57 protein-coding genes and 1 riboswitch (2 of these 58 only partly in view) are annotated in these 55326 nt (G+C 65.9%); of the genes, 31 read left to right on the top strand and 26 right to left on the bottom strand.

Annotated features, from left to right (window positions below):
* The 5 genes from E3T51_RS13065 to E3T51_RS17345 form a co-directional block, all read left to right on the top strand.
* Positions 1-926 carry the 3' portion of an MFS transporter gene (locus E3T51_RS13065; protein WP_134530202.1) on the top strand. 400 nt of this gene lie to the left of the window's left edge, so only the last 926 of its 1326 coding nucleotides appear in the window; the start codon falls outside the window, past its left edge; it ends in the stop codon at positions 924-926.
* Between the two features lie 98 nt (positions 927-1024).
* On the top strand, positions 1025-1162 hold the full coding sequence (locus E3T51_RS16805) for a hypothetical protein (protein WP_166806472.1): 138 nt from the start codon (positions 1025-1027) through the stop codon (positions 1160-1162).
* Positions 1163-1828: 666 nt separating this feature from the next.
* A complete protein-coding gene (locus E3T51_RS17195) occupies positions 1829-2344 on the top strand; it encodes an FAD-dependent oxidoreductase (RefSeq protein WP_241989352.1) in 516 nt (171 codons plus the stop codon).
* Positions 2244-2465 (top strand): FAD-dependent oxidoreductase, encoded by a 222-nt coding sequence (locus E3T51_RS17190; RefSeq protein WP_255453243.1) that lies wholly within the window; start codon positions 2244-2246, stop codon positions 2463-2465. Before E3T51_RS17195 ends, E3T51_RS17190 begins: the two co-directional genes overlap by 101 nt.
* Positions 2375-3064: an NAD(P)/FAD-dependent oxidoreductase gene (locus E3T51_RS17345; protein ID WP_255453238.1), complete on the top strand. Its 690-nt coding sequence runs from the start codon at positions 2375-2377 to the stop codon at positions 3062-3064. The genes E3T51_RS17190 and E3T51_RS17345 overlap by 91 nt, the downstream gene beginning before the upstream one ends.
* Positions 3065-3072: 8 nt before the next feature.
* Here the strand turns inward: E3T51_RS17345 and E3T51_RS13055 are convergent, their stop codons facing one another.
* From E3T51_RS13055 to E3T51_RS13025, 7 genes are all read right to left on the bottom strand, one after another.
* Positions 3073-4461 carry a dicarboxylate/amino acid:cation symporter gene (locus E3T51_RS13055; RefSeq protein ID WP_241989321.1) on the bottom strand — a complete coding sequence of 463 codons (1389 nt, stop codon included), beginning with the start codon at positions 4459-4461 and terminating at the stop codon, positions 3073-3075.
* 159 nt (positions 4462-4620) lie between these two features.
* A complete protein-coding gene (locus tag E3T51_RS13050) occupies positions 4621-4974 on the bottom strand; it encodes a DUF488 domain-containing protein (RefSeq protein WP_134530200.1) in 354 nt (117 codons plus the stop codon).
* 9 nt (positions 4975-4983) lie between these two features.
* Entirely contained in the window at positions 4984-5742 is a 759-nt protein-coding gene (gene narI, locus E3T51_RS13045; protein ID WP_134530199.1) for a respiratory nitrate reductase subunit gamma, read from the bottom strand.
* Positions 5739-6464, bottom strand: coding sequence for a nitrate reductase molybdenum cofactor assembly chaperone (narJ, locus tag E3T51_RS13040; protein WP_241989320.1), 726 nt, complete (start codon positions 6462-6464; stop codon positions 5739-5741). The genes narI and narJ overlap by 4 nt, the downstream gene beginning before the upstream one ends.
* Positions 6461-8128 (bottom strand): nitrate reductase subunit beta, encoded by a 1668-nt coding sequence (gene narH / locus E3T51_RS13035; RefSeq protein ID WP_104192553.1) that lies wholly within the window; start codon positions 8126-8128, stop codon positions 6461-6463. Before narH ends, narJ begins: the two co-directional genes overlap by 4 nt.
* The gene (locus tag E3T51_RS13030; RefSeq protein ID WP_134530198.1) at positions 8128-11916 is read right to left on the bottom strand and encodes a nitrate reductase subunit alpha; all 3789 of its coding nucleotides are present in this window, start codon (positions 11914-11916) and stop codon (positions 8128-8130) included. Before E3T51_RS13030 ends, narH begins: the two co-directional genes overlap by 1 nt.
* 145 nt (positions 11917-12061) lie before the next feature.
* On the bottom strand, positions 12062-12787 hold the full coding sequence (locus E3T51_RS13025) for a helix-turn-helix transcriptional regulator (RefSeq protein WP_166806471.1): 726 nt from the start codon (positions 12785-12787) through the stop codon (positions 12062-12064).
* A 152-nt stretch (positions 12788-12939) separates the two neighbouring features.
* Here E3T51_RS13025 and pdhA point away from each other — a divergent pair, with 152 nt between their 5' ends.
* From pdhA to E3T51_RS13005, 4 genes are all read left to right on the top strand, one after another.
* On the top strand, positions 12940-14016 hold the full coding sequence (gene pdhA / locus E3T51_RS13020; protein ID WP_134530196.1) for a pyruvate dehydrogenase (acetyl-transferring) E1 component subunit alpha: 1077 nt from the start codon (positions 12940-12942) through the stop codon (positions 14014-14016).
* A 14-nt stretch (positions 14017-14030) separates the two neighbouring features.
* Positions 14031-15062 carry an alpha-ketoacid dehydrogenase subunit beta gene (locus E3T51_RS13015; RefSeq protein WP_104192549.1) on the top strand — a complete coding sequence of 344 codons (1032 nt, stop codon included), beginning with the start codon at positions 14031-14033 and terminating at the stop codon, positions 15060-15062.
* Between the two features lie 9 nt (positions 15063-15071).
* A complete protein-coding gene (locus tag E3T51_RS13010; protein ID WP_166806470.1) occupies positions 15072-16337 on the top strand; it encodes a dihydrolipoamide acetyltransferase family protein in 1266 nt (421 codons plus the stop codon).
* Positions 16338-16399: 62 nt separating this feature from the next.
* Positions 16400-17077 carry a helix-turn-helix transcriptional regulator gene (locus E3T51_RS13005; protein WP_134530195.1) on the top strand — a complete coding sequence of 226 codons (678 nt, stop codon included), beginning with the start codon at positions 16400-16402 and terminating at the stop codon, positions 17075-17077.
* Here the strand turns inward: E3T51_RS13005 and E3T51_RS13000 are convergent.
* The 3 genes from E3T51_RS13000 to E3T51_RS12990 are packed head-to-tail and all read right to left on the bottom strand — an operon-like array spanning position 17074 to position 19362.
* The gene (locus E3T51_RS13000; protein WP_134530194.1) at positions 17074-17301 is read right to left on the bottom strand and encodes a putative acetyltransferase; all 228 of its coding nucleotides are present in this window, start codon (positions 17299-17301) and stop codon (positions 17074-17076) included. The two genes, E3T51_RS13005 and E3T51_RS13000, sit on opposite strands and share 4 nt — an antisense overlap.
* The gene (locus E3T51_RS12995) at positions 17298-17996 is read right to left on the bottom strand and encodes a potassium channel family protein (RefSeq protein ID WP_134530193.1); all 699 of its coding nucleotides are present in this window, start codon (positions 17994-17996) and stop codon (positions 17298-17300) included. The genes E3T51_RS13000 and E3T51_RS12995 overlap by 4 nt, the downstream gene beginning before the upstream one ends.
* Positions 17989-19362, bottom strand: coding sequence for a TrkH family potassium uptake protein (locus E3T51_RS12990; RefSeq protein WP_174844601.1), 1374 nt, complete (start codon positions 19360-19362; stop codon positions 17989-17991). Before E3T51_RS12990 ends, E3T51_RS12995 begins: the two co-directional genes overlap by 8 nt.
* A gap of 199 nt (positions 19363-19561) precedes the next feature.
* Between E3T51_RS12990 and E3T51_RS12985 the strand changes: the two genes are divergently transcribed.
* Positions 19562-20110, top strand: a complete 549-nt coding sequence (locus tag E3T51_RS12985) for a hypothetical protein (RefSeq protein WP_134530191.1) — start codon at positions 19562-19564, stop codon at positions 20108-20110.
* A gap of 52 nt (positions 20111-20162) precedes the next feature.
* Here E3T51_RS12985 and E3T51_RS12980 read toward each other — a convergent pair whose 3' ends face one another.
* From E3T51_RS12980 to E3T51_RS12965, 4 genes are all read right to left on the bottom strand, one after another.
* On the bottom strand, positions 20163-21548 hold the full coding sequence (locus tag E3T51_RS12980) for an NAD(P)/FAD-dependent oxidoreductase (RefSeq protein ID WP_134530190.1): 1386 nt from the start codon (positions 21546-21548) through the stop codon (positions 20163-20165).
* Positions 21545-22249, bottom strand: coding sequence for a phosphatase PAP2 family protein (locus E3T51_RS12975; protein ID WP_166806469.1), 705 nt, complete (start codon positions 22247-22249; stop codon positions 21545-21547). The genes E3T51_RS12980 and E3T51_RS12975 overlap by 4 nt, the downstream gene beginning before the upstream one ends.
* 145 nt (positions 22250-22394) lie before the next feature.
* Positions 22395-23672: a multidrug effflux MFS transporter gene (locus tag E3T51_RS12970; RefSeq protein ID WP_241989319.1), complete on the bottom strand. Its 1278-nt coding sequence runs from the start codon at positions 23670-23672 to the stop codon at positions 22395-22397.
* Positions 23673-23695: 23 nt separating this feature from the next.
* A complete protein-coding gene (locus tag E3T51_RS12965; RefSeq protein ID WP_134530189.1) occupies positions 23696-24964 on the bottom strand; it encodes an ROK family transcriptional regulator in 1269 nt (422 codons plus the stop codon).
* Between the two features lie 144 nt (positions 24965-25108).
* Here E3T51_RS12965 and E3T51_RS12960 point away from each other — a divergent pair, with 144 nt between their 5' ends.
* The 5 genes from E3T51_RS12960 (at position 25109) to E3T51_RS12940 (ending at position 29793) form a co-directional block, all read left to right on the top strand.
* Positions 25109-26113, top strand: a complete 1005-nt coding sequence (locus tag E3T51_RS12960; protein ID WP_134530188.1) for an aldo/keto reductase family protein — start codon at positions 25109-25111, stop codon at positions 26111-26113.
* Positions 26114-26142: 29 nt separating this feature from the next.
* Complete coding sequence (locus tag E3T51_RS12955) at positions 26143-26988, top strand: NAD-dependent epimerase/dehydratase family protein (RefSeq protein ID WP_134530187.1); 846 nt, start codon at positions 26143-26145, stop codon at positions 26986-26988.
* A gap of 147 nt (positions 26989-27135) precedes the next feature.
* Positions 27136-28188: an ROK family protein gene (locus E3T51_RS12950; protein WP_134530186.1), complete on the top strand. Its 1053-nt coding sequence runs from the start codon at positions 27136-27138 to the stop codon at positions 28186-28188.
* Between the two features lie 262 nt (positions 28189-28450).
* On the top strand, positions 28451-29335 hold the full coding sequence (locus E3T51_RS12945) for a DsbA family protein (RefSeq protein ID WP_134530185.1): 885 nt from the start codon (positions 28451-28453) through the stop codon (positions 29333-29335).
* 11 nt (positions 29336-29346) lie between these two features.
* A complete protein-coding gene (locus E3T51_RS12940; RefSeq protein ID WP_338145160.1) occupies positions 29347-29793 on the top strand; it encodes a CHY zinc finger protein in 447 nt (148 codons plus the stop codon).
* A 246-nt stretch (positions 29794-30039) separates the two neighbouring features.
* On the opposite strand, the gene crcB is transcribed toward E3T51_RS12940, so the two are convergent.
* The 3 genes from crcB to E3T51_RS12925 all read right to left on the bottom strand — a co-directional run bounded on the left by crcB (position 30040) and on the right by E3T51_RS12925 (position 31408).
* Positions 30040-30420 carry a fluoride efflux transporter CrcB gene (crcB, locus tag E3T51_RS12935; RefSeq protein WP_134530183.1) on the bottom strand — a complete coding sequence of 127 codons (381 nt, stop codon included), beginning with the start codon at positions 30418-30420 and terminating at the stop codon, positions 30040-30042.
* Positions 30417-30863, bottom strand: a complete 447-nt coding sequence (locus tag E3T51_RS12930; protein WP_255453242.1) for a CrcB family protein — start codon at positions 30861-30863, stop codon at positions 30417-30419. Before E3T51_RS12930 ends, crcB begins: the two co-directional genes overlap by 4 nt.
* 47 nt (positions 30864-30910) lie before the next feature.
* Positions 30911-30980, bottom strand: a riboswitch (Fluoride riboswitch).
* 71 nt (positions 30981-31051) lie between these two features.
* Positions 31052-31408 (bottom strand): ArsR/SmtB family transcription factor, encoded by a 357-nt coding sequence (locus E3T51_RS12925; protein ID WP_104192535.1) that lies wholly within the window; start codon positions 31406-31408, stop codon positions 31052-31054.
* Between the two features lie 146 nt (positions 31409-31554).
* Between E3T51_RS12925 and arsB the strand changes: the two genes are divergently transcribed.
* From arsB to E3T51_RS12910, 3 genes are read left to right on the top strand one after another with little or no spacing between them, the layout of a single operon-like run.
* Positions 31555-32625, top strand: a complete 1071-nt coding sequence (arsB, locus tag E3T51_RS12920) for an ACR3 family arsenite efflux transporter (RefSeq protein WP_241989342.1) — start codon at positions 31555-31557, stop codon at positions 32623-32625.
* A 16-nt stretch (positions 32626-32641) separates the two neighbouring features.
* Positions 32642-33046 carry an arsenate reductase ArsC gene (locus tag E3T51_RS12915; RefSeq protein ID WP_104127764.1) on the top strand — a complete coding sequence of 135 codons (405 nt, stop codon included), beginning with the start codon at positions 32642-32644 and terminating at the stop codon, positions 33044-33046.
* 3 nt (positions 33047-33049) lie between these two features.
* Positions 33050-33688 (top strand): arsenate reductase ArsC, encoded by a 639-nt coding sequence (locus E3T51_RS12910; RefSeq protein WP_134530180.1) that lies wholly within the window; start codon positions 33050-33052, stop codon positions 33686-33688.
* Positions 33689-33736: 48 nt separating this feature from the next.
* Here the strand turns inward: E3T51_RS12910 and E3T51_RS12905 are convergent, their stop codons facing one another.
* The 5 genes from E3T51_RS12905 to E3T51_RS12885 all read right to left on the bottom strand — a co-directional run bounded on the left by E3T51_RS12905 (position 33737) and on the right by E3T51_RS12885 (position 38601).
* Positions 33737-34003, bottom strand: a complete 267-nt coding sequence (locus E3T51_RS12905) for a metal-sensitive transcriptional regulator (RefSeq protein ID WP_134530179.1) — start codon at positions 34001-34003, stop codon at positions 33737-33739.
* 1 nt (position 34004) lies between these two features.
* A complete protein-coding gene (locus tag E3T51_RS12900) occupies positions 34005-34307 on the bottom strand; it encodes a rhodanese-like domain-containing protein (protein ID WP_134530178.1) in 303 nt (100 codons plus the stop codon).
* A complete protein-coding gene (locus tag E3T51_RS12895; RefSeq protein ID WP_134530177.1) occupies positions 34304-35965 on the bottom strand; it encodes an FAD-dependent oxidoreductase in 1662 nt (553 codons plus the stop codon). Before E3T51_RS12895 ends, E3T51_RS12900 begins: the two co-directional genes overlap by 4 nt.
* A gap of 183 nt (positions 35966-36148) precedes the next feature.
* Positions 36149-38377, bottom strand: a complete 2229-nt coding sequence (locus tag E3T51_RS12890) for a heavy metal translocating P-type ATPase (protein WP_134530176.1) — start codon at positions 38375-38377, stop codon at positions 36149-36151.
* Positions 38377-38601, bottom strand: coding sequence for a heavy-metal-associated domain-containing protein (locus E3T51_RS12885; RefSeq protein ID WP_104192528.1), 225 nt, complete (start codon positions 38599-38601; stop codon positions 38377-38379). Before E3T51_RS12885 ends, E3T51_RS12890 begins: the two co-directional genes overlap by 1 nt.
* A 135-nt stretch (positions 38602-38736) precedes the next feature.
* Here E3T51_RS12885 and E3T51_RS12880 point away from each other — a divergent pair, with 135 nt between their 5' ends.
* On the top strand, positions 38737-39045 hold the full coding sequence (locus E3T51_RS12880) for a metal-sensitive transcriptional regulator (RefSeq protein ID WP_104192621.1): 309 nt from the start codon (positions 38737-38739) through the stop codon (positions 39043-39045).
* A gap of 93 nt (positions 39046-39138) precedes the next feature.
* Complete coding sequence (locus E3T51_RS12875) at positions 39139-39825, top strand: response regulator (RefSeq protein WP_134530175.1); 687 nt, start codon at positions 39139-39141, stop codon at positions 39823-39825.
* On the opposite strand, the gene E3T51_RS12870 is transcribed toward E3T51_RS12875, so the two are convergent.
* Positions 39725-41485: a GAF domain-containing sensor histidine kinase gene (locus tag E3T51_RS12870; RefSeq protein WP_134530174.1), complete on the bottom strand. Its 1761-nt coding sequence runs from the start codon at positions 41483-41485 to the stop codon at positions 39725-39727. The genes E3T51_RS12875 and E3T51_RS12870 overlap by 101 nt on opposite strands.
* A gap of 61 nt (positions 41486-41546) precedes the next feature.
* Positions 41547-42401, bottom strand: coding sequence for a universal stress protein (locus E3T51_RS12865; RefSeq protein ID WP_134530173.1), 855 nt, complete (start codon positions 42399-42401; stop codon positions 41547-41549).
* Between the two features lie 257 nt (positions 42402-42658).
* Here E3T51_RS12865 and E3T51_RS12860 point away from each other — a divergent pair, with 257 nt between their 5' ends.
* The 3 genes from E3T51_RS12860 to E3T51_RS12850 all read left to right on the top strand — a co-directional run bounded on the left by E3T51_RS12860 (position 42659) and on the right by E3T51_RS12850 (position 44905).
* Positions 42659-43714: a zinc-dependent alcohol dehydrogenase family protein gene (locus E3T51_RS12860; RefSeq protein ID WP_134530172.1), complete on the top strand. Its 1056-nt coding sequence runs from the start codon at positions 42659-42661 to the stop codon at positions 43712-43714.
* 23 nt (positions 43715-43737) lie between these two features.
* A complete protein-coding gene (locus E3T51_RS16955; RefSeq protein WP_198417869.1) occupies positions 43738-43911 on the top strand; it encodes a hypothetical protein in 174 nt (57 codons plus the stop codon).
* A 130-nt stretch (positions 43912-44041) separates the two neighbouring features.
* The gene (locus E3T51_RS12850; protein ID WP_134530171.1) at positions 44042-44905 is read left to right on the top strand and encodes a universal stress protein; all 864 of its coding nucleotides are present in this window, start codon (positions 44042-44044) and stop codon (positions 44903-44905) included.
* Positions 44906-45525: 620 nt separating this feature from the next.
* Here the strand turns inward: E3T51_RS12850 and E3T51_RS12845 are convergent.
* Entirely contained in the window at positions 45526-45882 is a 357-nt protein-coding gene (locus E3T51_RS12845; RefSeq protein WP_134530170.1) for a VOC family protein, read from the bottom strand.
* A 300-nt stretch (positions 45883-46182) separates the two neighbouring features.
* Between E3T51_RS12845 and E3T51_RS12840 the strand changes: the two genes are divergently transcribed.
* Both E3T51_RS12840 and E3T51_RS17180 read left to right on the top strand, forming a co-directional pair.
* Positions 46183-47106, top strand: a complete 924-nt coding sequence (locus E3T51_RS12840) for a hypothetical protein (protein WP_241989317.1) — start codon at positions 46183-46185, stop codon at positions 47104-47106.
* Between the two features lie 62 nt (positions 47107-47168).
* A complete protein-coding gene (locus tag E3T51_RS17180) occupies positions 47169-48425 on the top strand; it encodes a coiled-coil domain-containing protein (protein WP_241989316.1) in 1257 nt (418 codons plus the stop codon).
* A 15-nt stretch (positions 48426-48440) separates the two neighbouring features.
* Here the strand turns inward: E3T51_RS17180 and E3T51_RS12830 are convergent, their stop codons facing one another.
* The gene (locus tag E3T51_RS12830; RefSeq protein ID WP_134530169.1) at positions 48441-49226 is read right to left on the bottom strand and encodes an NUDIX hydrolase; all 786 of its coding nucleotides are present in this window, start codon (positions 49224-49226) and stop codon (positions 48441-48443) included.
* A gap of 78 nt (positions 49227-49304) precedes the next feature.
* Between E3T51_RS12830 and E3T51_RS17540 the strand changes: the two genes are divergently transcribed.
* The 6 genes from E3T51_RS17540 to E3T51_RS12800 form a co-directional block, all read left to right on the top strand.
* Positions 49305-49463 (top strand): hypothetical protein, encoded by a 159-nt coding sequence (locus tag E3T51_RS17540; RefSeq protein WP_420898440.1) that lies wholly within the window; start codon positions 49305-49307, stop codon positions 49461-49463.
* Positions 49464-49598: 135 nt separating this feature from the next.
* On the top strand, positions 49599-50363 hold the full coding sequence (locus E3T51_RS12820) for an MBL fold metallo-hydrolase (RefSeq protein ID WP_134530168.1): 765 nt from the start codon (positions 49599-49601) through the stop codon (positions 50361-50363).
* Positions 50364-50927: 564 nt separating this feature from the next.
* Complete coding sequence (locus tag E3T51_RS12815; protein ID WP_134530167.1) at positions 50928-51884, top strand: hypothetical protein; 957 nt, start codon at positions 50928-50930, stop codon at positions 51882-51884.
* Entirely contained in the window at positions 51885-53453 is a 1569-nt protein-coding gene (locus E3T51_RS12810; protein ID WP_241989315.1) for an efflux RND transporter periplasmic adaptor subunit, read from the top strand. It begins immediately after the preceding gene.
* A gap of 10 nt (positions 53454-53463) precedes the next feature.
* Positions 53464-54141: an ABC transporter ATP-binding protein gene (locus E3T51_RS12805; RefSeq protein ID WP_104192518.1), complete on the top strand. Its 678-nt coding sequence runs from the start codon at positions 53464-53466 to the stop codon at positions 54139-54141.
* A protein-coding gene (locus tag E3T51_RS12800; protein WP_420898439.1) for an ABC transporter permease crosses the window boundary here: on the top strand, positions 54138-55326 show its 5' portion. 146 nt of this gene lie beyond the right edge of the window; 1189 of the gene's 1335 nt are visible here — the first part of the coding sequence; its start codon is at positions 54138-54140; its stop codon lies beyond the right edge, outside the window. The genes E3T51_RS12805 and E3T51_RS12800 overlap by 4 nt, the downstream gene beginning before the upstream one ends.

Raw genomic sequence — 55326 nt, 5'->3', positions numbered from 1 at the left:
CACTCTCGTTCGCCGCGGGTATCGGCGGCGGCAGCTTCTCGGGCTTCATGGCCTCGACGAGCTATTTCTTTCCCAAGCGCCTGGCCGGAACCGCCCTGGGCCTGCAGGCGGGGCTCGGCAACTTCGGCATCGGTCTCATTCAGCTACTCACCCCGTGGGTGGTCGGTTTCGGCCTGCTCGGCACCGCCGCCCTCACGCCGGAGAGCGACTCGAATGGTGAACTGGTCTGGCTGCACAACGGCGGACTCGTGCTCATTCCCTGGGTGATCCTCGCGATCGTCCTCGCCCTCCTCTTTCTCAAGCGTGTGCCGATCAAGGCCAACTTCAAACAGCAGCTCGACATCTTCCAGGTCAAGCACACCTGGATCATGACCGCCATCTACCTTATGAGCTTCGGCGCGTTCAGCGGCCTGGCCGCGCAGATGGGCCTGATCATCCTCAACGTTTACGGCGACTTTCCGGATGCTCCCAACCCGCTCGCCTTCGCCTTCATCGGCCCCGTCGTCGGCGCCCTCGTACGCGCAGCGTCCGGGCCGCTCTGCGACCGGTTCGGCGGCGCCATCTTCACCTTCATCGGCGGCGCCGGCATGGCCGTGGGAACCCTGGTCACCGTGTTCTTTCTCACCCCGACCAGCGTGGAGGAGTTCTCCGGTTTTCTCACCGGCATGATCATCATCTTCTTCTTCTCCGGCCTGGCCAATGCCGGAACGTTCAAGCAGATGCCGATGATCTTCCCCAAGCGGCAGGCCGGCGGAGCAATCGGCTGGACCGCAGCGATCGCCGCCTTTGGACCGTTCATCGTCGGCATGGCCCTGACCGCCATGACCCCGACCACCTTCTTCATCGGCTGCTCCGCGTTCTGCGTGCTCTGCACCGGCCTGGCCTGGTTCTATTACGCGCGTCCCGGCGCACCCAACCCGAGCTGACGCTCCCCCAGCAACCCGAAGTCCCCTTCTCCTCCAGCGGGGGGCTTCGGGTTTTTTTCTGCCAGCACGCAGGTCATACTCAACTGAGGAGGTCAACGATGACCAGCTATGAAGAACCATCAGGCGGCGACCCGGTCTGCTGGCTCGAACAGGTCTGCCCGGAGTGCGGCGCCTACGTCGCCGGTGAGTTGCCGGCCACCTGTTGGCGTTGCGACACGGTGGTCTCGCCGAGCTGAGCTGCCTGTGCGACCCGCGCGGGACATCCGTCGGGCACCCCTTGAAGCGGATGCCGCCCCACCGCGGATCCGAGTCACCCGCCTCCCGAACAGACCCCGCGCCACCGCCCGCAAACCGCCCGCCACCCCCAAATGCTCGCGTCGCGGCCGGTCGGTTGCCACCACTTCGCGCTGCGCGGCAGTTGCGCCGCTGTGCGGGAGTTGCAACTCCCGCGCAGCTGCGCAGCCCCCGCGTAACGCGTGACGCGGGAGCTCTGGCCAGGCTACAACTCCCGCGCACTGGCGTACCTCCCGCGGAACGTGGCCCAACCCAATGGATGCCCGCAGCCGCAACTTGCGCGCACTGGCGCAAACCCCGCGTATTGGCGTAGTGCCCGCGGAGGACGGCCCGAAGCATGGGAGGAGACAAGCAGTCGGGCAGAAGCGTCGATGGCGGTCTCGACACGCTCGACCAACGGACACGGCCAGCCTCCGGACGCAGCCCGCTAGCTCCCTCGTGACACGACCCGTCCCAAACAAACGGATGCCGCCCCACCGCGGATTCGGTTCACCGGCCTCCCGCACAGACCCCGCCCCACCGCCCGCAAACCGCCCGCAAACCGCCAGCCCTCGCCCAAGCCGCCAAACGCAGTACAGTCAGAGCACACTTCGAGGGAGGACCACGATATGGCCGGTCAGCAGACTTTTGTCATCGTCGGGGCGTCGCTCGCAGGCGCGAGCGCAGCCGGTGCGCTGCGCGATGAGGGCTTCGATGGTGAGATTCACCTGATCGGGGCCGAGGAACACCTTCCCTATATTCGACCGCCGCTGTCGAAGGAGTATCTCGCCGGCACCACCGACCGGGCGTCGGTCTTCGTCGAAAGCAAGAGCTGGTACACCGACCGCGACGTGCAATTTCACCCCGGCACGCGCGCGGTCGACCTCGACCTCGCGGCACACCGAGTCAGGACCGATGATGGCGAATCCAGGCGTTACGATCGGCTGCTGCTGACCACAGGGTCGCGGCCCCGACGCCTGACCGTGCCCGGCGCGACCCTCGGCGGGGGTGCACTACCTGCGCACCCTCGACGACACCGAGCTTCTGCATTCCCTGCTGGCCGCCGGCGGCAGACGTCTCGTCGTCGTGGGGTCCGGTTGGATCGGCCTGGAGGTCGCCGCGACGGCTCGAACCTTCGGCAATGAGGTGACCGTTCTCGAGCGCGGTGCGGTGCGGTGCCGCTCGCGGCGGCCCTCGGCGACGAACTGGGCAACCTGTTCGCGACCCAGCACGAGCACAATGGCGTGGTCATCCGCCGCTCCGTGAGCGTTGAAAGCCTGATCGGAAGCAGCGGTCAGGTCACCGGCGTGATACTTGCCGACGGTGAAACTGTGCCCGCCGACCTCGTGCTGGTGGGTATCGGCGCGGTTCCGAACGTGGAACTGGCTGAGAAGGCGCAGCTCGGGGTCGACAATGGAATCCTGGTCGACGCGAGCCTGCAAACGAGCGATCCGCACGTGTTTGCGGCCGGCGATGTGGCTAACGCCGAGCATCCGCTTATTTCGCAGCACCTGCGCAGCGAACACTGGGCCAATGCCGTGAACGGTGGCCCCGCTGCCGCCCGGGCGATGCTTGGCCAGAACGTGTCCTTCGACGCCATTCCGTACTTCTACACCGACCAGTTCGACCTCGGCATGGAGTATTCCGGCTTCGGCCCGCTCACTCGCGGCGCCGATCTGGTCTACCGCGGCGACCCCGTCAGCGGCGCATTCATCGTCTTCTGGCAGAACGCCGGCCGGGTGGTCGCCGGTATGAACGTCAATGTCTGGGACGTCAACGACGCCGTGCAGGCGCTCATCCGGCGGGCCGAACCGGTCGATCCGGTCCGGCTCGCCAACGAGTCGATCCCCCTGGGCCAGGTCTAAGCCGCCGGCTAGACCTTCTGGTCGACCAGCTCGTTCGGCGCCGGCTCTGCCACATCGTCGGTAAAGGGCTGCGAGGTTCGCGGGGCGTTGTACAGCGTCTCGTCAAGGATGCCCTGGCGCTTGGCCACGATCGTGGGCACGAGGGCCTGACCCGCTACGTTCACGGCGGTGCGGCCCATGTCGATGAGCGGATCGATGGCCAGCAGCAGGCCAACCCCGGCCAGCGGCAGACCCAGCGTTGACAGGGTCAGCGTCAGCATGACGACGGCGCCCGTGGTGCCGGCCGTGGCCGCAGAACCCAGTACGGATACCAAAACGATAAGAAGGTACTGGGTGAGGTCCAGCTGAATTCCAAAGAACTCAGCCACAAAGATGGCGGCGACGGCGGGGTAGATCGCCGCGCAACCGTCCATCTTGGTCGTCGCTCCCAGGGGAACAGCGAAGGATGCGTATCCGCGCGGTACGCCCAGGCTGCGCTCCGTGACGCGCTGCGTCAGCGGAAGGGTGCCGATGGATGAACGTGACACGAAGCCCAGCTGAACGGCCGGCCAGACACCGGAGTAGTACTGCTTGACGGAGAGACCGTGAGACTTGATCAGCACCGGGTAGACCACGAACAGTACCAGGATCAGGCCGATGTAGATGGTGACGGCGAACTTGCCCAGCGACCCCATGGTGTCCCAGCCGTAAACCGCGACCGCGTTTCCGATCAGGCCGATCGTGCCGAGCGGCGCGACGCGAATAATCCACCAGAGCACCTTTTGAATGACCGCGAGAGCCGAGGCGTTGAGGTTTAGGAATGGCTCGGCCGCTTTGCCCACCTTCAACGCTGCAATGCCCACCACGATGGCGATGACGAGAATCTGCAACACGTTGAAGCTGACGGTGGTGCTCGCGATGCCATCAACGACGGAGGTGTTGGCGCCGAGGCCGAGGAAGTTCTTCGGAAAGAGCCCGGTCAGAAATGCCCACCAGTCGCCGGTCTTGCCGGTGTATTCGGCGTTCTCGGTGATGCCCGTTCCCGCTCCCGGTCGCACCAGCACGCCCAGTCCGATGCCGATCAGAACGGCAATCAACGCGGTGATTGCAAACCAGAGAAGGGTGTTCCAGGCCAGCTTCGCCGCGTTCGACACTTCGCGCAGGTTCGCGATGGAGCTGACCACTGCGGTGAAGATGAGCGGTACGACGGCAGCTTGCAGCAGCGAAACGTAGCTCGACCCGATAATTTTCAGGGTCGCACCGAGACCGTTGGGATTTGCTTCGGTACTGCCGGTGTATTTGGCCACGAGTCCGAGGCCGAGACCGATGATGAGCGCGGCGATGATCTGAACGCCAAACGAGCGCACCCATTTGGGAAATCTGCTGCCGCGGGAACTGCTGGGAATTACTGAAGCCACTGGTTCGACACTTTCTATTGTCATTCGTGAGTCACGCCGACGCCCCCTGACCCGCGCGGCGGGAGCCCCTTGAGATTCCACCGCCGCGTGCAGGCGCCTCTAGCCCCAAGGCGCAACGGGGGCACAGTATTCCTTCGAGCGGAATGTGACCGCGGGCGTCTACTTCTCCTGAAGGTATTCGGCGAGCACCCGAGCATGGTTCACCTGGGGGTCCTTGGCGCCATAGATCAAGGTCGTCACGCCGGCCGCGGCAAGCGCCCGAAGCTCTACGACGGCCGCCTGGGTCTCCGGATTGCCGTCGAGTTCGGCGCGGTACCGCACGGCGAACTCGTCCATACGCTTCGGGTCGTGCTTCCACCAGGTGCGCAGCCTGGGTGACGGCGCGACCTCTTTCAGCCACTCATCGAGCTCGGCGCTCTCCTTGGAGACACCGCGCGGCCAGAGTCGATCAACCAGCACCCGGCATCCATCGTCAGCGGATGCCGCCTCATACGCCCTCTTGATCCGCACCATAAAAAAAGACTACTTTCTCGAACGCTCCAGCGGGCGCTCGCTTTTCTCCCAGCCCCGGCGTGGCGGGCGCGATCCGGCACCACGAGGGTTGTCGCGGGAACGGTACACCACGTAGGGGCGCACGAGGTAGCCGAGCGGCGCCGAGAACACGTGCACCAGCCGGGTGAAGGGCCACAGCAGAAACAGAGCGGTCGCCGTGAGCACGTGCAGTTGAAAGAAGAACGGCACATCGCTCATGAGCGACGGGTCGGGTTGCAGGCTGTACAGCGACCGAATCCAGGGTGAGATCGACCCTCGATAGTCATAGCCGCCACCAAAGATTTGGTACAGCACGGTGGCCGTTGTGCCAAAGGTGATCGTGCTGGCCAGGAACACATACATAACCTTGTCCATCACCGTTGTCACGAGCAACACCCGTTTGGTCAGGCGACGCCGGTAGATCAGGATGGCGAGCCCGGCAACGGTGAGCACGGCCGCGAAACTGCCCAGCCAGGTGGCACCGAGGTGGTACATGTGCTCGGTCACGCCGAAGAATTCCAGCCAGGGCTTGGGAATGAACAAGCCGACGACATGCCCGCCGATCACCATGAGGATGCCGTAGTGGAACATGGGCGACCCCCACCGCAGCAGCCGGTTCTCGTAGGTCTGGCTCGACCGCGAGGTCCAGCCGAACTGGTCGTAGCGGTAGCGCAGCAGGTGGCCGACCACGAACACGCCAGAAGCGGCATAGGGAAAGGCGACCCAGAGCAGATAATCCCAGGCGGTCATATTCTCACATCTTCATTCGCGTGCGCGGAAAACGGCTTCAGATTGCCGAGGTAGGTCATGCCGACCGTCTCGGTCGGCGGCCCCTCGTTCACGAGGTTGAGGTAGCGTTCACGGGTCTCGTCGTCGATCACGGGCAACGACAGCGACACCGCCTCCACGACGCGGGCATAGGGACTGTCGAACTTGGCGAGCGCCGTGCACAAGACCTCGATGCCGTCCCGGTGCGCGGCGAGCATCTCCTGCGCGATCGGGGAGTCCGACAGCGCCGAGAATTCCAGCACCATCGGCAGGTAGTCGGGCAGTTCGTCGGCATCCACCTGCCAGCCGGCCGCCCGGTAAGCCTCGACAAACCGCACCAGTGCCATACCGCGGCGGCGGGTATCGCCGGCCGCGTAATAGGTGAGGTACGGGCAGCACTTGCGTTTCAGGTCGAAGGTCGCGGTGAAGTGCGTTTCAAGCTCTTGCTCGCTGAGCGGGTTGACCGCCGTGAAGAACGCTGCAAAGCTGCGGCGCAGCTCGCCGGGCAGATCCGCAACGGATGCCTCCACCAGCGAAAACTGCGCCCGCCGCTCGGGCGTGGGGTAGTCGAGCAGAATCGATGCCGCCATGTGCGCGATCACCCCCTGCTCGGGCGTCAGCGGAACGGCCGCGATTGCTCGCGGAGCCGTCTTGGGCGCCCGAAAGCCGAAGTTCATCCGTGCGCCGAGGGTGCCGACACTCATGCGGGGCTCCCGGCATCCGCTATCGGCGGGAACATGCCCTGGGGCGCTCCGTTACCGTTCCAGTTGAGCAGGTTGACCCGGCCCGGGGTGGTCGGTGCGGTCGCACTCGGGCGCCCGGTCATCGTGTTGTAGTTGTCGACCGTGGCGCCGAGCGGCATACCGACGGTATTGCCGTAGGGGCCACTGTGCCCGGCAGAGCCGGGCCCGCCCATGCCGGGGCCGCCGTCGGTGTCGAGCGAGCAGCCGAGCTCTTCGAGCTCCCGTGCGGTCTCGACGTGGGCCTTGGGAATGACGTAGCGGTCTTCGTACTTGGCGATGGCCAGCAGCCGGTACATGGCCTGGATGGTCTCACCGGTCATGCCGACCGCGTTCGGGATGCGCTCGTCGGGCTCGTTGCCGAGGTTGATGTCACGCATATAGGCGCGCATCGCGGCGAGCTTGCGCAGCGACAGCTCGACCGGAACAACGTCGCCGGCCGAGAACAGTCCGGCGAGGTATTCCACCGGGATGCGCAGCTTGTCGATCGCGGCGAACAGGGTACGGGCGTCTTCCCCGTCGCTACCGGAGTTGCTCACGACGTCGACCACCGGGGAGAGCGGGGGGATGTACCAGACCATGGGCATGGTGCGGTATTCCGGGTGCAGCGGCAGGGCGATCTCGTACTCGGAGATGAGCTTGTAGATGGGGCTGTTCTGGGCGGCTTCGATCCAGTCATCGGCCATGCCCTCCGCCTTGGCAGCGGCGATGACCTCGGGGTCGAACGGGTCGAGAAAGCAGGCGCGCTGGGCGCCCTGCAGGTCCTGGTCATTTTCGATCGAGGCCGCGGCGAGCACCGCGTCGGCGTCGTAGAGCATGAGGCCCAGGTAGCGCAGGCGTCCGACACAGGTTTCGGAGCAGATGGTGGGCTTACCCTGCTCGATCAACGGGTAGCAGAGCGTGCACTTCTCGGCCTTGCCTGTTTTGTGGTTGAAGTACACCTTCTTATAGGGGCAGGCGGAGACGCACATGCGCCAGCCGCGGCATCCGTCTTCGTCCACGAGCACGATGCCGTCTTCTTCACGCTTATACATGGCACCGGAGGGGCAGGCCGCCACGCAGGCGGGGTTGAGGCAGTGCTCGCAGATTCGCGGCAGGTAGAACATGAAGGTCTCTTCGAACTCCATCTTCACGTGCTCGCTCATGGTCGCGAGAATCGGGTCCTGCGCGGCGGTCTCCTGCGAGCCGCCGAGGTTGTCGTCCCAGTTGCCTGACCACTTGATGTCCATATCGTGGCCGGTCAACAGCGACTTCGGGCGTGCGACCGGGCTTTGGGTGCCGGCCGGGGCGGTGGTGAGCATGTCGTAGTCGTAGGTCCACGGCTCGTAATAGTCGTCGATTTGCGGCAGGTTGGGGTTGTTGAAGATCTGCGAGAGCTTCTTCAGCCGTCCGCCGGCCTTTAGCTGCAGGCGGCCGCGCTTGTTACGCACCCAGCCGCCCTTCCACTTCTCCTGGTTTTCATATTCGCGCGGGTAACCGATGCCGGGCCGGGTCTCCACGTTGTTGAACCAGGCGTACTCGACACCGGTGCGGTTGGTCCACACCTGCTTGCAGGTGACGGAGCAGGTGTGACACCCGATGCACTTGTCGAGGTTCATAATCATCGACATCTGGGCCATAACACGCATTAGTAGTCCACTTTCTGGCTGCGACGACGAATCACGGTGACCTCGTCGCGTTGGTTCCCGGTCGGGCCGAGGTAGTTGAAGGCGAAGGACAGCTGGGCGTAGCCGCCGATCAGGTGAGACGGTTTCAAGAGGATGCGGGTGAGCGAGTTGTTGGTGCCACCGCGCATACCGCTGGTTTCAGCGACCGGCACGTTGATGGTGCGGTCCTTCGCGTGGTACATGTACACGGTGCCTTCCGGCATGCGGTGCGAAACGATTGCTCGCGCCACGACGACGCCGTTGCGGTTGTACGACTCGATCCACTCGTTGTCGCGCACACCGATCTTGTCGGCGTCCTGCGGGCTCATCCAGATGGTCGGCCCGCCACGCGAGAGCGACAGCATGAGCAGGTTGTCCTGATATTCGGAGTGGATCGACCACTTCGAGTGCGGGGTGAGGTAGCGCACGGCGACCTCGGCGTGGCCGGCAGAGCCCGCTGCCCCGGTCGCGGTCGTCGCGCCGACGATCGAGTCGTCGAACAATCGGTGCATGTCCAGCGGCGGCCGAAAAATCGGCAGCTGCTCGCCGAGCTCGATCATCCAGTCGTGGTCGAGGTAGAAGTGCTGACGGCCGGTGAGGGTGTGCCAGGGCTTCAGGTGCTCGACGTTGATGGTGAAGGCGCTGTAGCGGCGACCACCGTGCTCTGAGCCCGACCATTCCGGGGAGGTGAGCACCGGAACCGGCGCGCCCTGAACATCCGGGTAGCTGAATCGGCGGCCCTCGTTGTCGCTGGCCAGTTGGGCCAGCTTGACGCCGGTGCGTTCCTCGAGCTGCCGAAAGCCCTGGGTGCCGAGGCGACCGTTGGTGGTGCCCGAGAGGGCAAGGACCATTTCGCAGGCGTGGATCGCCGTCGACAGGCGCGGGCGGCCAGCGGCCGGCCCACTGGGCACCAGGCCGTTCTTCTTACCGAGGTAGGCGACCTCTACGTCCGGGTTGAATTTCACGCCCTTGGTGACCATGCCGAGTTTTTCGGTGAGCGGTCCGAGCGCGCCGAGCTGCGCGGCGAAGGCCGGGTAATCCCGTTCGACGACGACGAGCTTTGGCATGGTGACCCCGGGAATGAGCGGCTGGTCGTTCAGCACGGTGCCGTGCGGGGTGGCCATGCCGTCTGGGGTGTCGTGCTGCAGGGGAGCAGCGACCAGGTCCTTACGCTTACCGAGGTGAGTCACCGACATCTCTGAGATCTTCGCGGCGAGAACGTGAAAGATGTCGAAGTCGGTCTTCGACTGCCACGGCGGCGCAATGGCCGGGTTGAACGAGTGAATAAACGGATGCATGTCCGTCGTCGAGAGATCGTTCTTCTCATACCAGGTGGCCGGCGGCAAGACCACGTCGCTGTAGATCGTGGTGCTCGTCATGCGGAAGTCGCTCGTGACCATGAGGTCGAGCTTGCCCTCCGGCGCGCTCTCATGCCATTTCATGGTTTTCGGGCGGCGAGCCGGCATCGATTCGACGGCGCGCACCGCGGAGGGCGCCCCGAGCAGGTGCTTGAGGAAATACTCGTTGCCCTTGCCCGAGGAGCCGAGCACGTTGGCCCGCCACACCACGAGCACGCGCGGAAAGTTCTCGGGGGCGTCGGGGTCTTCGCAGGAGAACTCGAGCGAACCGTCCCTGAGCGAATCAACAACGTATTCGGCCGGTTCGACGCCCGCAGCGGCCGCATCGTCGACCAGGTCGAGCGAGTTGCGGTTGAAGGTGGGGTAGCTGGGCATCCAGCCGCGTTTGGCCGATTCGACCATGGTGTCCGCGGTGGTGCGTCCCTTGAATATCCCGGTGCCGAGCGGGCTCGCCAGGGTGTCGGCGCTGAGGCCGTCATAGCGCCACTGGTCGGTGGCGAGGTAGAAGAACCCGGTGCCGATCATCTGGCGCGGCGGGCGCACCCAGTCCAGGCCGAACGCATACTGGCCGTAGCCGGTGAGCGGGCGCACCTTCTCCTGGCCGACATAGTGGGCCCAGCCGCCACCGTTCACGCCCTGGCAGCCGGTCATGGTGGTGAGCGCGAGAAACGCACGGTAGATGGTGTCGGAGTGGAACCAGTGGTTGGTGCCCGCGCCCATCAGAATCATCGACCGGCCCTGCGAGTCCTCGGCGTTCTGCGCAAATTCACGACCGATACGCGCGGCGGCCTGCCACGGCACCGAGGTGATCTCTTCCTGCCAGGCCGGGGTGCCCGGCGTCGACGCGTCATCATAACCGGTGGGCCACTCGCCCGGCAGGCCCGGGCGGCCGACGCCGTACTGCGCGAGCAGCAGGTCGAATACCGTCGTCACCAGCACACCGGCGACGACGCGAACGGGCACGCCGCGGCGCACGATTCCGGCCGCTCCGGCGTGCTGTTGACCCGCGGTATCGTGCTCAGCGTCGGGCGTGATGTCGAAGCGGGGCAGGTCGATCGCCACTGCGCGACCGTCGTAGTCGGGGGCATCCGCTATGGAGAGCAGCGGGTCGCGGTCCTCGAGGTCGAGGTTCCACTTGCCCTTGTCGACCTCGCTGAACCGGTGCCCGATCGAACCGTTCGGCACGAACGGTTCGGCGTTCTCGTCGAGCATGACGGTTTTGAACGCGGCGCTCGACACGGATGCGTCGGTGCCGGGCAGCGCGTCAGCCGTGAGGAACTTGCCGGGGACCCAGGCGTCCTGGCGCGGGGTGAGCGCGATCAGGTAGGAGGAGTCGCTGAATTTCTTCATGTATTCGACGAAGCGCGGCGTGCGCCGGTCGACCAGGAATTCCTTGAGCACGACGTGGCCCATGGCGAGGGCGAGGGCGCCGTCGGTGCCTGGATGCGCGGCGAGCCATTCGTCGGCGAACTTGGAATTGTCGGCGTAGTCGGGCGAAACGGTGACGACCTTCTGGCCGCGGTAGCGGGCTTCGACCATGAAGTGCGCGTCGGGGGTGCGGGTGACGGGAACGTTGGAGCCCCACATGATGAGGTAGCTCGAGTTCCACCAGTCGGCCGACTCTGGCACGTCGGTCTGGTCACCGAACACCTGCGGGCTGGCCACGGGCAGGTCGGCGTACCAGTCGTAGAACGAGAGCATGGTGCCGCCGAGCAGCGAGATGAAGCGGTTGCCGACACCCTGCGACACGATCGACATGGCCGGAATCGGGCTGAAGCCCACAACCCGGTCCGGGCCGTACTTTTTGATGGTGTGCACGTGGGCGGCAGCAACGATTTCGGCGGCCTCATCCCAGCTGGCCCGCACCAGTCCGCCCTGGCCGCGGGCACTCTTGTACTGCCTTGCGGTCTCGGGGTTACCGGTGATCTCCGCCCAGGCCAGCACGGGGTCGCCCAGGCGGGCCTTCGCTTCGCGGAAGAGGTTCAGCAGTACACCGCGCACGTAGGGGTAGCGCACCCGGGTGGGCGAGTAGGTGTACCAGCTGAACGCTGCGCCGCGGGGGCAGCCGCGGGGTTCGTATTCGGGGCTGTCCGGGCCGACACTGGGATAGTCGGTCTGCTGGGTCTCCCAGGTGATGATGCCGTCTTTGACGTACACCTTCCACGAGCAGCTGCCGGTGCAGTTCACACCGTGGGTGCTGCGCACCTCTTTGTCGTGGGTCCAGCGGTCACGGTAGAACGAGTCAGCGGCGCGGCCGCCGTTCTTGAACACGCTACGCAGGTCTTCGCTGGTTTCACCGCGGCGCAGAAAACGGCCGAGCTTGATCAGTGAGTCGGCGACCGGACCATCGGTGCCTGGCTTGGTCGCGGCGCTGGTTGAAACGCTGGTGCTGGTGTTTGTGCGCTTTTTCACGGCTGTCCCTTACCTGCCGGGGAGTGCCGCTGCGGCACTCACCCTCGAAATAAGCTTTGCCGCTGGGCAAAAGGGCTACAACCGCGAAATGCCGTTAATAATGATTTGCCCGGGCGCATAACTCCTGCAAATCGCGAGCCGCCAGTTAGTGTGTCGCGTGATTCCGAGGTTGAGCGCGCGATGCCGCAGAAATTGCAGGAGTTATGCCCTGAGCGCGCCCAGCAGGCACGTCGTCGGCTGGAGCGGACATGGCTACCACGTCGATCACGCACAGGTGCGGGGCGTCGATAAGGTTCAGGCCCACGGCTCGTAGCGGGCCGTCGGCCTGCTCGAGCACTCCCTGAATCAAGCGATAGTGCACGCCGCAGACCTCGGGGTGTTCCTTGACCATCTCGGAGTACGGGCAGTCATGCAGGTTGAGTTGTTCGCGGTTCGCGGCGATGCTGGCGTCGAAGCCGGCCTGGTCGAGGTGGTCGTCGAGCGCATCGAGCTGCCGTTGCGCAGCCGGACCGGAGCAGCCAGCCAGCCTCTGGCCGGCGGGCAGCAGCGGCAGCATCCGTCGCAGCTGGTCGGCACGCTCCTGTGCCGCCTCGATCTTTCGGCTGCGAATCGACCCCAACTCGGTGCTGGCTCCGTCCGCTGCGCTGTACAGCATCTTGGGACGACCCTTGCTGTCGCGCGTCTCGGGCGCGCAGGTTACGAAACCTTCGTTGATCAGGCGGTCGAGGTGTTCGCGGGCCGTGTTGTGGTGCAGGCCGGCGGCTTCGGCGAGGTCGTTCACGGTCATCGTTCCGCGGCTTTGCAACTGGTAGAGCAGGTTCATGCGGCTCAGACTGGCGAGCGTTTTGTAACTCGGGGGTTGGGCGGCCATGACTCCATTATGGGCTCTCATGCTGGGCGGCAGCAGAATCGGTCAGTTTCTCGCTTTCTCCCCGCAGATCCTTCCGCTGCACGGTCAGAAAAGAAAATATTCAGCACACGGTATTAGTCTTGTCAAACAAAGCACGCAGGAAGTGGGATCACATGGCGGCAAAAGCCCGCACGCGACCGGAGTCAGCAGTCGAGTCCACGGGCGGTGAACCCGCCGACACTCTGCGTGACTATTACGAACAGATGTCGTTGGTGCGAGCCTTCGAGTTGCGCTCCAGCGAGATGTATGCCCGGGCCAAGATCGGCGGCTACTGCCACCTGAACCTCGGCGAAGAAGCCACGGTGGTCGGCCTGATGGCCGCTATCGAGGCCCGTGATTATCTGTTCACCGGCTATCGCGACCACGGCTATGCGCTGCTGCGCGGGTTGTCGCCCGATCGGGTCATGGCCGAACTGTTCGGCAAAGTCACCGGCGTCTCGGGCGGACGCGGCGGCTCGATGCACCTGTTCGACGCTGAAACGCGCCTGCTCGGCGGCTATGGCATCGTCGGCGGGCAAATTCCCCCGGCGACCGGCGCCGCGCTCGCTTTGAAAAATCAGGAAGCGGCTGGCCCCGACGCTGCGGCCGTGATGTGCCTGCTCGGTGACGGCACCACCAACATTGGCGCGTTCCACGAATCGCTCAACCTGGCCGGGCTGTGGAAACTTCCAATTGTCTACGTGATCGTCAACAACGGCCTCGGCATGGGAACAACCGTCGAGAAAGCATCCGCTGAACCGGAACTGTACAAGCGCGCCGCGTCGTACCGCATGCCCGGCGTGCGGGTCGACGGCGACGACGTTCTTGCCGTGCGCGACGCCGCCCGCGATGCACTCCGGCAGGCCCGCGAGTCGCGCCAGCCGGTGCTGCTCGAGGTCATGTGCTACCGGTTGCGCGGCCACTCCGTGGTCGACCCGGCCCGATACCGCTCGAGCGAAGACACGACCATCGCCCAGCAGTCCGACCCGGTACCGAGCTTTCGCGCCAAGCTGATCGCCGCCGGCGTGTTCAGCGAAACGGATGCCGCCGCCATCGACGAGGCCGCCGACGTGCGGGTCTCCGAGGCTGTCGTTTTCGCCGACGAGAGCCCAGAGCCCGACGTTGATGACCTGTTCAAATATGTATACGCGACCGCGGTAGCAAATATGCCCGCCGCTTTGCCCGGAGAACCCGTTATGGACGCACTGTGATGAATGAACCCGTGATGACTGAAATCGTGAACACCGAAGTAGCCACCACCCGCACGATCACCTACCGCCAGGCGCTCAACGAAACTTTGCGCGCCGAGCTTGAACGTGACGACAAGGTCTTCCTCATCGGTGAAGAGATCGGCATTTTCGAGGGGTCGTATAAGATCACTGCCGGACTGCTTGAAGATTTCGGACCCGATCGGGTGCTCGACGCCCCGATCGCCGAAGAGGGTTTCGTGGGCGCAGCCCTCGGGGCCGCGATGCTCGGCATGCGCCCGGTGGTCGAGATCATGACCATCAACTTCAGCCTCATCGCGATCGACCAGATCGTGAACCACGCGGCCAAGATGCGGTCGATGTTTGCCGGTCAGGTCTCTATTCCACTGGTCATCCGCATGCCCGGTGGTGGTGGGCAGCAGCTTGCCGCGACCCACTCGCAGAACCTCGAGGTCTGGTACGCGCACATTCCGGGACTCAAGGTCGTCGCCCCGTCGACCCCGGCCGACGCCAAGGCGCTCCTCACCGCTGCCATTCGCGACGACGACCCGGTGATCTTCTTAGAGAACCTCTCGCTCTATAGCGCCAAGGGTGAAGTTCCCGACGGCGAGCAGATCGCCGAGATCGGCAAGGCCGCTGTCGTCAAGACCGGCACCGACCTCACCATCGTGAGCTACTCGCGCGGCACCACGACCGCCCTCGAGGTAGCTCGCCAGCTCGAAGCCGAGGGCCTGTCGATCGAGGTTGTCGACCTCCGCAGCCTGCGGCCGCTCGACCGCGACACCATCTGCGCCTCGGTGAAGAAGACCGGCCACGCCGTCGTCTTCGAAGATGACTGGCTCAGCTACGGCATCGGCGCCGAGATCTCGGCGACCATCGGCGAGGGAGTCTTCGACTTTCTCGACGCCCCGGTGCGTCGCGTCGCCGCCGCCGAGGTGCCGCTCCCCTACGCAAAATCCCTCGAGAAGGCCGCCCTGCCCAGCGCCGCCGACCTCGCCAAGGTCGTGCGCGAGGTACTCAATATTTCATCTACCCCGAACGACAACTAGGAGCCGGCCATGCCCGACGTCATTATGCCCCGTCTCTCCGACACCATGGAGGAGGGCGAACTCAGTCGCTGGATGAAGCAGGTCGGTGACGAGATTCACAAGGGCGACGTACTCGCCGAAATCGAAACCGACAAGGCCACGATGGACCTCGAAGCCTTCGACAACGGCATTCTTGAGCAGTTGCTCGTCGTGGCCGGGGAACTCGTACCGATCGGTGCACCGGTCGCGCGCATCGGAGACGGCAGCAACATCGTCGCTGAAGGCGCAGCTCCGGCAGCTCCGGCAGCGGCCCCTGTGGCTGTGGCTGTCCCAACAACACCCGCAGCGACTCCCGCAGCAACTCCCCCGACAGATGCCCCCACGCCCACGGCAACCCAGACGGGTGAACTGCGCACCTCGCCGCTGGCCCGCAAAATCGGCCGCGAGCACGGTATCGACCTGCACGCCATCGTGGGCACCGGGCCGCAGGGCCGCATCACCCGCACCGACGTCGACCGGGCAATCGTAGCCCAGGAGGCCACAGCATCCGCTGCCTCGACAGCGCCTCGGACCGCAGCGCCGGCCCAGCCCGCACCGGCCGCCGTTTCGACCGACTCCGTCTCCGTGCCCGTCAGCCGCATTCGCGCCGTCACGGCCCGCCGGCTCACCGAGAGCCAGGCCGTTCCGCACTTCTTCCTCACCAGCGTCGTCAACGTTGAACGCCTCGTCGCTTTCCGCGCCGACGTCAACGAGTCGCTCGCCGCGCTCGGCACCAAGGTCAGCCTGAACGACCTGTTCGTGCGCGCCAGTGCGGTCGCGCTACGCGCGCACCCCGAAGTCAACGCGTCCTGGGGCGACGGCGTCATCCTGCGCCACAACCATGTCAACGTCGGCGTCGCGGTCGCGACCGATGACGGTCTGCTTGTTCCCGTCGTCACCGATGCCGACCAGAAGTCGCTCGGCGCCATCGCCACCGAAACCCGCGCCCTGGCCGGTCTCGCCCGCACCGGCAGCCTGTCCCTCGCGCAGATGTCGGGGGGAACCTTCACCATCAGCAACCTCGGAATGTTCGGCATCGACTCCTTCACCGCCGTGTTGAACCCGCCAGAGGCCGGCATCCTGGCAATCGGCGCGGCGAGCGACGTACCCGCAGTGCGGGACGGCGTTCTCGTGACGGTGCCGACGGTGAAGATCACCCTGACCGTCGATCATCGAGTACTCGATGGTGCTGTCGCGGCAGCGTTCCTGCGCGATCTCGTGACCCTGCTCGAAGAGCCGCTGCGCATCGTCATCTAACCGGCCTGCCCTGCGGGATTAAAAGTATGCCATTGCTCACAAATCCGGGTTAGTCTCGTAGGGTGGACTCCGCAGAACGCACTCCCGCCTGGCATGCCGCGCTGGCCTCGCCGATCCGGCGCAGCGTGCTCGAGTTTCTGGCCGCCGCCAGCGAACCACTCGATGCGGCTGCCGTTGCCGAGCGGATGAACCTGCACGTCACCACTGCCCGGTTTCACCTCGACCAGCTCCTGACCGCCGGGCTCATTGAACGAGAACCCGTGCGGTCCGGCCAGCGCGGTCGGCCACGCATCCGCTTCACCGCTGTCACAGCTGATCGCGCCGACACCCGCGATCAGCTCGGCCATGCCCTTGCCGGCGTGCTCGCTGAAGACGACGATGGCGGCCGGGCCCGGGCCATCCGAGCCGGCGAGAAGTGGTCGGAGGCGTTCACCGGCGGCCTCGCAGCGTCAACCGGAGCGGGCCCCGCGCCCCTGGTCGAGCTCCTCGACCAGCTCGAATTCGCCCCCCAACTCGATGAGTCAAGGCAATCGATCGCGCTCACGGCCTGCCCGTTTCGCGAGGCCGCCCGAGAAAACCCGGGCGTGGTCTGCGCCGTACACCTCGGGCTCATCCAGCGGGTGGCTCGCACTCTCGGCCACGACGACAGCGCGGTGGAGCTGCGCCCCTTCGTCGGCCCGCACCTCTGCGTCGTTGATCTCGGCAGCGACTGGGATGCCATTCCCCCCGACCCAAGCTAGGTCCGTCGCGGTCGTGGCTGCGGCGCGGCCGGCACTTCCTTCGCGGCCACGACGTCGGCCATCGCGAGCGTGACCAATCCCCGCTTGGTCTCCACCGACACGGATGCCGCGCTGCGGCCGCGCAGAAAGCCCAGCGCATCGGTATACCCGCCCGGAACCCTGGTGCGCACGACCACCCGAGTGCCGAGCGGGGCATCCGCGAGAAAAACAAAGGGGGAACTCATCGCATCAGGCTGTATTCTTCGACTCGTGCCGACTCACCAGCGATGAGAATGATGTCGCCGTCTTCGATCACGGTGTCGAGCGCGGTGTAACTCCAGCCGGCGCCGGGGCGGTGAAACGCCGTGACGGTAATGCCGTAGCGGGCACGCACCTTGGCCTGGCCGAGGGGTACGCCGATGAGCGCGCGCGGCGGGGCCGTTTTGACCAGCGCGAAGTTCTCGCCGATCTCGATGTAGTCCTGCATGGCGCCTCGCACCAGGTGGGCAACCCGCTTCCCCATGTCTTTCTCCGGGTAGATGACATGGTTGACGCCGAGCTGGGTGAGAATCTCGCCGTGCGGGTCGCTGACCGCTTTGGCCCAGATGTTTGCAATGCCCAGCTTGAGCAGCAGCGAAGCGGTCAGGATATTCGCCTGGATATCGCCGCCGATGGCCACGACCACGCTCGAGAAGTCGGGCACCGACAGCTCCCGCAGGGTTGCTTCCTTGGTGGAGTCGGCACGCACCACATGGGTGAGCAGCCGGTTGTGCATCTGCACGACCTCTTCGTCGCCGTCGATGCCGAGCACCTCGGTGCCACTCTTCATGAGTTCGAGGGCGAGCGCGCTGCCAAACCGGCCGAGACCGATGACGACGACCGATTCAGCTTCGGCGAGGCGCGCTGGGTCGCTACGCCCGAACAACGAATATTTAGCCAATGATCGGCCTTTCCTTGGGAAGTTCGTAGGTGGTGTGGCGCTCGCGCAGGGCGATGGCCGACGCGAAGGTGATCGGGCCGAGACGACCGATGAACATGAGCAGAATCAAGATGACCTGCCCGCCCCAGGGCAGCCCCGCGGTGATCCCGGTCGATAGTCCCACCGTCGCAAAAGCAGAGATCGTCTCGAACAGCAGGGCATCCAGAGAGATGTCCGTCATGAGCATCAACGCTGTCGTCGCGGCGATGATGACGCCGACGGCCAGTAGTGCAATCGTGATGGCCTCACGGTGCACTGCCCGGGATAGGCGCTTGCCGAACACGTTGACGGCGACCTGGCCGCGCACCTCGGTCCAGATAATGAAGAACAATACGGCGAACGTCGTGATTTTGATCCCGCCGGCGGTTCCGGCCGGTCCGCCACCGATGAGCATCAGGACGTCCATACCGAGAAGGGTGGCGGAGTCGAGCTGGCCGATGTCGACGCTGTTGAAACCGGCGGTGCGGGTCTGCACCGATTGAAAGAAACCGGCCAGGAGCTTGCCCGGCCAGTCCAGCGGGCCAAGGGTTTTCGGATTGGACCATTCAACGGCGGTGATATACACCGTTCCGAGAACGAGGAGCACGAGCGTGCCGGCCACCACGATGCGGGTATTCATGGTCCAGGTGCGAATCGACCAAGCGCGCTTCAACCAGTGTCGAGGATACCGGCCCTGGGGTCGCAGTTGCCGCCGAAGCTGCACTATCACCGGAAAGCCGAGGCCGCCGAGAATGACCGCGGCGGCAATCGGCAGGCAGATCCAGGCATCCGTGGCATACCCCATGAGATTGTCGCTGAACAGGGCGAAGCCGGCATTGTTGAAGCTCGATACCGAGTGGAACACCCCCAGCCAGACGGCCCGGCCGACGGGCTCACCGTAGCCGAGCATAAAGCGCAGCGCGAGCAGCAACGCCACGCTGGCCTCGATCGCGAGGGAGATGCGCACGACGCCGAGCACCAGCCCCTTCACGTCTGCGAGACCGACACTCTTGGTTTCGGTGGCCGCCGTGATGCGCGAGCGCAGGGAGAGCTTACGGGCGATCGCGAGCCCGACGACCGAGGCGAAAGACATGATGCCGAACCCGCCGATTTGAATCAACAACAGAATTACGACCTGACCAAACGGTGTCCAGTACACCGCCGTATCGACGACGGTCAGCCCGGTGACGCACACGGCGCTCGTCGCGGTAAACAGGGCCTCCAGAAACGATGCGCCGCCCGGCCCGACCCGGGCGTTCGGCAGCATCAACAACGCCGTACCAACGAGAATGGTCAGGGCGAAGCCGGAAACGACGACCTGCGCCGGATGCAGCCGGTGCTGCTTCATTGTGTTGCCGCGTTCGCGGATGATGGCCCGTGAGTGCACGGAGCCAACTCTACGCCGGGTGCGCTCCCCGCGGGCTACCCCTGAATCGTCGATCCAGCACGGTACTCGCTCCAGACGGATTCGTCTACCCCCTCGAAGTAGCCGCGAGATACCGGTCGATGTACGGGATACTCAACCCGAGGGGTGAAACGATCACATGATGCGCGAGGGGTTAGAGCCGGCAGTCAGGCATGTTTTGCGCCCGCGGCGCAGGCTGGTCGAGCGGTCGCTTATCGCTGCACTGTCGTTGCTCGTCCCGGTTTTACTCGTGCTGTATTGGCTCACTATCCCCACCGATGCATGGATCTTTGTCGCTGCCGTTCAGTTCGGTCTGACCATTCTCGGCGTAATCGCGGTACTCGAAGCCCGCAAAGTGTGCGTGACCGTTACGGCTGGGCGCTTGGAAAGCCGAAACCTGCTGGGCCGCGTGACCTCGTTTGATACGGCCGAAATTGCCAGCGTCGTGCTCGTCGATCTGTATCAGAGCGGAATGGTCGATACCCTCCCTCATCTGTACCTGCTGGACGCCACCGGCGACGTACTGCTCCGCCTGCGGGGCCAGGTCTGGCCCCGCTCCGGTCTGGAGAACATTATCGACACTCTCGGGGTGGCCGTCGTACGACCACCCGACCCGCTCACCGTGGCCGAACTGGGGCGACTCCACCCGCAGCTGGTGCACCGCTGGACTCGACACGCCGCTCGTCTGTGAATCTAGTACCCCCCGCACGCTTCCCCGGCGACTTCCAGGGTTGTCTGGCCGGCTAGTGGCCCCGACCCGACACGACGTCGGCCACGCGCGCAAGCGGTGACGTGGTGCGACGCCCGGCAAGCTCGGCTCGGTCGGCCAGTGTATAGGCGCGGTAGAGGGCGGTGACGGCGAGCCAGCGCAACGGCTCGGGTTCCCAGGCTCGTACCCGGTGGTTGACCCAGGGCAGAGCTACCAGGCCGCTGTCTCGACCGAGGATCAGATCGGTCAGAGTGCGTCCGGCCAGATTCGTGGTGGCCACGCCGGTGCCCACGTAGCCGCCGGCCCAGGCCAGTCCGGTCTGCGGGTCGAGGCCCACGGTCGCAGCCCAGTCTCGCGGCACGCCGAGCACACCAGACCAGGAATGGTCGATGCGTGCTTTGGCCGTCGCCGGAAAGAATCGCATTAGAATTTCGCGCAGCGCGTCGATGGTGGCCTGCGGGGTCTGGCCGTCGGCATCCGTTTGGGAACCAAACCGGTACGGCACGCCACGTCCGCCGATGGCGATGCGGTCGTCGCTCGTGCGTTGCGCGTACATGTAGGCGTGTGCCATGTCGCCGAGGGTTTCCCGGCCCGACCAGCCGATGCTCTCCCAAACGGATGCCGCGAGCGGCTCCGTCGCGATCAGCGACGAGTTCATGGGCAGCCACGTTCGGTGCAGCCCCTTGAGGCTGGTCGTGAATCCCTCTGTTGCGCGCACAACAAACGAAGCGTCGACCGTTCCCGCCGTGGTCACTGCCCGATGCGGCGCGATCTCACTCACCGGGGTGTTTTCGTAGATCTCCACGCCGAGGGACACAACCGTACGGGCCAGTCCGGCGACGAGTGCGGCGGGGTTGATGCGGGCGCAGTGCGGATGCCACATTCCGCCGGTGGTGCCCGCCACGTTGATGCGGTTTTGCGCCGCGGTTTTCGAGAGCAATTCAACGTCGGTGTGCGCCCAGGACTGCTCGGCGCGGGCGACCTGCTCCAGCCGACGCTGTTGCGCCGGGTCGTAGGCCACCGTGAACTCACCGCCCTTGACGATTTCAGCGTCAATGCCCTCGAAGGCCGCCACCCGGATGACCTCATCGACCGTGTCGTTCATGGCGGCTTGAAACTGTTCGGCGGCTAGGCGACCATGGCTGTTCACGTATTGCTCGCGGCCGCCGGTGACCGAGTTGGTCAGCCAGCCGCCGTTCCGGCCGGAGGCGCCGAAGCCGGCAAAGCGCGCCTCCAATACGACGACCCGCAGCTGCGGTGCCGCCTTCTTGAGGTAGTAGGCCGTCCACAGTCCGGTGTAACCGGCGCCGACGATGACGACATCGGCTCGCGTCGATCCGGGCAGGGGCGCGCGCAGGGCTGACCGACCGAGCTGGTCCCACCAGAACGACACCTCACCGTTGCGCCGGACTTTCGTCACGACCTGGCTTCTTTCTGTCTCTGCCGTTCGAGTCGACGCCGGGCGGCGAGGTCACGTTCGCCATCGAGTTTGGCGGCAACCGGAGCCCACAGCACGATGGCGACACCAACGCCGAGCAATAACCCGCCGATGGTGTCGGTGAGCCAGTGCACTCCCAAATAAGTGCGGCTGAGCAGCATCACGATCGTGTATATGGTGCCGGCGAGCACCACCCAGAGCCGCGGAAAGATGATGGCGAGGCACACCGCCATGGTAGCTGCGTTGGCGACATGGCCAGAAGGAAACGACCCGAAATCGGACATGACCAGCATGTCTTCAGGGCGGGCCCGTCCAAAGACCTGTTTCAGCAGCTGCACGAAGCCCGCACTCAGCACCGTGGCCACGACGTAGTATCCCGCCGCCCACGGCCGTTTGATCAGCACGATTATGAGGGTGATAACGAGCGGCACGATCAGAACGCCGAACAGGCCGCCGCCGAGCGCGTTCATGAACAGCGACGGAATCTCCCAGATCGGCAAGCGATGCTCGATGATCTCGTCCATCCACTCGGTGTCAACCTCGAGGGCGACGCCGTTGGCCCGCACGACCACAACGAGGCCGAGGAGGGCGGCCAACGCCATGGCGGCGATCCCGCTGATGACAGGCCAGCGACGGGAAATGCGGCGAGCTTTGAGGTCTGCGGCGCGTTCCGGGTTAGTCATCCAGCCATCGTAGAGGAGCGGCCCGCAATCGGGCCCCGGCATGCCGTCGCCACCATCCGCTTCCCCCATCGGGGACGGGGCCCGGCCCCCGTTTATAAACTGGGCCTGGGGTCACACCATGCGCCCGGTCGGCGAGCGCCTCGGCCTAGCGGTCGAGCGCCGGCACGGTGCGCGGGCGCACAATCAGCCAGAGCGAAAGTATGGAGATCACGGCCGTGACGCCCATCACGGATGCCATCGGTATCGCCGTGCCCACTCCGAGCAGTCCCACAATCGGCGAGATCAGACCGGCTACACCGAAGTTGGCTGCGCCAAGCAACGAGGCTGCGGTTCCGGCCTCGTGTCCGTGGGCGTTGAGCGCGATGACCTGCACGCTCGGCAGCGTGAAGCCGCAGGCCGCGATGAAGAACCAGAGCGGTACCAGAATGCCCCACAGCCCAGCACCAGCCAGGTCGAGCAGCACAATCGCACCGGCGGTGATCACCAGCACAACCGTGGAGACGGAAAGAATCCACTGTGGCCCAATGTTGGACCGGTGCATCAGGCGCGAGCTCAGCTGCACCCCGGTGACCACGCCGAGGGAGTTGACGGCGAACAGCAGGCCGTACTCCTGCGGACTGAACGCGTAAACGTCCTGGAACAGAAATGGCGAAGCCGACAGGTACGAGAACAACCCGGTGAACGTCATCGCCCCGATGATCGCGACGCCCACGAAGGTGCGGTCGCTCAGTACCGCTTTGTAGCGTTGGCCGAGAGTGCTGTGGCCGTTCGCGTGGCGTGCGCTTTCGGGCAGGGTTTCAACGATCCAGAAGGCGACGGCCAGAATCACGATGACGCCGTAGGCGGCGAGCACCCAGAAGATGCCGCGCCAGCTCATGACGAGCAGCAGCTGCGAGCCGATGACCGGCGCCAAAACGGGCGCGAGGCCACTGACCAGCGCGAGGCGGGAGAGCATCTTGACCAGCGGCTTGCCACCGAACAGGTCGCGCACCATGGCCATGGCCACGACCGCGCCGGCCGCGGCGCCGAAGCCCTGCAGCACACGGAAAATGGCGAGCACGATGATGTCGTTCGACAGGGCGGCGCCGACGCACGCGAGAATGTGCAGACCGGTCGCGAGCATGAGCGGCAGCCGTCGGCCGATCTTGTCGCTCCAGGGCCCCACAACCAGCTGGCCGAAACCAAAACCGATCATGGTTCCCGTCAGGGTGAGCTGAATGACCGATGGCAACACGCCGAATTCGCTTTCCAGAGTCGGAAAGGCCGGCAGATAAAGGTCGATTGTGAACGGGCCGAGCGCCGTGAGCGCCCCGAGAATAAGAATGTAGACGATGCGCTGGCGCCGAGTCAGTTTGTCTCCGGGGTGCGCGGCGGTGGAGGCGAGTTGCGCGGCGCTAACCACGGGGATACTGGCAGTAATCACGAAAACGGATGTCCTTGGCTGGTCTAAAAAGGCTGGTTGGCGGCAGGCGGCGCGATTTCGGGCGACACGGCTGCGGGGGAACTTCCGGCCGCCCTTACGCTAAGCGGGGATAGACCCGAACTATTCCCACTTTCGGACTGTGGATCGAGAAGCAGCGTTTCGAAGGCCAGTTCGGCGGCACCGATCAGGAGCAGATTCGAGCCGAGGACCGCGGGGGCGATCTTGACCTCGTCCAACGCAGTTCCGAGCGTCAGCGCGGCTACCGCGCGCGTCAGGCGCCCGGGGTCGACGGCATACAGCGCGGCGAGGAAGCCGCCCAGCACGATGAGTTCTGGGTTGAGGATGTTGACAGCGCCGGCCAGGGCGACGGCCAGAAAATCGAGCTGCCGATTCACTTCGGCGCGTACCGCGGGTGCGTTTGAGGCGAGCAGTGCGCGTTCGAGGGTGTCCGCATCCGTTTCGCCGGCGCAGAGGCCGAGCGCCTCGAGGAGTGCGCCGCGGGTTACCTCGGCTTCGAGAGTGCCGGCGATACCGGCTGAGTCGGTGCGATAGCCGGCGCTGACCCGGGTGTGCCCGAATTCCCCCGAGTAGCCTGCCCGTCCGCCGGCCGCAACTCCCCCGACGACGAGGCCGCCACCGATGCCGCTCGAGCCGCCATTGAGGTAGATGAGATCGGCCATTCCCTGGCCCGCTCCGAAATAGCGTTCCGCCGTGACGCCGAGGCTCGCGTCGTTGGCGGCCACGACGGGCAGACCGGTGACCGCGGCCAGCATCTCGCACAGCGGTACGTCGACCCAGCCGAGGTGTGGAGCGTCGCGAACCAGACCGTCGTGGGCGCGCACCAGGCCCGGCACGGCCACACCCAGTCCGACTATGGAATAGTCACCGAGGCCGAGGCGCAGGTCAGCAATGATGCCCGCCGTAATAGCTACCGCCTCTGCGGCCGTCGGCGTGGTTGGCGTGGCGAAGCGGATGCTCCGGTGCACAACGCCACTGAGGGCGACAACGCCCACGGTGATCGCGTCGATTTCAGGATTCACCGCAATGGCCACGACGCGGTCGCTTGCCGCCACGATCGGGCTCGGTCGCCCGGCGAGCTTCGTGGGGTCGGGAGTGCGTTCCTCGACCAGGCCGCGTTCGACCAGTTCCGCGACCAGAGCGCCGATCGTCGACCGGTTCAAGCCGGTCAGACGGGTGAGCTGGGCGCGCGACGCTGCGCCCTCGCGGTGTACGAGGCGCAGGATGATCGACAGGTTGTGCCTGCGCACATCGTCATGGTTATTGCCCTGCATGGCGTCCACTGCCCTCGGCCTCCCACTCGCTTTTTTAGTCAGAAGTCAGGTTACTGCGCCGAACAAGCCCGACGGGTGATACGTTGCCAATGTCAACAAATCACCAAGGGCGCTGACAGGCACGAGGCGCCAGATAGGGACGTCATGGAGTTTCGATATCTCGGCAACAGTGGATTGAAAGTTTCGGAAATAACCTACGGCAACTGGCTCACCCACGGGTCCCAGATCGAGAATGACACCGCAACGGCCTGCGTGCGCGCGGCCCTCGACGCCGGAATCAGCTCGTTCGATACCGCGGACGTCTACGCCAATACCGTCGCCGAACAGGTGCTGGGCGACGCCCTCCGCGGTGAGCGCCGCCAGTCCCTTGAAATCTTCACCAAGGTCTTCGGACCGACCGGCCCCAAGGGGCACAACGACACCGGCCTCTCCCGCAAGCACATCCTCGAGTCGATCGACGGCTCGCTCAGCCGGCTGCAAACGGATTACGTCGACCTCTATCAGGCCCACCGTTACGATGTGGAAACCCCGCTCGAGGAAACGATGCAGGCTTTCGCCGACGTCGTACGCCAGGGCAAGGCTCTATATATCGGAGTGAGCGAGTGGAACGCCGAGCAGTTGCGCGCCGGCCACGCCCTCGCCACCGACCTCGGCATTCAGCTGATCTCCAACCAGCCGCAGTACTCGATGCTGTGGCGCGTGATTGAATCCGAGGTGGTTCCGGCCGCCGAAGAACTCGGCGTCTCGCAGATCGTCTGGTCCCCCGTGGCTCAGGGCGTACTCACCGGCAAGTACCTGCCGGGTCAGGCGCCCCTCGCGGGCAGCCGGGCAACGGATGCTCAGGGTGGCGCCAACATGATCAAGCGTTGGATGAGCGAGCCGGTGCTCACCGGCGTGCAGAAATTGCGCCCCATTGCCGACGAGCTCGGCCTCACCATGGCGCAGCTGGCGCTCGCCTGGGTGCTGGCGAATAAGAACGTCGCATCCGCCATCATGGGGGCCTCCCGGCCCGAGCAGGTCGCCGACAACGTGAAGGCCGCCGGTGTGCACCTCGACGCTGACGTGCTGGCGAGGATCGATGCTGCCGTGCGCGACCTGGCCGAGTTCGACCCGCGCAAGACCACCTCGCCGGAGCAGCGCGAGGTGTAAGCCCCACTTTTTAGAATTAGGGAGTACTCATGAGAATTGCCGTCACCGGTGGCAGTGGCAAGCTCGGGCGCAGCGTTGTCGCGCGCCTGACCAACGAGGGTCACGCCGTCACCAACCTCGACCGCGCGGGATCTCGCGGTGATGGCTTCACCACGATCGACCTGACCGATTATGGCCAGGTCATCGACGTGATGTTCGGCATCGACGACCGCACAGACGGGTTTGACGCGCTCGTTCATCTCGGGGCCATCCCGGCCCCTGGCCTTCTGCCCGATGTGGCCACTTTCCACAACAACATGCTTGCGACGTTCAACGTGTTTCAGGCGGCGCGGCGGGCGGGCATCAAGCGCATTGTCTATGCCTCGAGTGAGACGACCCTCGGTCTGCCATTCGACATCGACCCGCCGTACATTCCCGTCGACGAGGAGTACCCGGCCCGACCGGAGAGCACGTATTCGCTGGTGAAGCACCTCGAGGAGCAGATGGCCATCCAGTTCGTGCGCTGGGATCCACTTTTGAGCATCACGGCGCTGCGCTTCTCCAACGTGATGGACGAGGACGACTACGCGGCCTTCCCTGCATTTAACGACGACGCCACCCTGCGCAAGTGGAACCTGTGGGGCTATATCGACGGTCGCGACGGCGCCCAGGCCGTGCTGCGGGCGCTCGAACGGGCCCAGCCGGGCTTCGAGACGTTCATCATCGCGGCCGCCGACACGGTCATGAGCCGATCGAGCGCGAGCCTGGCCGCCGAGGTCTTTCCGCACGTCAAAGTCGCCAGGGCGGTCGGCGAACACGAGACCCTGTTATCGATCGACAAGGCGAAGCGGATGCTCGGCTTCACCCCCGAGCACAGCTGGCGCGACCACGTGTAGTTCTGCAAAGCTGATGGCTCACCCGGGCTCGTACCTGACCGCCGGCATCCGCTCACTGCTGTGACAACGGATGCCGCTGGCGTGAGCGTTAGGCGCGTACACGCCAAATTGCTCCGTACAGTTGACTGCTGAAATACCGGGCAGCGGATGCCGCCTCAACGTCGCCGCCGTCCCCCGGAGTCGGCTGCCTCCACCGGCGGTAGACCGTCCGTTCGGGTTGCGCTCAACGCGTGCGCGCGCGTCGTAGCAGCAGCACAGTTTGGGGCGAGTCACGCGACACTGGCCTTGATGGACCTCTCAGGGGAAGCGCTCATTTCGCAGCGCTCACAACGCGATATTGCATCCGGTCCTGCAGAATCACTCGACTGGGTGACCGATACCATCGCTGCCCTGCTGGAACAGACGAGTCATCGCAGCAAAGACCTCATCGCGATAGGGATCGGTTTACCTGGTCCGGTGGAACACTCGACCGGTCGGCCGACGAGCCCCCCGATCATGCCGGGCTGGGACGGCTATGACGTTCCGAGCCACCTGCAGCGGGCCTTCGACGTCCCTGTCTTGGTCGACAACGACGTGAACGTAATGGCCCTAGGTGAGCAGTCGAAGGGCTGGCCCGAGGTCCGCAATCTGATGTTCGTCAAGATCTCGACGGGAATCGGCGCAGGAATCATCTCTGCCGGTTCTCTGCAGCGAGGAGAAGACGGAAGCGCCGGCGATATCGGTCACATCGCGATAACTCGTGGGGCAGGCATCATGTGCCGCTGCGGAAACTCCGGATGCCTCGAAGCCGTCGCCGGGATCCCGGTGGTCATGGCCAATCTTCGCGCAACGGGGATCGAGTTGTCATCCGTCGATCAGCTCATAGCTCTGGCCAAAACCGGCGACCTGAGTGCGATGCGAGCGATCAGACAAGCCGGTCGCGACGTCGGCGAGGTGCTCAACATGTGCGTGAGTATCTTCAACCCGTCCGTTATCGTAGTCGGCGGCGCACTGTCCGAGCTCAGTGACCAGTTGATTGCCGGCATCCGCGAAGTCGTGTACTCCCGCTTTATGCCGTTGGCCACCCAGAACCTCACTATCGCAGCATCCCGAGTGGGGACAAACGCTGGAGCGATTGGTGCCGGCATCATGGCGATCGAATACGCACTTGCCCCCCAACAAATCAACAAGGCACAAATGAGTGGCGCATCCATAAGCTGATTTGTTTGCGACAACGAAGCGTCAGGGATCCTGACAATGGAGTCTTGGGTCGATGTTTGGTGAAACTCAAAGTAACTAGTCAGGTCCTTGGCGATGACAAGACGTCGCTTGCTTGCTGGACTCCCGGTTGGCCACGGTCATCCGGAACCGCCCGCGTGCGGGTCTGCTCCCACCCAGCTCCCAGCCCGTCTGAACCGGACCGTGAGGCAGGGCCGCTAACGTCGTAGGTAACAGCAGCGATAAACGAATGGTGAACTTCCGCATGAGCACTTCCGGCCAGGCCCGCCCGCCCAAGAAGGACCGGCGCGAAGACGCCCGCGAAACTGCGCGTCTCATGCGCGCCGAGCAGGTCAAGCGGGACAAACGCCGCCGACTCTTTCTGCGCGGCGGCATCGGCATCGGCCTACTCGCCGTGGTGGCCATCGTTGCCGTGGTCATCGTGAACAACGTCACCGCCAAGGCGGCGCCGGGCCCGGCCAACATGGCCAGCGACGGCATCCTGCTCGGCAGCGACGGCACCACGGTATCCGCCGCCACGACGGCCGCCCTCGAAGCTGACGCCGACCCCATCGCCACCGAACAGAGCGCACTTTCCGACACGGCCAACATCGTGATGTACGTCGACTACCTGTGCCCGATCTGTGGCGACTTCGAGTCCACCAACGGCGAACAGATCACCGACTGGGTCACCGCTGGCAACGCCACGGTCGAGATCCACCCGATCTCGATTCTCGACCGGCTGTCGTCGGGCACCGAATACGCCACCCGCGCCGCAAACGCGGCCGCCTGCGTGGCCAACTATGACCCCAACAACTTTCTCGACTTCAACGCGGCCATGTTCGCCGATCAGCCCGCCGAGAACACAACCGGACTGACCGATGCCGAGCTGACCAGCCTCGCCCAGGGAGCCGGGGTGACCTCCAGCAACGTCGCCAGCTGCATCGCCGACCAGACCTACTCCGATTGGGTCGACGCCTCGACGCAGCGCGCGCTCGACGGCCCGATTCCTAACTCCGACATTGACGCAGTCGAGGGAACCCCGACGGTGCTGGTGAACGGCGTGAAGTACTCGGGCTCCAACAGCGATGCCGCTTCCTTCGAAGCCTTCGTCACTGAGCAGATGATCGCTGCAGGAACGACAGAATAGCGACCCTGGGGATGCCTGCAGACTGTGCGGTGCCTAAGCCGTCCGAACGCTCGATGAGTGCGGCCGCCGGTAGGGCGACCCCGACGAATGGCGGCGTGGCGTCCACGGGAACGGATGCTGCGCCGCACGTGTTCGGGGCGGTTCTCGATTTGGCGACCCGGTGCATCCACTTTCATTCGGAGCTGGACATCGTGGCGATCAGGTTCGCCTGCTGCCGGCGCTACTACCCGTGCTTTCAGTGCCACGATAAGGCCGTGCGGCTAGAGTCCGTTCCGCATGCGGTCCGGCGGTGGCCGAAATCCGAGTGGTCGGAGCTCGCGATTCTATGCGGAGCCTGCCACCGCGAGCTCAGCATCACTGAGTATCGCCGGGTCGAACGCTGCCTGTACTGCGCCGCCGAATTCAACCCCGGCTGCCGGCTGCACGCCCACCTTTATTTCGAGGAGTCCGCCGGGTGACCGGCCCACCCACCGGGAGACGACGCGTTCGACCCAGTGAATGCTGACCAGCTTCTGCGAGGCGACGCAATCAGCCCCATGAACACGGGCTACCCGGCGCGAGACGACACGTGCGGCCCCATGAGTGCCGACCAAGGGGCCGAATATGACATCTCGGTGGGTGCGCACCACCCTCGCGAGGAGCCACCAAGAGTCCGTGCTTCCGCTGACCGGGGCCGGTTGCGCCGTGCCCTGCTGTTCGAGAAGCTAGCCGAGCGTGAGCCCGGCCCACAGACCGAACGCCGCCGCGACAACGGATGCCGCGAGCATGCCGATCCCGTTGGCCAGCGCGGCCAGATACCGCCGTTGCTGGGCCAGCCGAACGGTCTCGAAGCTCGCCGTGCTGAACGTCGTGTACCCACCGAGCAGGCCGACGCCGAGCACGAAGCTCCAATCCGGCGCGAGCAGGTGGTTCATCGCGAGGCCGGTGACGAGGCCGAGCAGCAGCGAGCCGCTCACATTGATGACGGTTGTGCCGTACGGAAACGCGCCACCAAGACGGGCGCGCACGAGGCCGTCCAGAAACAGCCGGGCGGACGCGCCCAGGCCGCCAGCCGCAGCGACTGCCAGGAACAGTAGCGGGGTCATCCGTTCTCCCCTCGAGCGGATGCGCCGCCACCGACCGCGCGCCGGTGCAGCGCCGCGCCCAGCACGATTCCGAGCCAGGTGGCGAGCCCGCCAAGCAGTACCGTGCCCAGCGCATAGCCAATGGCCGCTCCGATGGCGCCGCCGTGAAGGAGCAGGGCGCTGTCGGTGGCGAGGGCGCTGTAGGTCGTGAATCCGCCGAGCAGGCCCGTACCGAGCAGCAGGCGCGCGCTACGGCGGCCGCCGGCGTCGGGTCCAGGGCGCACGAGCGCCTCGAGCAGCAACCCGAGCAGCAGGGCTCCGAGCACGTTGATACCGAGGGTAGTCAGCGGCAGGTGGGCGCCCGCAGCAAGATCGACCGGCGGCAACAGCAGCCCGAGCGCTTGGCGGAGGGCGGTGCCCGCGGTTCCGCCGAGAAAGACGAGGCCGAGGTAGCGCCAGCGCAGGTGTACGGCTCGTGGCCTGTTCGTGGCGATGGTTCACCTACCTGTTGCACTCAGCAGGAACCATCAGCGCGGGCAGTTTGAGCGGATGCTCGGGCGGGATCCATCGCCGTGGCCAGAATACGCCCCCTCGGTGCACGTATCGAAGACACGCGGCCTCGAATGATCGTGCCGGTCGAACGGATGCTGCGTCAGACCGCGGCGAGCACCCCGGCGACGGAGTTCAGCGAACCGGGCACCAGACTGTAGTACGACCAGGTGCCGCGCTTAACCCGAGTGAGAAACCCCGCGTCGACGAGAACCTTGAGATGGTGCGAAATGGTCGGCTGGCTCAACGTGAGCTGGTCGGTCAGGTCGCACACGCAGGCCTCGGCGGCGGCGTGGGCGGCCACAATCGAGATGATGCGCAGCCGCGCCGGGTCAGCGAGCGCCTTGAGCGAGCGCGCAAGGGTCTCAGCGTGTTCGGGGGCGATGGCGGCGCGAGCCAACGAGGAGGTGCAGGCATCCGCTGAAATGTCGGTCAGGGGCAGCGTCTGGGTAACCATCATCTGAGCACATCCTCCTTGGATTGACATTAGTCGATGTAATGTCCTAGCGTTAGCATCGACAACGATCAATGTTACCGCGAATCGCTGTCGTCGACACTTGGAGATTCGTGAGCAGCACAGGTACAGCCCCCGCCCGGCTCGGCGCGATGGACCGGCTGCTGCCGGTCTGGATTCTCGCCGCCATGGGTCTCGGCCTGCTGCTCGCCGTGTTCGTTCCAGCCGTCGGTGACGTGCTCCACGCATTCACCATCGGGTCGATCAGCGTGCCGATCGCCATCGGACTGCTCATCATGATGTACCCCGTGCTCGCCAAGGTGCGCTACACGGATGCCCGCGCCGTCGCCGCCGACAAGCGCCTGCTGGTCTCCTCCCTGCTGCTGAACTGGCTGGTCGGACCCGCGCTCATGTTTGCCCTGGCCTGGATTTTTCTGCCCGACCTGCCGGAATACCGCACCGGGCTCATCATCGTCGGCCTCGCCCGCTGCATCGCCATGGTGCTGATCTGGAACGACCTCGCCTGCGGCGACCGCGAAGCTGCGGCCTTCCTCGTGGCCGTGAACTCGGTCTTCCAGGTCGTCGCGTTCGGCGCCCTCGGCTGGTTCTACCTGCAAATACTGCCGGGCTGGCTCGGCCTGCCGACCACGAGCGCCGAGTTCTCGATCTGGGCCATCACCGCGAGCGTGCTGGTGTTCCTCGGCATCCCGCTGCTGGCCGGTTACCTGTCCCGTCGCATCGGCGAGGCTCGCCGTGGCCGCGCGTGGTACGAGGCTAAGTTTTTGCCCCGGGTCGGCCCGTTCGCCCTCTGGGGCCTGTTGTTCACGATCGTGATGCTGTTCGCCCTGCAGGGCCAGCAGGTCATCGACCATCCCGGCGACGTGGCACGCATAGCGCTGCCAATGCTGGTCTACTTCGCGGTGATGTTCCTGGTCGGGTTCCTGACCGGACGCCTGCTGCGTATGACCTACGAGCGCACCACGACGCTCGCCTTCACCGCCGCCGGCAACAACTTCGAACTCGCCATCGCCGTCGCGATCGGAACCTTCGGTGCCCTCAGCGGCCAGGCCCTGGCCGGCATCGTCGGTCCGCTGATCGAGGTTCCGGCCCTCGTCGCCCTCGTCTACGTCGCCCTGTGGCTCAAGCCCCGCCTGTTTCCCGAGCGGATACCGGCGGCCGACGCGCCGACGCCGGTCGCGGCATCCGCTCCTACCCACGTCTAAACGAAAGAAGACCCCAATGAAACCCTCCGTACTGTTCGTCTGCGTGCACAACGCCGGCCGCTCACAGATGGCCGCCGGCTATCTCACCGCACTCGCGCAGGGACGAGTCGACGTGTTCTCGGCCGGCTCCGAGCCGAAGGACCAGATCAACCCGGTGGCGATCGCCGCGATGGCCGAGGAGGGCATCGATATCGCCGGCAACGTGCCGAAGATTCTCACGACCGAGGCCGTCAGGCAGTCCGACGTCGTGATCACCATGGGCTGCGGCGACGCCTGCCCGATCTTTCCCGGCAAGCGCTACGAGGACTGGCTGCTGGACGACCCGGCCGGCCAGGGCATCGAGAGCGTGCGCCCCATTCGTGACGAAATCAAGGCGCGCGTCGAGGCGCTCCTCGCCGAGATTCTTCCGGTCAAGGCTTAGACCATGCTTCCCGGCCTCAGCTATCCCGAAGAGTCCCTCAAGCGACTCGCCGGCGACCTGGCCGAGCGCTTTCACGGCGTTTTCGCCACCGAAACCGTTGAACGTTACGTGCTCGAGTCCTACACCGGGCTGCTGCGCACCTCGAACGTGAAGGCACACCTCACCACCCGCACGGCGCGGTTTTCGCTCGAGCGCCTCACCGCGCTCGCCCAGGCCAAGGGCGCCATCGAGCGTGCGGTACCCGAAGTGCTTTTCGTCTGCGAGCAGAATGCCGGCCGGTCGCAGATGGCTGCGGTGTTCACCAACACACTGTCCGGTGGCGCCGTGCACGTGCGCTCGGCGGGATCGATGCCGTCGTCGGAGCTGGACCCCACAATGGTCGCGGTCATGACCGAGCTCGGTCTGTCGCTCGACGAGTCGTTCCCGAAGCCCCTCACCGACGATGTCGTGCAGGCGGCCGACGTCGTGATCACCATGGGGTGCGGCGACGCCTGCCCGATCTATCCCGGCAAACGCTACGTGGACTGGAAACTCGTCGACCCGGCGGGCCAGCCGATCGACGAGGTGCGACGCATCCGCGACCAGGTCAAGGGCAATGTCATCGAGATGCTTGCCGGCCTCGGAGTGCCCGCCGCGGTCTGAGTCCCGCCCGTTCCACCCCCGGGGAGCGGATGCCCCACACCCCCACCGCTACGCGAGCGTCAGGAACAACTTCTCGAGCTCGGCTACCGTGAGCGAGTTCTCGTCATCGGGATTCTCCAGGCAGTCGCGCATCGCGGTCGACACGATGACGAAACCCGCTTTGTCGAGCGCACTGGACACGGCGGCGAGCTGCGTGACGACGTCACGGCAGTTGCCGCCGCCCTCGACCGCGGCAATCACCGCGGTCAGCTGTCCCTGCGCGCGGCGCAGCCGGTTCAGGATCTTCTTCTGCTCGGCGGCCCGAACGTCGTCCATCTCAGGCCCCCTGCTCGGTCGGAAGCCCGGCCTGCTGCCAGGCAGCGGTGCCCCCGGCAATGTTCACGGCGTCGTGACCGTGGGCCGCGAGGTACTCGGTCACCTGCGCGCTGCGACCGCCGACGGCGCAGATGACGTGCACCGGAACATCCGCTGGAATCTCACCCATGCGCTCGACGACTTCGCCCATTGGGATGTGAATGACGCCGGGTACGTGGGCGGCTTCGTACTCTCCGGGTTCGCGCACGTCGATGACGACGGGCGCGTCGAGCGCCGAGAGCTCGGTGACGGTGATCTCTTTCATACGAGGACCCTTTCAGCAGTGGGGGAAACAACAAGATTAGACGTTCCGGCGAGCCAGGTGCGGTAGCCGCCGTCGAGGTTCTGCACGTCGAATCCGCGCTGGGTGAGGATGCGCGCGGCGGTGTGGCCGCGCTGGCCGACCTGGCAGTGCACGATCAGCGGCACCCGCGGCAGCTCGACGAGCCGCTCGCGCAGGTCGTCGAGCGACAGGTTGATCGCGCCCGGGATGCTGCCCGCGGCAAATTCGCCGGCGGAGCGAACGTCAACGAGCGCGGCGCCCGCCGCGCGTGCCGCCGCCAGTTCATGCCACTGGAGGTTCACGCTCGTGCCCTGCGCGAGGTTGTCGGCGACGTAGCCGAGCTGGTTGATCGGGTCTTTCGCCGAAGCATACTGCGGCGCGTAGGCGAGTTCGAGACGGGTCAAAGCGGATGCGCTCAGCCCCGCCGCCATCGCGACCGCGATCACGTCGATGCGCTTGTCCACCCCAGCGCCGCCCACAATCTGCGCGCCCAAAATGGCGTCAGTCTCAGCATCGATGAGCAGCTTGATCGACATTCCCTCAGCGCCGGGGAAGTAGCCCGCGTGGTTGGCCGGGTGCGTGTGCACGATGCGGTGGGCGCGCCCGGTGGCGACGAGGCGTTTTTCGTTCCAGCCGACCAGCGCTACGGTGAGGCCGAAGATCCCGAGAATTCCAGTACCGAGGGCCGGGGCTGCCTGCTCGGGGGTGCCTGCGATACTGTCGGCGACCGAGCGGCCGTGGCGGTTGGCGAGTCCGGCCATGGTAACGAGGGTGCCGGAGCCGTTGACGGCATCCGTTTTCTCGACACCGTCGCCGACCGCGAAGATGAGCGGATCGCTTGTGGCCTGCGTGCCGTCGACCCAGACGCCGCCGCCCGCGCCGATGCGGAGGCCGGCCTGCTGGGCGAGAGTCACGTCTGGGCGCACGCCGCTCGCGTCGATCACGAGGTCGGCCGGCACGGATGTTCCGTCACTGAGCTCGACGCTGTTCCCGGAACCCCCGGTGACCGTGGTGTTCAGTCGCACGTCGACGCCGCGCTCGAACAGCCGGTCGAGCACGGGCGCCGCCATTTCGGGGTCGAGTGGGGTGAAGATCTGCGGCCCCCGCTGCACGAGCGTCACGTGTACGCCGCGGTGCACGAGGTTTTCAACGGCTTCGAGGCCGATGAATCCGCCGCCGATCACGACAGCGGATGCCGCTGCGGCGCTCGTCAGCACCGCGCTGATGTGGTCGACGTCGTCGACGGTGCGCAGCGTGTGGGTGGGAATCGTGCTTTCAGTCGCCCCCGAGCGGGCCGAAGCGCCGGCGGCGAGCACGAGGCGGTCGTAGTGCTCGACGCTTTCTTCATCGGTAAGCATATTGCGCACCGAGACGGTCTGGGCTTGTCGGTCGATCTGCACGACCTCGGTGTCGATGCGCACGTCGAGCCCGAAGCGGGCCTCGAGGGATTCGGGGGTCTGCAGCAGCAGTTCATCGCGATTGCGGATGATTCCCCCCACGAAATACGGCAGGCCACAGTTCGCGAACGATACGTAGTGTCCGCGCTCGAACACGATGATCTCGGCGCTCTCGTCGAGCCGGCGCAACCTGGTGGCCGCCGACATTCCGCCCGCAACTCCGCCTACAATAATTATTTTCACGTGTGCCTCCAATGAAAGGATACCCCAAGGGGTATGTGCACACAAGCACAAGCCCGGGCCAGCGCGGTATCCGCTTGCCCGGGCCCACCTTACGCAACCGGGCCCACGATAAAACATGGGCCCGCTTTCCGGGCCCGGGCCCGGAAAGCAACGCCCAGGCGAGCAACGCCCGGAAAGCAACGCTCAGGCTACGGGCAGCGCCCGAAACCCGCGCAGGCGCAGGCTGTTGGTCACTACGAAGACCGACGACAAGGCCATCGCAGCGCCGGCGATCAGGGGATTGAGCAAACCGGCCATCGCGAGCGGTATCGCCGCAACGTTGTAGGCGAAGGCCCAGAACAGGTTGGCTTTGATCGTCGAGAGGGTGCGGCGCGACAAACGGATGGCGTCTGCTGCGGCCAGCAGATCGCTCCGCATCAGGGTGAGGTCGCTCGCCTCAATGGCGACGTCGGTGCCAGACCCCATCGCAATGCCGAGGTCAGCGGTGGCTAAAGCGACGGCATCGTTCACGCCGTCGCCGACCATCGCGACCACGTGCCCTTTCGCCTGCAACTCCCGAATCACCCGCGCCTTATCGGCGGGCAGCACCCCGGCGGTGACGTCGGTGATGCCGCACGCAGCCGCGACACTCTGCGCTGCGGCAGCATTGTCACCCGTTACCAGCAAGGGCGTCAGCCCGAGCGCGCGAAACCGGGCAACCGCAGCGACGCTCGTGGGCTTCAGAGTGTCGGCGACGGTGATCACACCGCGCACCTGACCGTCCCACGCCACCATGACGGCGGTCTTGCCGAGCCCCTCGGCGGTACCCATCACGGCCTGCATCGCGATCGGAACGGTTAGTCCCCACCGATCGATGAGCCACACCGGACGCCCGACCAGGATCTGCCGGCCGTCAACCGTGGCCTGCACCCCAAGCCCCTGGTCCGACAGGAACGCCGAAGACGACGGCACCGCACCCAAACGCGAACGAGCACCCGCCGTGATCGCCCGTGCAATCGGATGCTCCGACCCACTTTCCGCAGCCCCGGCCAGCCGCAGCAGCTCGTCTTCAGAACCACATTCGTACGCCTCCACGGTCGACAGCGTCATGCGCCCGGTCGTGACCGTTCCGGTCTTGTCGAGAACGATCGTGTCGACACTGCGCGTGGACTCGAGAACCTGCGGACCCTTGATCAGAATGCCCAGCTGCGCGCCGCGCCCGGTGCCCACCAGCAGGGCGGTCGGCGTGGCGAGCCCGAGCGCGCACGGGCAGGCGATGATAAGTGTCGCCACGGCCGCGGTGAATGCCATGGCCGGCCCGGCGCCGACCAGCAGCCAGCCGGCCAGCGTGGCCAGGGCGAGGCCGATCACGATCGGCACGAAGATGCCGGAAACCCGGTCGGCCAGGCGCTGCACCTCGGCCTTGCCGGTCTGCGCCCGCTCGACCAGTCGGCCGATCTGGGCCAGCTCGGTATTGGCGCCGACCTGCGTCGCCCGCACGACGAGCCTTCCGCCGGAGTTCAGCGTGGCACCGACAACGCTATCGCCGGGCCCCACCTCGAGGGGCACCGATTCGCCGGTCAGCAGGCTCGCATCGATAGCACTCGAGCCATCGACGATCACCCCGTCGGTCGCAACCTTCTCCCCCGGCCTTACGACAAACTGGTCACCAACCACAAGCAGGGCGGTGCTAATGCTGCTCTCCACGCCGTCCCTCAGCAGGGTGGTCTCCTTCGCACCGAGCTCCAACAGCGCCGTGAGGGCCGCGCCGGAGTTGCGTTTGGCCCGTGCCTCCGCATAGCGACCGGCCAGAATAAACACCGTGACAGCGGATGCGACCTCGAGATAGATCTCGTCGGCGCCACTACCAGGGGTGGCCGAGAAGGTGAAGCTCATGGTCATTCCGGCCATGCCGGCCATGCCAAAGAACAGGGCGTAGAGCGACCAGCCGAGGGCGGCGAGCACGCCGACGCTGACCAGGGTATCCATGGTTGCGGCGCCGTGGCGGGCGTTCACCCAGGCGGCGCGGTGGAACGGCCAGGCGCCCCAAATGGCGACCGGAGCCGCCAGGGTAAGGGCCAGCCACTGCCAGTTCGTGAATTGCAGCACGGGAATCATCGACAGTGCAGCAACCGGCAGGGTCAGCGCGGCCGAGACTAGCAGGCGCTGCCGCAGGGCAGACACCTCGAGGGAGCCGGCATCCTGAGTGACAACAGGGGCCGGCAGCGCGGCCGTGTAGCCGGTGGCTTCGATGGTCTTGATGGCGTCGTCGACGCTGGTCCCCTCTGGCACGAACACGCTCGCCTTCTCGGTGGCGTAGTTGACGCTGGCTTCGACCCCGGGCATCCGGTTGAGCTTCTTCTCAATGCGGGCAGCGCACGAGGTGCAGGTCATGCCCCCAACGAGCAGGTCAACCTGTTGGCCGGCGGTCATCAGGCAGCGGCTACCAACTGGTAGCCCGCCTCCTCAACGGCCGCGGCGACCAGGGTTCGGTCGAGTTCCGACGTGCTCGTCACGGTGACCTGCGAGGTGCCGCCTTTGACGAGTTCTACGGTGACGTTTTCGGCGCCCGCAAGAGCTGCGATCTCTTCGGTCACGCTCGCGACACAGTGGCCGCAGGTCATTCCGTCAACGCCGTACGCGGTCGTTATGCTCATGGTCGTTCCTCACTGTCTTGTATCCTCGGATGGGTACTCATTCGAGCATACCCCTTGGGGGTACCGTTTTCCCCACTATACCCCGAGGGGGTACACTTGGGTATGGGGTTCACGAGCAACGCAGAGGACAGTGTTATGAGCGATTCCGAGACCCACGACGGCCCGCACGGCTACATCTCGAACAAGGACGCCTATCTCAAGCGACTTCGCCGCATCGAGGGCCAGGCTCGCGGCCTGCAGGGCATGGTCACCGACGACAAATACTGCATCGACATTCTGACCCAGATTTCCGCCATGACGAGTGCTCTTGAATCGGTCGCTCTCGGCCTGCTCGATGATCACCTCAACCACTGTGTCCTGCACGCGGCCATGGCCGGTGGCACCGAAGCCGAGGCCAAGCTGAAGGAGGCCTCGGCGGCCATTGCGCGGCTGGTGCGTTCGTAAAGGACCGGACCTTTGGCCCTAGTCGCCGGGCCCAGCCGCACGCAACACTGATAAGACGTATCGAGCCAGCGTGCCCGTGCGGGAAGGACCACCATGAACCTGCCGCACAGCGCGCCGCGACCGACCATCGAGACAGCGCCCGCCGTTCCCATCCGCGTTTTCATTCTCGACGACCACGAGTTGGTGCGGCGCGGCCTGCGTGAACTGCTCGAGGGTGAAGGTTTCGACGTCGTCGCCGACTCCGGCCTGGCCGCGGAAGCCACCGTCCTGATTCCGAAGTTACGCCCCGACGTGGCCATTCTCGACGCCCGCCTGCCCGACGGCACCGGCATCGAAGTCTGTCGCGACGTGCGCTCGGTCAATCCGGCCTTGCAGTGCCTCATTCTCACGAGCTACGACGACGAGCAGGCGTTGCGCGGCGCGGTGTTGGCGGGCGCGGCCGGCTACGTGCTGAAAGAGATCCGCAGCACCGACCTGCTCGGCAAGATCCGCCGCGCTGCCGCCGGTGAATCCCTGTTCGACCCCGCGGTCAAGGCGGGCATCATCGCGGGCCTGGCCGATCCACAAAACGTGCGCCTCGCCTCCCTCACCGCGCAGGAGCGCAAGGTGCTCGACCTGATCGGCGAGGGCCTGACCAACCGTGAGATCGGGCAAACCATGTTTCTGGCCGAAAAGACCGTCAAGAACTACGTGTCTTCGATGCTGGCGAAACTGGATTTTCAGCGCCGAACCCAGGCTGCCGTGTACGTTGCGAAACGTGGAGACGAACACCAACGGTAACCTCCGGAACCGGTGCGGACCAGCGCAGCCGCGTTCCCTCGCCCACAACGCTGCGCACCGAGAATTTTCCGCCGAGGAGCATCGCCCGCTCTTTGAGGTTGTCCAGGCCGCTGCGCCGGTTGAGTTTACTGAAACCGCAGCCGTTATCGGCGATGACCAACTTGATCCGATCATTCTGAGCGTCAACCGAAATGTCGATTGTGCTCGCCTCTGAATGCCGCGCCGCGTTGCTGAGCCCCTCCGAGATCACGGCCAGCAGGCTGCTGCTGAGATCATCGGCGAGCGGCGCATCGATCGGCCCAGACAAGCGGATGCGCGGCGCGAACGGCAGGCTCGCCGCCCCCTCTTTAATCACGGCCAGAATGCGACTGCTCAGCGTGCCGGTGTCTTGCGCCATTCCGCGCAGCGAATAAATCGTGTCGCGCAGCTCCCGAATGGTGTCATCGAGCTCGTTTGTGACCGCGTTGATGCGATCCAGCGCGATCGGATCATTGGTGAACCGCCGTAGACTCTGCATGCTGAGACCCGCGGCAAATAGCCGCTGAATGACCAGGTCGTGCAGGTCACGGGCAATACGGTCACGGTCACCGAGCACGGCCTGCTCTTCGCGCATACGATGCACCGAGGCCAGTTCAAGGGCGAGTGACATCTGGGTACCGAAGACCGCGCTCATTTCCACATCGGTGAGGCTGTATTCAGCGGATGCCGGTGCTCGCGACAGCAGAATCACACCCTGCCCCTCCCCAGCTGGGCCCAGGGCAGCAATGAGCGTGGACCCCAGGCGCGACCACGCGGCGGCCGAGCCGACTGCGGCATCCGCACCCTGCAGGGGCGGCTTGACGAGCGTGGCGGAGTGGCCGGTGGCCTGCAACTCGCTGAGCACGCCGGCCTGCAGCAACACGGTCGTTCCGACCAATGCTGACGCGGCAGCACCGGTCGCCGCCGTGCCGGCTGCTGCGGCGCAGTACAGGCTGTCGTCGGTGGGAAACCCGATCACGGCCAGGTCGGCGCCGGACGCCACGAGTGCTCGCTGAACGACAAGGTCGAGGCCGTTGCCCTCGCCGTCAACGGGGCGCAGCAGGTCGCGACCCATCGCAGCGACCGCCTCAAGCCAACGGGAGCGGGCGCGGGACTCATCGTAGAGACGCGCGTTCTCGATCGTGACGCCGGCGGCCGCGGCGAGCGCGACGGCGAGTTCCTGGTCTTCGTCCGTGAAGTCGCCGCCACCCTCCTTCTCGGTGAGATACAGGTTGCCGAAGACAGTGTCGCGCACCCGCACCGGAACGCCGAGGAACGATTTCATCGGCGGGTGATGGGCAGGAAAGCCGAAGGAGTCGGGGTGGTCGTGCAGGTCATGCAGACGAATGGGGTGCGGTTCCCGGATGAGCAACCCGAGCACGCCGTGCCCGACCGGAAGCGCCCCGATCTGCCGAACGGTCTCCTCGTCGAAGCCGACGGTGACGAAGTGACTGAGGGCCTGACCAGTGCCGATCACGCCCAGGGCACCGTACCGCGCCTGCACGAGTTCGCAGGCCGCGGTGATGACGCGTTCCAGCACGGCCTCCAGGCTGAGGTCTTCGGCCACTGAAACGACAGCGTCGAGCAGACCGCGCATGCGGTCCTGGGTGCGGGCGAGTTCGGCGGCGGTCTGATCCGTCATCGTTTCCCCGCCCTCATGCCATCTGGTGCTCTAACCTTGGCACGACTTCGTAGCGGCAGAGCTACTTATGGGTGGTTCTGGTGACAATCGTCGGGCACGGGATGTGCAGCAGCACCTCGTGGCTGACCGACCCCATCAGCAGGCGCTGCAGCGAGCCCCGGCCCCGGCTTCCCACGACGAGCAACTGGGCCTTTTTCGCGGCCGCAACGAGTGCCCTGGCCGGCGACTCGTCGGTCTCGAGAACCTGATGCACCACCAGGTCGGGGTATTGAGTTGTCAGACCCGCCACGGACTCGGCGAGCACCACACGTTCCTCTTCCATGCGCTCGGTCACGGCGTCGGCTGGAATGCTGCGCAATACCCGCCGATTCGGCAGGTGCACGGCGTAGAGGGCATAAAGTTCCTGACCGGTGCGGTCGGCCTCGGCGGCGGCGAACGCCACGGCGACGACCGAGTCCGCGGAGCCGTCGACGCCGACGTAGACGCCGCTTCGCTCGGTTTCGGGCAGCGAGGGGATGACGGCGACCGGGCAGGTTGACAGCGCCGCGACCTGCAGGCTCACACTCCCGAACAGTTCCCCCTCAACCCGGCCCTTTTGATCGGTGCCGACGACGATGAGGGCCGCGTCTTTCGACAGCTCGCTGAGCACGCGCGGCGCACTCCCCGTGCGCAACTCGGTCTGGGTGGTGACCGCGGGCGCGAGGGCCTCGGCGCGGGCGCCGGCCTTGGCGAGCAGCTTCTTCTCGGCGTCGAGAATGCTGTCGTAGTAGCCGTATCCGTCGGCCAGCCAGGTTTCATACACGGTGTGCATGAGCGTCACCGGACTTTTGACACTGTCGGCCCGGGCCATGGCCCACGCGAGGGCGGTCTCGCCGGCGGCCGAATCATCGATGCCAACCACAATCATCCGGTTCATTGCTCTACCTCGTTCTTGATCGCAGGTCGCAACGGTGGAGTCCTCCGCCACGAAGGAGGAGCTGATGCCCCATCGCCTCACGCCTATTCTGTCAGCCGCCCGTGCCAACACGTAGGGCCGGAAGTCCCGATTAGGTGACTAATCTGCGACCCCGTCTGGGCGGGACTTTCGGCCCTAGTCGGCGGCCACCGCTCGGTCGTACCGTAGCCCTGACAGGTTTTTTGCCCGCCCATAATCTAAGAATCAAGGAGAAACCCGTGAAGGCACTCGTTTATGGTGGCCCCGGCCAGAAGAGCTGGACCGACGTTCCCGACCCGACATTGCACAGCCCGACCGACGCCATCGTGCGCGTGGACACGACGACGATCTGCGGCACCGACCTGCACATTCTCAAGGGTGACGTACCCGCTGTGACCGTCGGGCGCATCCTCGGCCATGAGGGCGTTGGCACCATCACTGAGGTCGGTTCAGCGGTCAGCAACCTGAAAGTCGGCGATCGCGTCATCATCTCCTGCATCAAGAGCTGCGGACACTGCAGTAATTGCAGCAACGGCCTCTACTCGCACTGCCTCGGCGACGAGGGTGCCTCCGGCATCGGCTGGGTCTTCGGCCACCTGATCGACGGCACCCAGGCCGAGTTCGTGCGCGTGCCCTACGCCGACAACTCCCTGCACAAGCTTCCGGAGGGCGTCAGCGATGACCAGGGCGTCATGCTCAGCGACATTCTGCCGACCGGTTTTGAAATCGGCGTGCAGTACGGCCAGGTCAAGCCCGGCGATGTCGTCGCCGTCATCGGCGCAGGCCCGGTCGGCTTGGCCGCCATTGCCACCGCCGGCCTGTACGGCGCAGCCAGCATCATCGCGATCGACCTTGACGAGAACCGTCTCGAGCGCGCGCGCGACTTCGGCGCGACCGACACCGTCGTCTCCGGGGCCGCCGATTGGAAAGAACAGGTTCTGGCCCTGACCGACGGCGCCGGCGTCGACGTCGCTATTGAGGCCGTCGGCATTCCGGCGACCTTCACCATGGCCACCGAGATCGTGCGCCCGGGCGGCAACATCGCCAACGTCGGCGTGCACGGCCAGCCGGTCGACCTACACCTCGAAAACCTCTGGATTCAGAACATCAACATCAGCATGGGGCTGGTCAATGCCAACACCACGAAGATGCTGCTCAAGCTCGTCGCGAGCAAGAAGCTGCAGGCCGAAAAACTAGCCACGCACCACTTCACCTTCGACCAGTTCCTCGAGGCCTACGACACCTTCAGCCGTGCCGCCGAAACAAAAGCACTCAAGGTTGTCATTACCCGCTAACAACGTTTTCCCTGAAGGTTTTCATGCGCGCCCTGATCGTCTACGAATCGATGTACGGCAACACCCGTCTCGTCGCGGAAGCGATCGGGCGTGGACTGGCCCCGGCCGAGGTGACCCTGGTACCGGGCGAGGTTCGCCGCGCCGAGGCGTGGGGCGCCATGCTGCGGGTGCGCACGCAGGCTGCGGCATCCGTTTGAATCATCGGGCGGGACGTGACTTAAGGCCCTACTCGGCGGTGCTGGCGATGGCTAACGTGAAGAACACTCGCTGGTGACCCTCACACGACATTCCCGCTCGTGGCCCACCACCGGAGAAGGGATTGAGCTCATGACCAACACGCTCACACGGAACCAGACGGTGGTCGCCTGGGATGGGTCGAACCCCGCTCGGGCAGCCTTGGATTGGTCACTCGCCCGCTGCAACGAGGGCGAGCTCACCCTGGTGCGCATCCTTGACCGCACGGTGTCGTCGGCGGACTACTTCACCGAGGAGTCCACCAACGTGCGCGCCCGCGAGGCGCTCAAGGACGACGCCGATCGGGTGAGCGCGCAATACCCCAATCTCACCGTGCACGCCGACCTGCGTTCCGGGGACCCGATCACCGAACTGCGCGCGTTGAGCGGATGCGACACCATCGTTGTGGTCGGAACGCACCGTCGCCGCGGCTCGACCCTGCGCTACGAATGGTCGATGGGCGCCCGACTGGCCGGTTCGGCTCGGGGACCGATCGCGATTATCCCGGAGAGCGACAGCAAACACCACGCGGGGGTCGTGGTCGGCGTCGACGGATCTGCGGCCTCGAACGCCGCCGTGGACTTCGCCGCAACGGAGGCCGACCGCACCGGCCAGGAACTTCACGCCATCCACGCGTGGCAGGAGCCGCTCGTCTGGCGCGATACGACCGAACCCGACGCTCGGTTGCTGCAGACGCTGGAAAACTCCCACCGGCGCATCCTCGATGAATCACTACTCACCGTGGCCCGCCGTTATCCGGACCTCTCGATTCGGGCCTCGCTGGTGCGCGGTGCCCCGCAATCGGCGCTGCTCGACGCAGCCCGGGGGGCCGCGCTGCTCGTCGTTGGCGACCACGGGCAGAAGGGCATCTCGAAACTGCTGCTCGGTTCGGTGAGTCACTCGATCGTGCTGAACATCCAGTCACCCATGGTGGTTATCCCCGCCCCGACCACCTGACCGGTCGCCGCGCGCGAAACCCCGCGCACATCCTGCAGGTCACTGCGTGTCCCCCGAAGTGGCTGGTGAGTTCGCGGCAAGCGTTAGGGAAGCGGGCATCCCGAGGAACGCGTGCCAGCTTCCCCAACGGGTGCCGCGACGCGCCCCCCGCTGTTGTTGCGCGGCTGCGCGGGAGGTACGCCGGTGCGCGGGTCCGCGGGAGGTACGCCGGTGCGCGGGTGTTGCGCGGCTGCGCGGGAGGTACGCCGGTGCGCGGGTGTTGCGCCGGTACGCGGGAGGTGCGCCGGTGCGCGGGAACTGCGGCAGCGGGCATCCATCGGGTCGCGTCGCGCTGCGCGGGTGGTGGTCCGTTGTGCGGGAGGTACGGCCTAGGGGCCACTCCTGCCGAGGCCGCTGCGCGGGTGTTGCGCCAGTAAGCGGGAGCTACGGCCTGGTCGAAACACCGGCGTGACACGACCCGCTGGACCTGCGCCAGTGCGCGGCAGTTGCGCCTCCCGCGCAGCGGCGCAAGTCCCGCGCGAGGCGGAAACGCCCTGTGGATGGGGCGTAGACATCTCGGGGCACCCGCGCGAGGCGAAGCATTAGCCGTTCAGGCTAGCCGTAACCGCTGGACTTTGCCGCTAATACACGACCCGAAAGTCACCGATGAAGGTGATCCTGTTGCCCTCCGGGTCGACGATGGTAGAGAGCTGAACGCCCTTGTTCACCTGCACGATCTCGCCCGGGTACAACCCGCGATCGTTCAATTCGGCGAGGTGCGCCGGCAGGTCATCGACGGCGAAATTCAGCAGACCGGTGCCGGCGCGGGTCTCATCGTGCGTGAGCTGCAGCCATCCGTTCTCGGTCACCTGCCATTCCACGAGCAGGCCGGCCATTGGAGCGTTGTCGGCTGGGCGCCCGAGAAGTCGTTCGTACCAGCGGTGTGCAGCATCAAAATCGGTCACCGGCACGACGGCGAGCAGATGATTGATGATCACGGGGCCTCCTCGGTTCATGCCAGGTGTCGCCACCGTACCCCGACGATCGTGAATGGTCCAGATCGCGTCGCCGGAGTCGGCCGGAGCGGCCAGATAAGCTCGCGGCACTCGTTGAAGATGGCGGCACTCCTAGGAAGGAGTGCCCGGTTCTCGTAGAGGTGCCGCGAGGGTCGGGTGCCCACCTCTCGGCGCAGTGCCACGTCGACCGAGTGCCCCGTTCCTGCGGAGGTGCCCCATGAGCCAGCGGCCGGTCCCGCGGCGAGGTGCCACGAGCCGGCCCCGCCCGGTTAGGGTTTTGGTATGAGCCTTTTCGCGCAGACCCGTCGTTCCCTGCGCAGTCTGGCCACCGGAGCGGCCCTCATCGGACTTGCGGCGACGCTCATCGCCCTCCCGGCCACGGCCGCCGTAGCCGCCGCACCGTTGTCGGCAGCCGCGACCGACCCGGCACCGATCGACCCGGCGACCTTCAACCCCGGTCTCATCATCAGCGATTTCAACTTCTTCAACCCGGATGCCCTGACCGAGAGCGGTATCCAGGATTTTCTCGAACAACGCTCCTGCCGGCCGAGCGACGGAGTGCCCTGCCTTTGGGAGTTCCGCGAAACGACGACCAGCCAGCCGGCCAAGGGTGACGGGCACTGCCTGCCCTACACCGGCGCGGAGAAGGAAACGGCCGCCCGGATCATCGCGAAGATCGCGGCAGCCTGCACGATCAGCCCCGAGGTCTTGCTGGTGTTGCTGCAGAAGGAACAGTCCCTGCTAACCCGACCGAGCGCATCCGGTTATCTACGCGCCACCGGCTACGGCTGTCCGGACACCGCGGACTGCGACGCCCAGTATTTCGGTTTCTTCAACCAGGTCTACAACGCGGCCTGGCAGTTTCGGCAGTACACCCAGGAGCCCGACCGGGCATTCAAAATAGGCAAGGTTGACGTGGGCTTCAACCCCGACGCCGAATGCGGGGCCTCCGCCGTCGCCATCAAGAACCAGGGCACCGCCAACCTGTACAACTACACGCCCTACCAGCCCAATGCGGTTGCCGTCGCAAATGCCGGCGACGAGGGCGACGGATGCTCGACCTACGGCAACCTCAATTTCTGGCTGTTCTACAACGACTGGTTCGGGGATTCGACCCTCGAACCGTTCTCCGTGATGTTCGACGACTGCCTCAGCTATGTCGGCGGCCAGGGCTGCCGCGCTCCGACGCTCCTTCCCACACCGTGAGTCCGGTCGCCGCTGAACGCGGTTTGGGTGCGTGGGGTGCGAGCATGGGGCAACTGGCGCGAGTGACTTGCATCGCTGTTGTCCTCGCAGCGACCGTTGTAGCAGCGCCCGTCATCGCTGCGTCCTCGGCGTCGGCAGCCAACGATTACCCCACCTGGGCCGAGGTCGACGCCGCCCGATCGAGCGCGGCCGCCACTGCAGCCGAGGTGCACCGGATCGAGTCGGTGCTCGATGGCTTGCAGTCGCGCGCGGCCGAGCTCGGAGACACGGCTGTGACCGAGACCGCGCTCGCCGCCGGGGCTCAGGCCGAGCTCACCAAGGCGACCGCCCAGCAAACTGTACTGACTACGCAAGCGGATGCGGCATCCGCTCGGGCAGACGCAAGCGGTGAGCGCCTAGGTGTGCTCGGCGCCCAGCTCTACCGCGCCGGCGGCAACAGCCTCGCGGTGGGCGCCCTCTTCGATGGCGGGGAGGCCGACGAGCTGCTGTTTCAGCTCGGTGCCATGTCCCGGCTCACGGAACAGGCCGGACTCATCACCGAGCAGGCCGATGCCGAGCGCAACGCGGCCGAAACCCTCACCGCCCAGGCCGAGATGAAGGCGCGCGAGCGCGACCGTCTGCACGACGAGGCTCGGTCGGCTCTAGCGTCCACCGAGACAGCACAGCAGGCAGCGGACGCCGAAGTTGCCCTGAAACAGGCCGCCGGCGATGTGCTCTATGCCCAGCTGGCCTTCCTGAAGAACACGTCCGCCGAGGTAGAACGGCAGCACCACAGCGGCGTGATGGCGCAGCGCGATTACGAGGCGCAGCAGCGGCAGGCAGCGGAGAACGCCGCAGCCGGAGATGCGGCCGCACAACCGAGCGTCCCAAGTGTTCCCAACCTTCCCAGCGTTCCCAACCTTCCAAGCGTTCCAAGCGTTCCAACCGTTCCAAGCGTTCCAAGCGTTCCAACCGTTCCAACCGTTCCGACCGTTCCAACCGTTCCGAGCGTTCCCCCGAGCGGCGGCACGGTCGACCGCCCCGGCGCCCAGCGCATTGCAGCGGCCCAGGTGGCAGCCAGGGGCTGGGACGACGCCGAGCTGACCTGCCTGGTCTCCCTGTGGCAGCGCGAGTCTGGCTGGCGAGTGAACGCCTACAACGCCAGCAGCGGCGCGTATGGAATTCCGCAATCACTGCCCGGAAGCAAGATGGCGTCAGCTGGCGACGACTGGCAGACCAATCCGGCTACCCAGATCAGCTGGGGACTCGGCTACATCGCCTCCCGTTACGGCACCCCCTGTGCGGCCTGGGCGCACTCGGAGAGCCACAACTGGTACTAAACCGCGGGTAAAAGCTCACGCCCGAACGCTGAACACCCAGGGCACCTGGCCGATCTCGAGGCGGTGCCGACCGCCTGCCTGCTCGGCGAGGGCGTCATCGGCGTGGGCGACATCCCCCGCCCAGAACAGCGCCGGCCCCCGCTCGCTCGTACCGAGCCTGGTTTCGTAGTGTGCCAGAGGGCGGTGCCCCACACTCGCCACGATGTCGGCCACGGCCCCAAATCCCTGCAGACCGTGCAGAGTCACCCAGGTCGGAGCTACGAGAATCATCAAAGCGGATGCGTGCCGCTCCAGCGCCGTCTCCGGCCGCAGCCAGGCGTAGTCAATGACCTCATCCTCGGCGAGCACGATGGTGCCGGGCGGTGCCGTCGCGACGTAGAACCAGGTGCGCAAACGCTTCGGGGCGCTGCGCGGCGGCACCCACACCGCCGTCGCGATAAGCGCCTCGGGCCTGACCACGAGCCCGGTCTCTTCCCGCACCTCGCGCACGGCAGCCCGACGGGCGGCGAGCTGTTCGACAACCTCCGCCGCGGGGCCAGGCCCGCCAGGCAGCCCCGCCGAGCCGCGGCCGGCCGCCTGCTCACCCGCGCTGGCGGGGCCAGCCGGCGCCGCGGCATCCGCTGCCCGCTTGTCGCCCGGGTCGACGCCGCCGCCGGGAAACACCCACGCGCCGGCGAAAGACCCACGATGACGGGGGCGTTCGAGCAGCAGCACTTCAGGCCCGGAGGCACCGTCACGCAGCAAGACCACGGTCGCCGCAACCCCTAGTAGTGGTTGCGCTGCCTCGGTAACTCGCGTCATCGCTGGTCCTTCGGGTGTCGGGTCGTGCCGTCTCGTCCACACTAACGCCGGGTATCGCTCGGCCTGCTCGTCGCCGCCGTGCCCAAGGCGATCGACCTGCTCGTCGCCGCCGTGCCCAAGGCGCTCGACCTGCGTGGAACGATCGCTGACGTGCGCGACCACCCGGCGACCATCAAGCTCGTTCAGGACGGCGGGGTCAAACCGGCGCCGTTCATCACCGGCCGTATCGCTCGATGACCTGATTACCGTGGGCTTCGACGCCCTGATCAACCACAACGAGACCGCGGTCACGATCATCGTTCACCCCTAACCCGCGCAAACCGGCGGCACCCTCGCTCGGGGCGCCGCCCATCGCGGCAGTAGGCTGCCTTCATGCCCGCCATCCTGCGCACGAGCCCGCTCACCCGCAGCCTGCTCGCGCCAAATGCCGGTCCGATGACGCTCGACGGTACCAACAGCTACCTCATCGGGGCGCCCGACGCACCAGCGTTGGTCGTCGTCGACCCGGGGCCGCTCGACGAGGGCCACCTTGTTACGCTCGCTGCTGCCGGCCGGGTCGAGCTCGTGCTGATCACACACCGACACGCCGATCACACGGCGGCGAGCGTTCAATTCGCGGAGCTCACCGGGGCCCCGGTGCGGGCCTTCGATCCGGCCTTTTGCGTGAATGGCGACCCACTCACCGACGGGGAGCTGATTGCGGCCGCCGGCACCAGCGTCCGGGTATTAGCTACCCCCGGGCACACTGACGACTCGATCTGCCTGCACCTGCCCGGCGACGGCGCCACCGGCTCTGTACTGACCGGCGACACCATTCTCGGCCGCGGAACGTCGATCATCGACGGCGCCCTCGCCGACTATCTAACTTCGCTCGAGGCCCTGCGCGCGCGCGGGCCGGCCATCGTGCTGCCCGCGCACGGCCCGGTGCTGCCCGACCTCGCGGCCATCTGTTCCGCCTACCTCGCGCACCGCCACGAGCGTCTCGACCAGGTGCGCGCCGCGCTCGACACCCTCGGTTCGGCGGCGACCGTGGCGCAGGTCACCGACGTGGTCTACGCGCAAACGGATGCCGCGGTGCGGTTCGCCGCGGAAGCATCCGTTCGCGCGCAGCTGGCCTACCTGCGCGACCCGCTCTAACCGAGCTCGCGAGCTTGCGTGCCGGGCTTCTCTTCCTCCGGGGCGCGGGCCGCCAGAGCCCGGGCCGCCAGGGCCCGAGCTGTCAGGGCCCGGGCCCTGACAGCGGCTGTGTCTGCTGCAGCGCTGAACCGGGCATTTCTGATCCCCGAGCTGGCGGTTCGGGCAACCTTATTGCTCTGTTTGGGGTTTTGGGCCATGGTGCATTTTCCAATCACGTGAAACTGGGGAGACTCCTTGTTAAACCCTATCCGTGCCTCATCCCCCATAACTCCTGCAATCTGCCTTGACGGTATTCAACTCTCCCGTCATCACGCGGATCTGATGATCAAGGTTGAGAAATTGCAGGAGTTATGCCCGCGACCTTGAGGCTTTCCCAGCAGCCTCCCGCTCAAGCACGGGCAGACCCGACAAGTTGCAGGCAAAACAGACCAAGCAGTATTGTTCATGTAGCGCTGCAACGGGGCGTCCACCCCCATCCGTTCTCGCGGTGCGCTAGCGTATGGGGAGATCGGGGGCGGCGATCGGTTCGTGGCGCAGCCCAGACAATGCTAAAAGGGGAACTTCATGCGCCATCGCTCACTGCTCACTGCCATCGCCGCCGCCGCCCTCTTATCGCTGACGCTCGCGGGGTGCAGCGGCGAGAAGGCCGCCGAGAAGCTCGACCCGGCCGAGGGCCCATTGCAGAAGTACATGTCGGGGATCTACGAGGGCTACGACGAAGACTCGGCGATCGCGCAGCAGAACGACCAGGAGGAACTCGTGGCCACCTGCATGTCCGACGAAGGCTTCGACTACACGCCCGTCGACGCCTCGCAGTACAGCGGCATGATGAGCGATGACGGTGAAGATTACGGCACCGAGAAGTGGGTGGCCGAGAACGGCTACGGAATGAGCCAGTCCCCGGAGCAGATCGCCGAGCAGGAGGCGCAGAGCGCGGAAATCGTCGACCCGAACCAGGACTACCTGGCGTCACTCTCCGAGAGCGAGCAAGCCGCCTACAACGAAGCACTTTACGGTCCGCAGCCCACTGAGGAGGAGCTTGCCGACGGTTCCTACACTGACAGCTACGAAACCAAGGGCTGCTACGGCGCGGCCCTTCAGGAAATCAACGGCGACCAGCCGTCGCAGGAAGAACACGCCGCGCTGTACGAAGCCATGAGCGCCCTGTACGAAGACCTGCAGGCCTCCCCCGCGATCGTGAAGCTAGACGCCGAATGGGCGGCCTGCATGGCCGACGACGGATACGCGACCTTCGCGAAGAAGGCAGACGCCCAGGAGTCGGTCATGAACGAGCAAAACGCGCTTTACGAAGACCAGACGGGCGCTGCCCCCGACGAAACGATCCTCGCCGACCTCCGCGAGAAGGAACTCGCACTGGCCATGGCCGACTACACCTGCGCCGAAGATGTTGACTACACCGAAGCAACGACCAAGGTGCAGTTCGAGCTCGAAGAGCAGTTCATCACCGACCACAAGTCCGAGCTCGACGCGCTCATCGCGGACTCCGAGCAAGGCAAGTAGGTGTCGCGCCTGTTCGGGCGACGAAAGAGCGAGCCCGACGCAACCGAGGTGATCGACCTCGACGCTGTCGCCCCGCCCACCCGCTCACGCAGTCAAGGCTGGCGTCGCGTGTTCGCCGGCAACCGCGTGATCTGGGTCATGGCCACGGTCGCCATCATCGCGCTCGTGGCCGGTCTCGGGCTTGGCCAGCTGATCGTCTCACCCGGGCAGGCTGCAGCGGATGCCGACGCTCCCGCAGGCGGACTCATCACGGTCCCCATCGAAAACCGGCAACTGGCTAATGACGTCACCATGCGCGGCGACGCCACCTACGCCGACTCGGTGGAGGTCAGCATTGAAACCGGCGAACTCGCCGGGGCTCCCATCGTCACCGGGCAGGTGCCCGAGGTCGCCGCCATCTTCGACACGGCCTCGATCGCGCTCGAAGTCACCGGCCGCCCGGTAATCGTGTTGCCCGGCGACCTGCCGGTCTACCGCACCCTTCGCGTCGGCGTCTCCGGCCCCGACGTGCTGCAGTTCAAGCAGGGCTTGAACGCGGCCGGAATCGATGCCGGCGCGCTCGACTCCGACGTGTTCGACGCGCAAACAGCGAGTGCCGTCACAGCGCTCTACGCCAAGGTCGGCTACCCGGCTCCCACCGGCGGCACCGACGTTGCGACCGCGGTGAGCGGTGCCGAAGCCGGAGTCACGAGCGCGCAGGCATCCGTCGACAGCGCCGCTGGCGCCCTCACCACCGTGCAGGGCCCCGCGTCAAACGTTGACGTGGTCGAGCAGGGCAATCTCGTGCGGAGCGCGCAGCGCGCGCTTGCCCTGGCCAGAACCGAGGGAACCCCCAACGCGATAGCGGATGCCGAGGAGTCTGTCACCCTGGCCGTCGCCCGCCAGGCCCAGGCTCTCGCGCCACGCGACGCGAGCGCTGAAAAAGCCGCCGTCACCGCGGCCAAGGCCGAACTGACCCGTGCAAACGAGACCCTGAGCGACGCCCGTGACGGCGCACTCGCGTATCTTCCGTCCGGCGAAGTGCTCTACCTGCCTGGCCTCCCCCGCCGGGTCGACGAGATCAGCGTCAAACGTGGATCGAGTATCACCGGGCCGGTCATGCGGGTCTCCGGCGCGACGCTCGTGATCTCCGGCTCGGCGACCGCGAGCGATGCAGCCCTGCTTACGGTCGGCGCCCCGGCCATACTCGCCATGCCCGACGGCGACCAGCCGGCGACGATCTCCTCGGTACTCCCCACCGAACCGGCCAGTGGCGAAGCCGCAAGCGGCCGCTTCACCGTATTGTTCGCTCCCGACTCCCTCACCGACGAGCAGATCCAGGCCGTGCAGGGCAGCAACGTGCGCGTGCGCATCCCGGTCAGTTCAACCGAGGGCGACGTACTCGCCGTTCCGCTCGCCGCGCTGACTGCGGGGCCCGGCGGCGAATCCCGCGTCGAGTTTGCTCCCGGCGGCTCCGCCGACACGGTGCTGGTCGAGGTCACGACCGGGCTCGCCGCCGAAGGCTTCGTCGAGATCACGGCCGTCGACGGCTCGCTGGGCGTCGGGGACCTCGTCGTGGTGGGCCGGTGATGGGCCGGTGATGACAGCCCCGGTCGTCGAACTGGTCAACGTCACGCGTTCGTTTCCCGGCCCGCCCGAGGTGCAGGCGCTCAAATCGGTCAACCTGCGGGTGGAGCGCGGCGACTACCTGTCGATCGTCGGCCCGAGCGGCTCGGGCAAATCCACGATGCTCAACCTGCTCGGTCTGCTCGACCGGCCGAGTGTCGGCGAGTACCATCTCGACGGCACCTCAACGAGCATGCTCGATGAGAAGCAGCGCGCGATCGTGCGGGGCGGCACCATCGGCTTCGTCTTTCAGGCCTTCCACCTGCTGCCGCACCGCACCGTGCTCGACAACGTGCTGCTCGCCACCCTGTACAGCGGTGTGCCGCGCGCCGAACGCGAGGACCGCGCCCGCGCCGCCCTCGACCGGGTGGGCCTCAACCATCGGCTGGATTTTCTGCCCGGCACCCTCTCCGGCGGCGAACGCCAGCGCGTGGCCGTGGCACGCGCTGTCGTTGCTTCGCCCGAACTGCTGCTCGCCGACGAACCAACCGGCAACCTCGACGAGACCACCGGCGGCGAGGTCATGGACCTGTTCGAAGAGCTGCACGCCGACGGCCTCACGCTTATCGTCATCACGCACGACCACGCCGTGAGCGATCGGGCCGAACGCCGCGTGCGCATCACCGACGGCCGCCTGAGCGAGCTGTCATGAAGGCCTTCTTCAAGCGGATGCTGCGCCGCCGTTCCCGCGTCGCCGCGGTCCCTGATACCGAGCTGACGGCATCCGCTGAACTGACGCCCAGCATCGTTCCGGTCATTCGTCGCGCCGACCGGTTCTCGGTGCAGGACCTGATGGTCGAGGCGAGTTACGGCGTGGGCGCCCGCCCAAGCCGACTCGTGATGACGACCCTCGGTACCGTGCTCGGCATCGCCTCGCTCGTGGTCACCATTGGATTCGCGCAGACCGCCGCCGGGCAGATTTCCAACCAGTTCGACGCCGTCTCGGCCACCCAGGTCATGATCGAGCCGGCCTCAACGCGCAATTCGAGCGGCAACGAACAGGCGGCCGGGCGGCTGCCATGGGATGCCCCGGAGCGGGTGAATCGCCTTGCCGGGGTGGAACGCGCGGGTCTCGTGGCCGAGGTCGACGTCGAAGACCAGCTCGTGACCTCCGTTCCCGTCAATGACCCCTCGGCCGCGCAAACCCTCAGCCCCGCCGTAATCGCCACCTCACCAGGCTTGCTCGCCGCAGTGCGCGGGCAGGTCGTCACCGGGCGGTACTTCGACGTCGGACACGACGAGCGCGCCGACCGGGTCGTCGTGCTCGGGGCCCGGGCCGCGGAAACGCTCGGCATCAACCGGGTCGACTCGCAGCCGTCGATCTTCATCGGCGAGGTGCCGTACACCGTCATCGGCATCATCGACGGCGTCGAGCGCCGCGCCAACCTGCTCGACGCCGTCATTGTGCCGCTCGGCACCGCGCGCGCCGACTTCGGACTCAGCGCCCCGACCGAACTGCACGTGCAGATCAATGTCGGCGCCGGCACGCTCGTGGCCCGGCAAGCACCGATCGCACTCGACCCGAACGCGCCCGAAAACTTCACGGTGCAGGCGCCCGCCGCCGCGTCGTCGCTCCAAGACAATATCCAGGCCGACATCAACATCGTCTTCCTCACGCTCGGTATTATCGCCCTGCTCGCCGGCGGTCTCGGCATCGCCAACGTCACCCTGCTCTCGGTACTGGAACGGGTCGGGGAGATCGGCCTGCGCCGCGCGCTCGGCGCGACCAAGCGCGATATTGCCCGCCAGTTCATCGTGGAGTCGGCCGTGATCGGCCTGCTCGGCGGCCTGATCGGTTCGGCAGTCGGGGTGTTCGCGGTCGTCGTTGTGTCGCTGC

Origin of the sequence: Cryobacterium serini (assembly GCF_004404025.1) — a bacterium.
Taxonomy (GTDB): domain Bacteria; phylum Actinomycetota; class Actinomycetes; order Actinomycetales; family Microbacteriaceae; genus Cryobacterium; species Cryobacterium serini.
This window is presented reverse-complemented; position numbering and strand designations above follow the sequence as displayed.

What these genes read in the sequence shown, in the direction of transcription:
- narJ (WP_241989320.1), bottom strand. Translation starts at nt 6,464, where the DNA reads ATGAGTGTCGGCACCCTCGGCGCACGGATGAACTTCGGCTTTCGGGCG.
- narI (WP_134530199.1), bottom strand. Translation starts at nt 5,742, where the DNA reads ATGACCGCCTGGGATTATCTGCTCTGGGTCGCCTTTCCCTATGCCGCT.
- E3T51_RS12820 (WP_134530168.1), top strand. Translation starts at nt 49,599, where the DNA reads ATGCCCGCCATCCTGCGCACGAGCCCGCTCACCCGCAGCCTGCTCGCG.
- crcB (WP_134530183.1), bottom strand. Translation starts at nt 30,420, where the DNA reads ATGACCCCGCTACTGTTCCTGGCAGTCGCTGCGGCTGGCGGCCTGGGC.
- E3T51_RS12950 (WP_134530186.1), top strand. Translation starts at nt 27,136, where the DNA reads ATGCCGCCTCAACGTCGCCGCCGTCCCCCGGAGTCGGCTGCCTCCACC.
- E3T51_RS13000 (WP_134530194.1), bottom strand. Translation starts at nt 17,301, where the DNA reads ATGAGTTCCCCCTTTGTTTTTCTCGCGGATGCCCCGCTCGGCACTCGG.
- E3T51_RS12870 (WP_134530174.1), bottom strand. Translation starts at nt 41,485, where the DNA reads ATGACGGATCAGACCGCCGCCGAACTCGCCCGCACCCAGGACCGCATG.
- E3T51_RS12925 (WP_104192535.1), bottom strand. Translation starts at nt 31,408, where the DNA reads ATGATGGTTACCCAGACGCTGCCCCTGACCGACATTTCAGCGGATGCC.
- E3T51_RS12990 (WP_174844601.1), bottom strand. Translation starts at nt 19,362, where the DNA reads ATGAAGCAGCACCGGCTGCATCCGGCGCAGGTCGTCGTTTCCGGCTTC.
- E3T51_RS12880 (WP_104192621.1), top strand. Translation starts at nt 38,737, where the DNA reads ATGAGCGATTCCGAGACCCACGACGGCCCGCACGGCTACATCTCGAAC.
- E3T51_RS12985 (WP_134530191.1), top strand. Translation starts at nt 19,562, where the DNA reads ATGCGCGAGGGGTTAGAGCCGGCAGTCAGGCATGTTTTGCGCCCGCGG.
- E3T51_RS12885 (WP_104192528.1), bottom strand. Translation starts at nt 38,601, where the DNA reads ATGAGCATAACGACCGCGTACGGCGTTGACGGAATGACCTGCGGCCAC.
- E3T51_RS12865 (WP_134530173.1), bottom strand. Translation starts at nt 42,401, where the DNA reads ATGAACCGGATGATTGTGGTTGGCATCGATGATTCGGCCGCCGGCGAG.
- E3T51_RS12830 (WP_134530169.1), bottom strand. Translation starts at nt 49,226, where the DNA reads ATGACGCGAGTTACCGAGGCAGCGCAACCACTACTAGGGGTTGCGGCG.
- E3T51_RS12915 (WP_104127764.1), top strand. Translation starts at nt 32,642, where the DNA reads ATGAAACCCTCCGTACTGTTCGTCTGCGTGCACAACGCCGGCCGCTCA.
- E3T51_RS12945 (WP_134530185.1), top strand. Translation starts at nt 28,451, where the DNA reads ATGAGCACTTCCGGCCAGGCCCGCCCGCCCAAGAAGGACCGGCGCGAA.
- E3T51_RS12975 (WP_166806469.1), bottom strand. Translation starts at nt 22,249, where the DNA reads ATGACTAACCCGGAACGCGCCGCAGACCTCAAAGCTCGCCGCATTTCC.
- E3T51_RS12960 (WP_134530188.1), top strand. Translation starts at nt 25,109, where the DNA reads ATGGAGTTTCGATATCTCGGCAACAGTGGATTGAAAGTTTCGGAAATA.
- narH (WP_104192553.1), bottom strand. Translation starts at nt 8,128, where the DNA reads ATGCGTGTTATGGCCCAGATGTCGATGATTATGAACCTCGACAAGTGC.
- E3T51_RS12840 (WP_241989317.1), top strand. Translation starts at nt 46,183, where the DNA reads ATGAGCCTTTTCGCGCAGACCCGTCGTTCCCTGCGCAGTCTGGCCACC.
- E3T51_RS12965 (WP_134530189.1), bottom strand. Translation starts at nt 24,964, where the DNA reads ATGCAGGGCAATAACCATGACGATGTGCGCAGGCACAACCTGTCGATC.
- E3T51_RS16955 (WP_198417869.1), top strand. Translation starts at nt 43,738, where the DNA reads ATGCGCGCCCTGATCGTCTACGAATCGATGTACGGCAACACCCGTCTC.
- E3T51_RS16805 (WP_166806472.1), top strand. Translation starts at nt 1,025, where the DNA reads ATGACCAGCTATGAAGAACCATCAGGCGGCGACCCGGTCTGCTGGCTC.
- E3T51_RS13010 (WP_166806470.1), top strand. Translation starts at nt 15,072, where the DNA reads ATGCCCGACGTCATTATGCCCCGTCTCTCCGACACCATGGAGGAGGGC.
- E3T51_RS13050 (WP_134530200.1), bottom strand. Translation starts at nt 4,974, where the DNA reads ATGGTGCGGATCAAGAGGGCGTATGAGGCGGCATCCGCTGACGATGGA.
- E3T51_RS12955 (WP_134530187.1), top strand. Translation starts at nt 26,143, where the DNA reads ATGAGAATTGCCGTCACCGGTGGCAGTGGCAAGCTCGGGCGCAGCGTT.
- E3T51_RS12850 (WP_134530171.1), top strand. Translation starts at nt 44,042, where the DNA reads ATGACCAACACGCTCACACGGAACCAGACGGTGGTCGCCTGGGATGGG.
- E3T51_RS17195 (WP_241989352.1), top strand. Translation starts at nt 1,829, where the DNA reads ATGGCCGGTCAGCAGACTTTTGTCATCGTCGGGGCGTCGCTCGCAGGC.
- E3T51_RS12905 (WP_134530179.1), bottom strand. Translation starts at nt 34,003, where the DNA reads ATGGACGACGTTCGGGCCGCCGAGCAGAAGAAGATCCTGAACCGGCTG.
- E3T51_RS12815 (WP_134530167.1), top strand. Translation starts at nt 50,928, where the DNA reads ATGCGCCATCGCTCACTGCTCACTGCCATCGCCGCCGCCGCCCTCTTA.
- E3T51_RS13015 (WP_104192549.1), top strand. Translation starts at nt 14,031, where the DNA reads ATGACTGAAATCGTGAACACCGAAGTAGCCACCACCCGCACGATCACC.
- E3T51_RS12900 (WP_134530178.1), bottom strand. Translation starts at nt 34,307, where the DNA reads ATGAAAGAGATCACCGTCACCGAGCTCTCGGCGCTCGACGCGCCCGTC.
- E3T51_RS12890 (WP_134530176.1), bottom strand. Translation starts at nt 38,377, where the DNA reads ATGACCGCCGGCCAACAGGTTGACCTGCTCGTTGGGGGCATGACCTGC.
- pdhA (WP_134530196.1), top strand. Translation starts at nt 12,940, where the DNA reads ATGGCGGCAAAAGCCCGCACGCGACCGGAGTCAGCAGTCGAGTCCACG.
- E3T51_RS12940 (WP_338145160.1), top strand. Translation starts at nt 29,347, where the DNA reads ATGCCTGCAGACTGTGCGGTGCCTAAGCCGTCCGAACGCTCGATGAGT.
- E3T51_RS12875 (WP_134530175.1), top strand. Translation starts at nt 39,139, where the DNA reads ATGAACCTGCCGCACAGCGCGCCGCGACCGACCATCGAGACAGCGCCC.
- E3T51_RS13025 (WP_166806471.1), bottom strand. Translation starts at nt 12,787, where the DNA reads ATGGCCGCCCAACCCCCGAGTTACAAAACGCTCGCCAGTCTGAGCCGC.
- arsB (WP_241989342.1), top strand. Translation starts at nt 31,555, where the DNA reads ATGGACCGGCTGCTGCCGGTCTGGATTCTCGCCGCCATGGGTCTCGGC.
- E3T51_RS12805 (WP_104192518.1), top strand. Translation starts at nt 53,464, where the DNA reads ATGACAGCCCCGGTCGTCGAACTGGTCAACGTCACGCGTTCGTTTCCC.
- E3T51_RS12910 (WP_134530180.1), top strand. Translation starts at nt 33,050, where the DNA reads ATGCTTCCCGGCCTCAGCTATCCCGAAGAGTCCCTCAAGCGACTCGCC.